Raw genomic sequence first — 57,671 nt, 5'->3', positions numbered from 1 at the left:
CAGTTCAAGGAGCTGGAAGAGCGCATGGGCATGCCGTTGTTCGTGCGCAAGACCAAACCGGTGCGCTTCACCAGTGCCGGCTTGCGCCTGCTGCAACTGGCCGACGCCACTCTGCCGTTGCTGCGCGGCGCCGAGCGTGACATTGCGCGGCTGGCGGGCGGCACGGCGGGGCGTTTGCACATGGCGATCGAGTGCCACAGCTGCTTTCAATGGCTGATGCCGACCATCGACCAATTCCGCGATGCCTGGCCGGAAGTCGAGCTGGACCTGGCCTCGGGGTTCTCCTTCGCCCCGCTGCCGGCGCTGGCCCGAGGCGATCTGGACCTGGTGGTAACCTCCGACCCGCTGGAACTGGTCGGGATCACTTACGTGCCGTTGTTCACCTACGAAGCCATGCTCGCGGTGGCTAACCAGCATCGCCTGGCGACCAAGCCGTACATCGTGCCCGAAGATTTGCTGACGGAAACCTTGATCACCTACCCGGTGGAGCGTGATCGGCTGGACATCTTTACCCGCTTCCTGGAGCCAGCCGACATCGAACCGGCCCAGGTCCGCACCTCGGAACTGACGGTGATGATGATGCAACTGGTGGCCAGCGGTCGCGGCGTCTGCGGCATGCCTCATTGGGCGCTGCATGAATACAGTTCACGGGGTTATGTGAAGGCCAAGCGACTGGGGGAGAAAGGCTTGTTTGCGACGTTGTATGCCGGGATTCGCGCCGACATGCTGGATGCACCCTACATGCGCGACTTTTTGCTGACGGCCAAGGACACGTCGTTTTCGACGCTGGATGGGGTTAGTGCAGTTCGCTGAAATGCTGTCGATTCTGATCAAAGTTGAAGGGTGATTGTTCAGGCCTCATCGCGGGCAAGCCCGCTCCCACAGATATCTGCTTTGATTAGAAGACTTGTGAACGACATCGAATACTGTGGGAGCGAGGCTTGCCCGCGAAAGCGGTGTGTCAGCCGACATCAATGTTCGATTTGAAACCGTCTTCGCGGGTAAGCCTCGCGCCTACAAGGGATCGGGGTGATTTCAGAGCTCTCGCCACATATGGATCTTGTCGAAGTAGTCCTCACCGACCCGCACGGCCAGCGGCTCAAGCCCGAACTGCACGAAGCCGCATCGCTGATACAGCTTGAAGGCGGCTTCGTTGCCGGCGGTAACGGTCAACTGGATCAGCTTCAGGCCCTGGTGAGCCTGGGCTTCAGCCAACGCAGCCTGAACCAGTTGATAACCGAGCCCGCGCTGCCGAACCGCCCCTGAAACGTACATGCCGAACAACGTCGCCTTGTGCCGGGCCTTCTCCCGCGGCTCGAAGGCCAGCCCGACGATGCCCGCCAGCTCACCCTTCTCGAACGCCCCGAACACTACGTCCAGCTTGCCGGTCAGGCGCGATTCCCACCAACTCAACGGCATTACCGCGCGCTCGCGCACGCTGGACGTGAACGCCTGGGGATGCAAGTCATAGGCCTCAAGCATCAACGCCCGGTAATCCAGGGCATGGCTGGCATCAAGCCGTTGAATCCACATTTCAGGCCACTCGCCGCTGCTCGAGCATCAAGCGCACCGCCAGCCCGGATAGCACGAAGCCCATGAAGTAACGCTGCATCGCCAGCCAGTTCGGGTTGTTGACGAACCAGGACGCGATGCCCGCGGCAAACAGCGCGATCAGCAGATTGACGCTGAAGCTCACGCTGATCTGGGTCAGGCCGAGGATGATGCTCTGGGTGAACACGGAACCGTGCTCAGGGGTAATGAACTGCGGAAACACCGACAGGTAAAACACCGCGATTTTCGGGTTCAGCGCGCTGGTGAGAAAGCCCATGGTAATCAGCTTGCGGGACGAGTCCGCCGGCAACTGCTGCGCCTCGAACGGCGAACGCGCACCGGGCTTGACCGCCTGCCAGGCCAGCCACAACAGGTACAACGCACCGGCCCACTTCAACACTTCATAGGCCATCGGCACTGCCACGAACACCGCGGTCAAACCCGCAGCGGCCGCGAACAGGTGCACTAAAAACCCCGCGACCACGCCGAGCAACGAAGTCACTCCGGCCTTGCGCCCCTGGCAGATTGAACGAGAGATCAGGTAGATCATGTTTGGCCCGGGCGTGAGTACCATCAGCAGCGCCGCGGCGGCGAAAATCAGCAAATCTTGAAGCGGGATCATGGGCATCCTCCGTCCTTGGACGATCAAGCGGTTTCGTTCAGTGAGGCTCGATAAAACGGCAATATCTGGTCCCGTGTCAATGGCGCCAGCATGACATCGCCATCGGTGGCAGGATCGATCCAGCGCACTTCTTCGATTTCCGCCGCTGGGGAGACGTGTGAGTCGATGATCAATTGAAAAAGTTCGGCTTGTACGACAAAACCCGGCTCATTGGCGGCCGGTGCCGAGAATTGCCCCAGGTAGGCGGCATGGGCCGGATCGATAACCAGCCCCAGTTCCTCTTCCAACTCCCGAGCGAGGGCATGGACCGGTTGCTCATGGGCCTCGATCTTGCCTCCCGGCTGCATGAACGCCTGGGTACCGCGCTTGCGCACCAGCAGGGTGCGACCGTCGGGGCTGATCAGCAGGGCTGCGGCGATGCGGATGAGGCGGGGCGAAGCGGCGGATGGAAGTGTCATGGATCAGGATTGGCCTTGGGTAAAGGGTGCAAGGATCACATGTGTACCGGTTCTTCGTCACGCCGAAAACTATCTGCCGAGCGTCAAATAATGTGGGAGCGGGCTTGCTCGCGAAAGCGGTGTATCAGCCAACATTAACGTTGAATATAAAACCGTCTTCGCGAGCAAGCCCGCTCCCACACTGGATCTGTGCAAAGGCCAGGAAGCTCAGCTCGTCTCGAGAAGCGCGCCCTCCACTTCCTCCGGCACTTTCACAAAAATGCTGTACCTGGCACCCTCCATCGCCTCGAAAGCGATCAACTTCTCCACCAGCGGCCCATTCAACACCTTGCCGGCATTGAGCAGCAGCATGCCGTTGTCGGCGTTGAGATTACGCGCCAGGATCATGCCCGCCGCCAGATCCCGGGTGGTCAGCACCTTCACCGTCGGATCGGCCAGTGTCACGTCGCTCAGATAAGTGGCGCAGACCTGAATGAAATCCTCCACCAGCTCCGGGTCGTAGAGGCGACCGGCGTACTGGCGGATATACACCAGGGCTTCATCGCTGTTCATCTGCCGTTCAAGAATCAGGCCGCGCTGCAACTCGATGAAATCCACTGCCAGTTTCAGCAACCGCGAACCGAACGGAATCGCTTCGCCCTTGAGCCGATCCGGAAAACCGCTGCCGTCCCAACGCTCCTGGTGATGCAGGATCAGCCGAGCGGCATCCTTCATTGGGTCGAGCGTCATCAGCAGCGACTCACTCTGCTTCGGATAACCCCGATAGCGCTCGCGGTCATTGTGATGCAGCAGGTCCGAGGGCGTGCTCATCATGCTGTCGGTCCAGCTCAACTTCCCGATGTTGTAAAGCGCCGCGGCCATGGTCAAGTCACGACTGCTGCCTTCGTCCAGGCCATGCAGTTTGCAGTACACCCGCACCAGTTCGATGATCTGCCGGTTGGTCTGTTTGGCGGGCGGCAGGCGCAGGTTGGCCAGCAACGAAAACACCTCGGTGCCCGTGACATAGCTGCGCTTGAGCTCTTCGTAGGCCAGGTCCAGCATGTCGGCGGTCTGCTGCAGCTCGCTGGTGCGGGCCGCGACGTGTTTTTCCAGGGTGGCGTTGAGCAGCTTCAGTTTCTCGTTCTGATCCCACGTCTCCTGCACCAGACGCAAGCGTTCACGCTCGGAATGCTGATAGGCAAGTGATTGTCGAAGGGTCAGCAGCATTTCCTCATCGTGCCAGGGTTTGCTGATGTAACGATGAATCTGCCCTTCATTGATGGCTTTGATAATGGCCGACGGATCGGCATAACCCGTCAGCATGATCCGGAGAGTATCGGGGTAACGCTGATGGACATGAGCCAGCAGCGTGGCGCCGTCCATATTGGGCATGCGCGCGTCACTCATCACCAGATCGATCGGCTGCTGCGCCATGATCTCCAGCGCCTGGGCACCGCTGGTGGCCAGCAGTACCTCGTAGGGCTGACTGCGTAGCAGACGGCGCAGACTATTGAGAATCGACTCCTCATCGTCGACCAGTAGTAATTTGGGTTTATCGGTCACTGTCGTGGGGAGTTGCTCTTCCATGGCATTACCTCAAGTGAAACGTGTGTCTTTATGTCGCGCGCGGGGCGAATGTCCTGGCGTTCCCGAGCCTGACCTACAGGCTAGATGATTTTCAGCCCGACTCCGGAAATGATTCGTCTCAGTCAACCGGGCGAATTTCTGGCCGGGCGACTATGCTCAGATCACTCGGATCCAAACGATACCCGCTTCATCCTGCGATCAGGGAAGGGATACCCTCTATGAACTCATTGCACCAACCTGCTGTCGGTACAGGCGCATGTCAGTGAACACGCTGCTTGCGCGCATTAATCGTCGGATTCTCATTGTCGATGACACCGCGTCGATCCATGAGGATTTTGCCAAGATTCTCAGCCCGCCATCGATCGAAGACGACAGCCTGATCAGCGCCGAAAACGCCCTGTTCGGTACCCCGGCGTCGGTATCGTTGCAAAGTTTCGTCATCGATTCCGCGTTTCAGGGCCGCGAAGCGCTGGACAAGGTCGAGAGCGCACTGGCGAATGACTCGCCCTACGCGATGGCCTTTATCGACATGCGCATGCCGCCGGGCTGGGACGGTCTGGAAACCATCGAACGCTTGTGGCAAGTCGATCCCAAGCTGCAGGTGGCGCTCTGCACCGCGTATTCCGACTATTCCTGGGAAGACATCGCCGAGCGTCTGGAACTGGGCGATCGCCTGCTTATCCTGAAAAAACCCTTCGATGCCATCGAGATCCGTCAGATGGCCAGCGCATTGACCGCCAAGTGGCAAATGACCGAAGACGCGGCGCTGAAGATGTCCTTGCTGGAGCACGCGGTCGAAGAGCGCACCCGGGAATTGTCCGACGCCAACATCATCGTGCAGAACAGCCCGACCATTCTGTATCGGCTGCGGGGCGAACCGTCGTTCCCGTTGATGTACATCTCCCACAACATCACCAAATACGGCCACATCGCGGCGGCCCTGGTGGCGTCGGCCAATTGGGCGCAGGAGCTGATCCATCCTGACGATCAGGCAAAAGTCGATACGGCGATGGCCAGGGTACTGGACCGCCATGCGTCAGGTGCTTCCATCGAGTTTCGGATGCGCACCGGTGACGGGGACTGGCGCTGGGTCGAAAACCGCTATATCCCGGTGCGCGATGATGAAGGCCGCTTGCTGGAAGTCGAAGGCATCATCATCGACGTCACCGAACGCAAACTGGCCGAGGAAAAAATCGCCCTGTTGGCCCGCACCGACGGGCTGACCGGGCTGGCCAACCGCGCGACGCTGATCGAACGGCTGCACCAGGCATTCGCCGCCGCCCGGCGCGGGGCCACACCGTTCGCCATGTTTTACCTGGACCTGGATCATTTCAAACGGATCAACGACACCCTCGGCCATCCGGTGGGCGACCTGCTGTTGCAAGAGGTCGCCGGGCGCATAAAAAACTGCGTGCGCGAAAACGATGTGGTCGCCCGACTGGGTGGCGACGAGTTCGCGATACTGCAACTGGACGTCGGCGATCCGACTCAATCAGCGGCCCTGGCCGCCAAGGTCCGCGATGCACTGGTGCTCCCCTACTCCCTGGCCGGCAATGATGTGCGGGTTTCGGTCAGCATCGGCATCAGCAGCTATGCGCCGATCAGCCTCAGTGCCGACAGCCTGTTGACCCAAGCCGACATGGCGCTGTATCGCTCCAAGGAAAAAGGCCGCAACCAGTACCACTTCCATTCCGAGGAGATCAATCAGGAAGTGGTCGAGCGCATGACCATCGCCAACGACTTGAAAACGGCCATCGAACACGACGAACTCGAACTGCGTTACTGGCCGGAAGTGGACCTGAGCAGTGGCAAGATCCTCGGCATGGAAGCACAAGTCAGCTGGAACCACCCTCAGCGCGGGTTGCTGGAAGCCCAGGCGTTTTTACCCGCGGCGGAAAAGACCGGCACCATCATTGCCCTCGGTCACTGGGTGCTGGAGCGCGCCTGTCGGCAAATGCGTCAGTGGCGTGACGAAGGCATGGCGCCACCGGTGGTGGCAATAAAACTGTCCCTGGCTCAGCTCAAGAGTGGTCCCGAGCTGATCTATGACGTATTACGCACCACCGCGCGTTGGGAACTGTGCCCGTGGGACCTGCGCTTCGACGTCACCGAGGCGACCCTGGCCCAGACCAAGTGGACGCATAACGATGTACTGCCGCGCCTGCGTGAGCTGGGGGTGAAAATCGCCATCGACGACTTCGGCACCGAATACTCCTCGTTCGATTACCTCAAGACTTATCAGGTCAATCACCTGAAGCTCGCCCAGACCTTCATCGACATGGCCGCACGCGACCCGGCCAGCGCGACGACGTTGCGGGCCATCATCAACTTCGCCCGCGATGTAGGGATCGGCATTATCGCCGAGGGCGTAGAAACCCAGGAGCAACGCAGTTCGCTGATGGCCACCGGCTCACCCATGAACGCCCAGGGTCAATACTTCAGCCAAGCGGTCAGCAGCCAACAGGCTGCCGAGTTGCTGAAGGCCGGGAGCATCCTGCGTGCCAACCACGCAACCGCAACGATGCTGGATGACCCGCCGCGTGCCACGGAGGACAAGGAATGAAAACTCCGTTCGTCCAGGCTAACCGGCGCATCCTGATCATCGACGACACACCTTCGATCCATCAGGACTTTCGCAAGATTCTCGGCCCCGGTACCGACGATGAACAAACGCTCGCCGGCGCTGAAGCCGCGCTTTTCGGCAGCCCGCAGGCGGCACGACTGGTATTTCAGCTCGACTCCGCCTACCAGGGCGAAGAAGCACTCGAACTGGTCAAGCGCGCCCAGGCACAAGGTCGCCCTTACGCAATGGCGTTCACCGACATGCGCATGCCCCCGGGCTGGGATGGCCTGGAAACCATCGAACGGCTCTGGAAGGCTGATCCTCACTTGCAAATCGCGCTGTGCACGGCCTTCTCCGATTACACCTGGGAAGCCATGGCCGAACGACTGGAGTTCGGCGATCAGTTGCTGGTGCTGAAAAAACCTTTCGACAGCCTGGAAATCCGCCAGATGGCCAGCGCCTTGACCTGGAAGTGGCAGATGGCGCAGGACGCGGCCATGAAAGTGCAAACACTGGAGCAAACCATCGAGGCCCGGGTCCATGAGCTGCTCAAGGTGTCGCACTTGTTGCAGTACGACGTATTGACCGAATTACCCAACAGCACCTTGCTGGGCGACCGGCTGAACCAGTCACTGGCCCTGTCGCGACGCCATGACAAACAACTGGCGGTGATGTTTCTGGGGCTCGATCGCTTCAAGCGCATCAACAATGCCTTGGGTCACCCGACCGGTGACGAGATGCTCAAACGTGTCGGGCACAATCTGGTGGCCTGCGTGCGCGCATCCGACTCGGTGTTTCGTTACGGCTCCGATGAGTTTGTGGTGATCCTGGCTGACATCCATCACCCCCAACAGACCAAGGGCATCGCCGAAAAGCTCTTGAACGCCATACGCGCGCCTCAACACATTGCCGGCCACGACCTGAGCGTGACGGCTAGCCTGGGCATCAGCATCTATCCCGAGGACGGTTTCGATGCCATCGCGCTGATCAAAAAAGCCGAAACCGCCATGCGCAACGTCAAGGAAAGCGGCCCGAACGATTTCAGCTTTTTCATCGATGAAATGAACCAGCGCGCCCGGGAACAGCAGAGCATCGAGTCGGGTATTCGCCTGGCGCTGGAACGCAACGAATTTGTCCTGCACTACCAGCCCAAACTTGACCTGGGCAGTGGCAAGGTGGTCGGCGCCGAGGCATTGATCCGCTGGCAAAAGCCGGGGCAAGGCTGGGTTTACCCGACAGATTTCATCGGTGTGGCCGAGGACAGCGGCTTGATCGTACCGTTGAGCAAATGGGTGCTCGCCCAGGCCTGTCAACAAGCCTGCGCCTGGCAGGCGAAAGGTCTGCCGAAACTCTGCATGTCGGTGAACGTATCGGCCATCGATTTCCGTCAGCGGGACTTTGTCAAAGGGATCGAACAGATACTCAAGCAAACCGGTATGGACCCCACCTTGCTGGAGCTGGAAATCACCGAAGGTGTATTGATGCAGAACGTCGATGCCACGATGGTAGCGTTGAATCGTCTCAAGGCATTGGGCGTACGGCTGGCTATCGATGACTTCGGCACCGGCTATTCGAGCCTGAGTTACCTGCAACGGTTTCCCATCGATGTATTGAAAATCGACCAGTCATTCATTCGCGGCCTGAACCGTGATAGCAACGATGCGGCCCTGGTCAGCGCCATCATCAGCCTGGGCAAGAGCCTCAAACTGGCCGTCATTGCCGAAGGGGTGGAAACCCTCGATCAATTGAATTTTCTCAAGGCGCACCATTGCGAGGAAGGCCAGGGTTATTACTTCAGCAAAGCCGTGGAGCCGGAGGCCTTCGTGCAATACCTGATGTCCATGCAGCCCGACTCCTTTGCAGCCAAATGATCGATGTGCAACGACACCCTTTGCCAAGGAATAACAAGATGTCGCGCTCCTACTACTACCTGCTTCTTGTGCCTCTACTCGGATGTTGTCTGATAGCCAACGGCGCACCGCTGGACGAACCGCTCAAACCCTTGCCCGCGGTGCCCCAGCAGAATCCCTTGCAAGTCGAACTCGGTCGCCGGTTGTTCAACGAGCCACGCCTGTCGGTCAATAACACCCTGTCCTGCGCCAGTTGCCATCGTCTGGAAAGCGGAGGCGCCGACGCCCAGGCGTTTTCCATAGGCTTCAACGGCGCCCCCTTGACGATCAACACCCCCAGCGTGTTCAACGCAAGTCTGAATTTCCGGCAGTTCTGGAACGGCCGCGCCGACACCCTGGAAACGCAAGCCCACGAAGTGGTGCAGAGCCCCAGTGAAATGGGCAGTCATTGGGAGCATGTCGTTCAGACACTGACCGCCGACCCGACTTACAAAAGCGCTTTCGCCAAGGCCTACCCGGACGGCGTGACCATGAACAATGTGCAAAATGCCTTGGCCACCTATGAGCGCACGCTGATCAGCGCCAACTCACGTTTCGATCAATACCTGCTGGGCAATACCGAGATTCTGACGATCGAGGAGAAATACGGTTACCAACGCTTCAAGGACTACGGCTGCATCGCCTGCCATCAGGGGGTCAATATCGGCGGCAACATGTTCCAGAAATTCGGGGTCATGGGCGATTACTTCCAGATTCGGGGCAACCCCACCGAAGCCGATCTGGGCCGCTATCTGGTCACCAAAGATGAAGAAGACCGCAACGTGTTCAAGGTTCCGAGCCTGCGCAACGTCGCCGTGACCGCGCCGTACTTTCACGACGGTTCGGCCAAGACCCTGGAAGACGCGGTAGACGTGATGTTCAGATTCCAGCTCGGTCGCGTGCCCTCTGACCAGGACAAGACCTTGATCATCAAATTCCTCAAGACCCTGACCGGTGAGTGGGGAGGCAAATCCTTATGAAAACGTACCACCGTCGCAACCTTTTATTGCTCAGTGGCGTGGCCGTGTTACTGGCCTCGACACTGCTGTTTCTGTACCTCAAATCAAGCTCCGACCAGACCTCGACGTACGCCGAGTCCCGGGACCTGATTGGCCGGATCAAACAGTTCAATGCGCAGTGGGAAACCGAGATTCTCAAGGCCAGGATTGCCATCAGCCACAACTACGACCCGCTGGTTGCACCGCTGACCGAGATGACGCTCCTGTGGCAGCGCTTCGAGACCATGGAATCCAGTCATGGTCGCAATGACTCGCCGACCTGGCGTGCCAGCCATGATGCTTACCTCGCCGCCATTCAGGAAAAAACCCGGCTGGTGGAGCAGTTCAAATCGCACAACGCGGTGCTGCGTAACTCACTGGCGTTTTTGCCCACCGCCGAAGACGACATTCAGGAACCGCTGACCCAACTGCTCGACGAAGACAAACTGCAACTGCAGAACATCGCCACCGACACCTACGACTTGCTGCTCAGCAGCCTGGAGTTCGCCCAGGTCACCTCCGACGACAAAGCGGCCGATATCCTGGTCGGGCTGAACACACTGCGGGTGAACAAGGAACGATTACCGGAGCAGTTTCATAGCCCGATCGATGTCTTGAGCAATCACATCGCGCTGATCCTGCGGGAACAACCCGTGGTCAATCGGCTGCTGGAAAATATCGAAGCCGTTCCCGTGGCCGCCCGACTGGACGACATGACCGCGCTGCTGAACAAGGATCAGCAACAAACCGATGCAGCCAACCGGCGCTACCACCTCTACATGCTGGTATTTTCGACGCTGCTGGTGATGGTGCTGGTGTACCTGGCCATTCGCTTGATGCGCAGCTTCGGGGAGATCCATCGGGTCAACAAGCAATTGCAAACTGCCAACGACGTCCTCGAACAACGGGTCGAGGAGCGCACCCGCGAACTCAAGGATACCCAGAGCGAACTGCTCGACACCGCTCGCCAGGCCGGCATGGCTGAAATCGCCACTAACGTGCTCCATAACGTCGGCAACGTACTCAACAGCGTGAACATCTCGGCCGACCTGGTCACCCGCAAGCTGCGTAACAGCAAGACTCAGGGACTGGGCAAGGCGATGCAGCTGATCAACGCTCATCAAGACGACCTGGGCGCCTTCCTGACCCAGGACGAAAAAGGAAAACTGCTGCCCGGTTACCTGAACCAACTGGTGGATGCCATTGCCCTTGAACAACAAGGCATGGCCGACGAACTCGGGCAACTGAGCAAAAGCGTCGATCACATCAAGGACATCGTCGCCACCCAGCAATCCTACGCGGGCGCCAACAGCCTGGTGGAGCCGTTGCACATCAACGAACTGCTGGAGGATGCCCTGCGGATGAACGCCGGCGCCCTGACCCGGCATCACGTCACGGTGGTCAAGGAGTACGGCGCCGTACCGCAAGTGATGGGCGACAAACACCGGTTGTTGCTGATCCTGATCAACCTGATCAGCAACGCCAAATACGCCATGACTGACCTCAGCAATCGCCCGCGGCAAATGACCCTTGGGGTGAAAGTCGTCGAGGACACGATCCTGCAAATCAGCGTCAAGGATGACGGCGAAGGCATCGCGCCGGAGAACATGACGCGGATCTTTGCCCATGGCTTTACCACCCGCAAGGAAGGTCACGGCTTCGGCCTGCACAGCTGTGCCCTGGCCGCCATCGAGATGAACGGCCATCTCACCGCCCACAGCGACGGACCGGGCAAAGGTGCACTGTTCACTTTGCAGATCCCGTTGAAACCCGTCATGGAGGAAGCATGAGCGATCTTTCAAACCGACGCATTCTGCTGATCGACGACACCCCGTCCATCCATGATGACTTTCGCAAGATCCTCACCCCGACATCAGTGCAGCATGCAGAGCTGGACGAAATGGAAGCCGCGCTGTTCGGCAACGAAGTGAAATCCACCAACCTGCTGTTCGAGTTGGATTCGGCCTATGGCGGTCAGGAGGGGCTGGGTAAACTCATCCAGGCATTACAGGAAAACCGCCCCTATGCGCTGGCCTTCGTCGACATGCGCATGCCCGAGGGTTGGGACGGCGCGCAGACCATCGAACACCTGTGGCAGAAAGATCCGTTGCTGCAAGTGGTGGTGTGTACTGCCTATTCCGACTATTCCTGGGATGAACTGCTGGAACGCTTGCACGCCCATGACCGCCTGCTGATTCTGAAAAAACCGTTCGACAACATTGAAGTCCAGCAGATGGCCAATACCCTGCTCACCAAATGGGAGATGACCGAGCGGGCGTCTATTCAAATGAGCCATCTGGAGCATCTGGTGGATCAACGCACGGGCCAGTTCAAGCAGGCCAGCGAGGCGTTGCAGCGGGAAATCGACGAGCGCAAACAGCTTGAATCCCAATTGGTGCAGTCGGAAAAACTCGCCTCGCTGGGGCAACTGGCGGCGGGCGTCGCCCATGAAATCAATAACCCCATCGGCTTCATTTCCTCCAACCTCGGCGCCCTCGATGGCTACTTCAAACAACTGCAGGACATGCTCGATGCCTATCGGGAGGCGGAAAACGCCATTGGCTCAAGCGAGGTCATCGAGCAACTCGGCAAGTTGCGTGAACGGGTGGAACTGGACTTTCTGCGCGAAGACATTCCGCTGCTGATCAAGGAGTCCAAGGAAGGCATTGGCCGCGTCGGGCAGATCGTCAAAGACCTGAAGGACTTCTCCCGCGTGGACTCCAATCAGGAGTGGCAGTGGGCCAATCTGCAACAAGGCATCGAGTCGACCTTGAACATCGTTGCCAATGAACTCAAGTACAAGGCCGATGTGGTGAAGGAGTTTCAACAGCTGCCCGATATCGAATGCCTGCCGTCGCAAATCAATCAGGTGATCATGAACCTGATCGTCAACGCGTCCCAGGCAATGGGACCGGAACGGGGCACCATCACGCTACGCACGGGCCTTGAAGGTGAAACGGTGTCGATCGAGGTCGCGGACACGGGCATAGGTATCGAGCCGGACAACCTGCAGAAAATATTCGACCCGTTCTACACCACCAAACCGGTGGGCCAGGGGACAGGACTCGGGTTGTCCCTGTCCTATGGCATCGTGAAAAAACACCAGGGCGATATTTCGGTTCGTAGCGAAGTCGGGGTGGGCAGCACCTTTCGGGTCGAGTTGCCGGTGCGGCAATCCTGGCCAGCATAAACACGTCGGCAGCTCCTACCTGGCTGTTCCAATACCCATGCACCAAGAAAGAACCCCATGCTGAAAGTAATCGCTCAAGATTTCATCAAACCCGAATACATTGAAACCGTTCGCCCGTGGTACGCCGAACTGGTCGAGAAGACTCGACTGGAACCTGATTGCATTGCTTACGATCTGTTCATCGATCAAAAAGACCCGGGGCACTTTATCTTCGTCGAACAATGGCCGAATAAGGCGGCGCTGGATGCTCATTGCCAGTCTGAGCATTTTCGGCGCCTGGTGCCGCAGATCAATGGTTACCAGGCGAAGGATTGTATTGTTGTGCTGATGGATGCGTTCTGACATCAACCTCAAGGGGGGTTGCCGCTTCCCCCCGGATAAACAAACGGGCTTCGCTGTCCCCTTCCTTTAGCACCTGCACTTGCTTCCAGTGCCTGGGAAACAAGGCGTCGTGTTCAGGACGAGCGTAGCCCGTTACCCACCAGATCCGCTTGGCAGTCAGTTTCAAGGTTGAAAAATCGTCGAAGAGAATCGAACGCAAATGACGGGGAATGAGTGCCCAACCACCGTATTCGGCGGTTCCCCACAAGCGGCCTGCCGGTGATTTGAAGACGTATAACTTCGGCTGAATACCTGTCGGGTTGTAGTACGTGAATGGCAAGTACCAATAGAGGTTATCCACAACGATCTCGTCCCCCGGACGTACTTCGCGGCCAAGCCCTGCGACCACGGCGTCCAGTCTTGCGTCTTTGCGAATGCTCGTCCCGTTCATCTCATCGGTTTGCGCATAGACCGCCGAAAGCCCGTGTACTTCTGCCAATAAAACCAACGCCATGGCGACAGCGGCGAGAACGGCATGGCGTTGGCTGAAGGCGTCCAGCGCGAGCGCAACGATCAGGGGCAACGCGGCAGCCGCGAACACCAGGTACCTGGCGTTGAAGACCGGAACGATCAGCGACACCAGAAAAACGGTCAGCACCGGCACAAAGAAATAGCCCACCAGCAAGACGCTGAAAGGTCGCTCATGGCGTGACTTGAGCAGCACCGCAGCGGCGCAAACAACGATCAACACCGTGGGCATCACACGCCATAGGGATGAATAACTGGCCGAATCCCCCATCATCACCAATTGCCAAACGAAGGTCAGCGCTGTTTGCCAAGTGAGTGGCGGTATCCACTCGAGCCCATCCATTCGCAGCAATTGATCGATGAAATGAGGAATCCACGGCAGGTACAACACAACGATTGCGCTGTTGGCCACGACCCACGCACGAATCGGTATTGCCCTGGGCCGACCGCCCTCCCGCGCTCGCCACCAACAAAGCCAATGCACCAGAACGCACAGTGCGGCGAAGTAGTGCGTATAGAAAGCAGCCGACATCAGCAGCACGTAAAAAAACGGATAACGCTTTTGATCCGGTGCCTTGATCCAGTACACCAGCGCCACGGTCGCGCCCATCAGCCAAAAGCCGAGCAAGGTGTACATTCGCACTTCCTGGCTATAACGCACCGACATCGGCAGCAACGCCAACAACACGGCGGCTATCCAGGTTGCCTTTCGCGTCGTCACCTGACTCATCAATTTAATGCACAGCAACAGCGTGCCGACATCCGCCAGCGCACTCAGGGATCGCGCAGCCAACACGTCATTGCCGAACAGCAACATCCACAAATGCAGCAAGACATAGTAAAGCGGCGGATGAACATCCCGTGCCGTCGTAGCCCAGATATACGCAGGCGAGCCTTCGGCCAGCAAGATGCTGTAGGCCTCGTCGTACCAGATGACCGGCACGGTGATGGAGTGAAACCTTGCGAACAACGCGAGGACGATCACCGCCACCAGACCTGCCCTGTCGGCCATCCGGGATGGAAAGCTTTCGGGAGGGATCGAAGAGGTAATCATCAGGCTCACCACTGCAGCGTGATGATCGGGGTCGGCTCTTTCATGACGATGAAACCGTAATCGCCCAGCAGATAGATGCGATAGAACTTGCTCTCCACCAGTGGTGGGTAACCCTGGTAACCGGCCAGGGTCGCGTTGCGCCGCTCCCTCTCCGCGACCACATTGGTGATGCCCGCCTTCGGCAGGTTTTCAGCCAGCATGAAGAAGTTGATGTTCAGCAGATAATGCAAGACCGGCATCTGCTTGAACGACCCCGCGGCCCCCACCAGCCAGTGATCGGAATAACTCACCGCCAGATAAAGACGCTTGGCCTCGTGCAATTGCCGATGGGCCGCGATGTCATGCCCCAAGGAAAACAACGCGCTGGACGCAAAAGTGTTCTGCACTGTCAGTACGCGGCCATAGGCGTAAGACAACGAAAGCATGGCCAACAGAGGCACCGCCAATAGCAGCGGCAGCCGCTCATGGATGGGCGCCAGCGCCAGATGGCTCAAATAGAACAACAGCACCAGCAACACCGCAAAGCCCATCAGGGTTCTGGCACCTTCATTGAAGTCGCGAAAAAACAGCGCAGCCCCCGACACCAGTAAAGTCACAACCGGCACCGTCAGCACGCACGCCAGGCCCATCACGATTTTTCTCAGCCCCGAGTCTTGGCGTTCCATCACGTTGCGGGCCAACCGTGCGCTGCCCACCAGGGCACACAACAGCAGCACGGCGAACACCCAGGTGAATCCACCGTGAAACAGCAGCGCGACTTTTTCCAGTACCCGGCCGATGTTGATTTCAACTTGCAGCAAAGGCTCTGCTGCCCAGTTCAGCAGCAAGGCGCGATTCTGGTTCATGTACGGATAAGCCGTGACGCTATAGATCAACCCGCCGAGCCCTGCCTGGGCGATTTTCCAGCCGATCAATTCGTACCACTGCCGCCAGGCCCACTTGTCATTCGCGCCCCTGAGCAGCTCCAGGCAACACAGGCCCAGAAACACATTCAGGCTCACCTGATAGAACCCCAGCGCCAGCGCAATCAGGAAGGCCGGCACCAGCCATTGCAGAATGCGCGAGGGATGACGAAAAGTGATCGCATAAATCACCGCCACCAGGCTCATGGTGATGGCGGGCCCGTCGTATTGATACGACAGGCTCTGCAAAAAAAACGGGTTGTACCAGAGCGGCAACAACACCAGGCAGCAGGAAAGTGTCGGCCGTGGGTAGTAATGGAATGTCAGGCTGGTCAACGCAAAAGCCATGGCCAGCGTGGCGATCAACAGCGGCAATGGAAAGATGTTCGGTGCGCCATCGCTGAACGTCAGCAGGTTGTAGAACAGCTCGGTGAACAATCGCCCCTGCCCCGCCCAGGCCGTACCGGCCGACAGCGAGCGCCAGTTGTCATCGATGTAGGGATAGTCCGCCAGGATCAGCGGAATGACATACACCAGCGTCGCGATCAAAAAAAACAGCCAGACCCGACGACGCCCGAGCTCTTTGCTGAAAAAGTCGCTCAGCCTGCCCATGCTAAAGCCCGGTCCGGTCTTTGCCGCCAATGACGTCTTTGACCACATAACGCGGCCGGTGCTTGGCTTCGATATAGATGCGGCCGACATACTCGCCGAGGATGCCGATACCGATCAATTGGACGCCGCCGAGAAACAGAATGGCCGTCATCAGCGAGGGGTAACCGGGGACATTGTTGCCGAAGAAAATCTTGTCCAGCACCATGTACACCGCGTACAGCACCGCGAAGATCGAAATGCCGCCACCGATGTAAGTCCACAATCGCAACGGCACCGTACTGAACGAGGTAATGCCTTCCAGCGCCAGGTTCCACAGTTTCCAGCCATTGAACTTGCTGCGTCCTGCCACTCGCCGGGCCCGCTCGTACTCCACCACCGCGGTGGTGAATCCGGCCCAGGACAGAACGCCCTTCATGAACAACTGATGCTCGGGAAGCGCGCGAATCACATTGACCACCTTGCGGTCCATGAGCCGGAAATCCCCGACGTTTTCTTCGATCCGGGTATAGGAAATCCTATTCAACAAATGATAGAAGAGCGATGCGCTGTGGCGTTTCAAATAACTGTCACTGTCACGATTGCGGCGTTTGGCGAGCACCACATCGGCCCCCTTCTGCCACTCGGTAATCAACTGCGGGATGACGCTGATCGGATCCTGCAGGTCCACGTCCATGGGGATCACTGCATCGCCGGTGGCGTATTCCAGACCGGCAAACAACGCCGGTTCCTTGCCGAAGTTGCGCGAGAAGTTGATCAGCAATACCTGTTCATCGACCTGTGCCAGCGCCTTGGCCTGCTCAGCCGTCCGGTCGGTACTGCCGTCGTTGATGAACACGATCTCGACCTCACACGGGTCAAGTTTCAATTCGCGACGCACCGCCTGATGGAACAGACTGATCGCCTGCTCTTCATTGAATACCGGAACAATCAGCGAAACTTTCACGTTTCACACTCCTGAAAATCGAAGTGTAGATGTTCGGCAGACCGCCATCAGGGGGCGTTCTGGTGCGCGAACTGCCCGGCAGACCGACGGACACGCCATCCCGATCGTTCGCTATAGCCCCCTGAGACATTCGGTAATATCCAGCCTTTTGCAATTGGCGGCGAATCACGCCACCCTGCGCGCCGCTCGCTCCTACTCAACCCGTTCAAGAGCCCGCCATCATGACGTTTGAACGCGATCACCGAATCGACTTTTTTCGCGGCCTGGCCTTGATCTTCATCTTCTGGGATCACGTGCCACAGAACCCGCTCGCGCAGTTCACGGTGCGTAATTTCGGGTTCAGCGATGCGGCAGAGATTTTCGTGTTCCTGGCCGGGTACGCGGCCGTGCTGGCCTACGGCAAAATCGCCCGGCGCGACGGTTTCATGGTCGCCACGGTAAAAATCCTGCGACGCGCCTGGGTGCTGTATGTGGTGCATATCTTTTTGCTGGCGCTGCTGATGGGTATCGTGTTTTTCGCCAACAGCCACGTGGAAACCCGTGACCTGGTGCAGGAGATGGGCTTGCAGTACTTCCTCAGCAATCCGCAGCAGGCGTTGATGGATGAGCTGTTGCTGCGCTTCAAGCCGAACCTGATGGACCCGCTGCCGCTGTATATTTTGTTGCTGCTCGGCCTGCCGTTGGTGCTGCCGATGCTGCTGCGCAAGCCTGAATACGTGGTGGGGTTGTCGGTGCTGGTGTATCTGCTGGCGCCATGGCTTCAATGGAACCTGGCGGGCACCGACGGTGGCGTGTGGTTTTTCAATCCGATGGCCTGGCAACTGTTGTTTATTCTCGGTGGCGCGACGGCGATTCACGGGCAAAGGCCTCGGGCGCCGCAACCTCGACCGCTGATTCGGCAGCCGGTTTTTATCGCAGCGCTGACCTATTTGCTGCTGACCGGGCTGATCGCGGTGTCGTGGAAGTGGCCGACCGTGCATGAGGTCTTCATGCCCCAGACACTCGGCGAATGGCTCTATCCGATCAGCAAGACCAACCTCTCGCCGGCACGCCTGCTGCATTTCCTCGCCCTCGCCTACGTCACCGCCAGGTTGTTGCCCGACAACGGCTGGACGCAACATTGGCTGGCGCAACAAAGCTGCCGCATGGGTCGTTATTCGTTGGAAGTGTTTTGTTTTGGCGTGTTGCTGGCGCCATTGGCGGACATGCTCAACGCCTTGGGCGCGAATGCACTGGCGATGCAGGTATTCAGCGCAATGTTGGGGGTCGGGCTGATGGTGCTGCTGGGGGCCTGGCTGGATTTCAACAAGCGGTTGAATCGGTCTATGGTGGTGTCGGTAGCTTAAGATCAAAAGCCCCGATCATTCAGACCGGGGCTTTTGCATTTCTGGCGTTACAACTTACGAAGCCGAACGCACCGCACCTTGCGACACATTGGTCGGTTGCAGCTTGAACACGTAGAACAACACCGTCAGCAGCACCAGGAAAGCAGGCCCGACATACAGCGCCACGCGAGTGTCCGGGAAGTACGCCATCAGGCCGACCACCAGCACCAGAAATGCCAGCGCCAGGTAAGAACTGACCGGGTACAGCCACATGCGGTATTTGAGGCCGGCACGTTCGCTGGCGCTCAGGCCTTGGCGGAACTTGAGCTGGGCCAGCAGGATCATCACCCAGGTCCAGATCGCACCGAATGTGGCAATCGCGGTGACCCAGACGAAGACTTTCTCTGGCACCAGATAGTTAAGCAACACGCCCAGCAGCAAGGCACCGATCGACAGCAGCAGCGCGCGACGCGGCACGCCGTTGTTCGAGGTCTTGGCGAAACCGGCCGGAGCCTGGCCGTTCTGCGCCAGGCTGTAGAGCATGCGCCCGGTGCTGAAGATGCCGCCGTTGCAGGACGACAGCGCCGCGGTGATCACCACGAAGTTGATGATGCCGGCGGCGGTCTTGATGCCCAGACGCTCGAAGGTCATCACAAACGGGCTGCCCTGGGTGCCGATTTCGTTCCACGGGTAGATCGACAGGATCACGAACAAGGCGCCGACGTAGAACAGCAGAATCCGCCAGAACACCGAGCCGATCGCATTGGGAATGGTCTTCTGCGGGTTCTTGGCTTCACCGGCGGTCAGGCCGATCATTTCGACGCCGAGGTAGGCGAACATCACCATTTGCAGGGACATCAACACGCCTTGCACGCCGTTGGGCATGAAGCCGCCGTGGGCCCAGAGATTGGAAATCCCTAGCGCCACACCGTCGTTGCCGAAACCGAATGCGATCACGCCGATGCCGCCGACCACCATCGCAATGATGGTGACGATCTTGATCAGGGCGAACCAGAACTCGAACTCACCGAAGGCTTTCACCGCGATCAGGTTGATCGAGCCCATGCTGATCAACGCCGCCAGTGCCCAGATCCAGCGCGGTACGTCGGGAAACCAGACGCCCATGTACACCGCGACCGCAGTGATTTCCGCGACGCAGGTTACCAGCCACAGGAACCAGTAGTTCCAGCCGGTCAGAAAACCTGCCAACGGGCCGAGATAGTCTTGAGCGTAACGGCTGAACGAGCCGGCGACCGGGTTGTGCACCGCCATCTCGCCGAGGGCACGCATGATGACCAGGATAGCCAGACCGCCGATGATGTAAGAGAGCATGATGGCCGGGCCGGCCATTTCGATGGCCTTGGCCGAACCCAGGAACAGGCCGACGCCGATACAGGCACCGAGCGCCATCAAGCGAATATGCCGTTCGCCGAGTTCGCGTTTAAGCGGGCCGCCCTGAGCGGTCTCGCCGTGAGGCAGGTGATTGCCGACTGGCATAGGTACAACCTCGTCTTGTTATTGGATGTGACCACCGAGTGTCGAAGCACCGACCGATAAACCAGTGCCTGTTGAAACCGGGCCTGCTTCATGGGCAGACACGTCTTGCAGGACCAAAACCTGCAAGATCAGCGGGCATGCAGTATAAAAAGCTTCCAGCAGGGTTTTTCACTCTATAAACCACAACATTCAGCCATAACTCTCGGCAAAAGCGCGGTTTTCGGAGGGGCATTACCTGCCTTATGCAGGATTATTCGCCACTGAAACGGCGCCGAGTATTGCACAGCAATGGTGCATCGTCATGCCCCTACTTCGGCAGCATTTACCGCTTTGATGCGTCTAGCGCAGCTATTTCAGACGACATCCATCCCCCTGTGGCGAGCCCCTCGCCACAGCAAGCCCCCTAACCATCACAAGCTCCCTTTCTAAAGCAAACTCCCTCGCCACAAGGAATAGCGGGAACTCGATATCTGGTTGTTCACAATTTCCTCACCAACGCCAACCACCGTCTAAGCTTCAAGCAAGTCCGATCAATCTGCGTGAATGGATCAGTCGACTATGGGCGCTTTGTGGCAAACCGATTCGAGTAAAACCGTGGTTCCGACTGAACGAGTGGATGAAGCGCCTTTACCTGAGAAACCCCGTCGCTCCCGGCACGGCTGGGGGGCTTTCTGGTTGCTGTTGCTGATTATCCTGATTGTCCTGGGCCTCGCCGCGGCCAAGGAAATGCGCACCTCCAAGTTTCAGGCCCGGGAAATCAGCAAATACGCAGCCTCGCTGAAGTACGAGCTGCAACCCGGACCCAGCGATGCGATTCGCTACCCTGGCGCAGGCCCGTTCGATCAGCGTTTGGGTTACAGCACCATGGATGAGTTTCTACCGCGATTGCTCAAACGCGATTACGTAATAGCGGCACAAACCCGCTTCTCCCCAGCACTGATGAATTACACCGACAAGGGTTTTTTTGTGCCCTATGCCGAAAAAATCCAGGCTGGGCTGTCGATCACCGATTGCCGCACGGCCCCGCTGTACCAGTTCAAGTACCCCCAGCAACTCTATTCAAGCTTTGCCGCGATCCCGCCGGTCGTGGTCAGCAGCTTGCTGTTTATTGAAAACCGTTTTTTGCTCGATCCCCGTCAGCCTCTGGCCAACCCCGCCGTGGACTGGCCGCGGTTCGGCAAGGCGGCGTGGTCCCAGGTAGCCAAGCTGTTGAGCCTGCCCGGTCAGTCGGCGGGCGGCAGTACGCTGGCCACGCAACTTGAGAAATATCGCCATTCGCCCGATGGCTTGACGGTGTCGGGCGCGGAAAAAATCCGCCAGATGATTTCCGCCAGCGTGCGCGCCTATCAGGCGGGGCCGGAAACCCTCCAGGCGCGACAAAACGTGATTCGCGACTACCTCAACAGTGTTCCGCTGTCGGCGGTACCGGGCCACGGTGAAGTGCATGGCATGGCCGAAGGCCTGCGCGTCTGGTACGGCGCCGACTTCAACAAGGCCAATGAACAGCTGGCCAGCACCGACACCGACCCGAAAAGTCTGTCGGAAAAAGGCCTGGCCCTGCGCGAAATGCTGTCACTGATGATTGCTCAGCGCCGCCCTTCCCATTACTTGACCAAGGGTCGTGATGAATTGGCCAGCCTCACCGACAGCCATATTCGCCTGCTGTCTCAAAACGGCGTGATCGATGCGCCACTCGCCACGGCGGCATTGGCCAGTAAAGTGACTTACCGCGACTGGGCCACCCAGCCCACCATTCAGCCCATCGAAACCAATAAAGGCATCAGTGTGGCGCGCAGCCGCCTGGCCGGTTTACTCAATCGTCCGCTGTATGATCTCGACCGCCTCGACCTGTCCGCCACCAGCACCTTGCAAGGCGAGCTGCAAACCCAGGCCACCGCCTACCTCAAGCATCTGGCCGATCCAACTTATGCAGCGGAAATCGGCCTGATCGGCGAACGCCTGCTCACCCCCACCAACACCGCGCAGGTGCGCTATAGCTTCACCCTGTTCGAATTGACCCCGGACGGTTCGCGCGTGCGGGTGCAAACCGACAGCACCGACCAGCCATTCGACATCAATGAAGGCAGCAAGCTGGAATTGGGCTCCACCGCAAAAATGCGTGTGCTCACCACCTACCTGCAGATCATGGCCGAACTGCACGATCGCTACGCCAGCATGAGCGTCGCCGAACTGAAGAAAACCGAAGTCGCCGACCCGGATCGCCTGACCCGCTGGGCCGTCGATTACATGATTCAGAACACCGACCGCAGCCTGCCGAAAATGCTCGGCGCCGCGCTGGATCGCAAATATTCCGCCAGCCCTGGCGAGGCCTTTTTCACCGGCGGCGGACTGCACACATTCGTCAACTTCCGCAAGGAAGACAACGGCCGCCTGCCGACCCTGCGCGATGCTCTGCGCGAATCGATCAACCTGCCGTTCATTCGGCTGATGCGTGACCTGGTGCGCTACAGCACTTACTCGGGGCCCAACAGCAGCGCAGAATTGCTCAAGGACGATCGCGACCCGCGGCGTCAGGAATACCTGGCCTCATTCGCCGACAGAGAAGGCACCTCATTCCTGCTGAAGTTCTGGAAGAAATACCGCAACAAGGACACCCAGGCGCGGCTCGAAACCTTTCTCGACGGCATGCGCCCAACGCCGATTCGCATGGCCGCCGTGCATCGTTATCTATTCCCCCAGGCTGATCAGGAAAGCTTCAACACCTTCGTACGCTCGCACCTCAAAGGCGCCAAGCTTCAAGAAAAACTGACCGATGAACGCCTCGAACGCCTCTACCTGAGTTACGGCCCTGGCAGCTACGACCTGCCGGATCAAGGCTTCATCGCCAAGGTCCACCCGCTGGATCTGTGGCTGATCGGCTACTTGCTGAATAACCCCGACGCCAAGTTCAGCCAGATCGTCAAAGCCAGTCAGTTCGAACGCCAGGAAGTCTACAGCTGGCTGTTCAAAAGCCGTCACAAGGGCGCCCGTGACAGCCGCATCCGCACCATGCTGGAGATCGAAGCGTTCCTCGACATTCACCAGCGCTGGCAGAAAGTCGGCTATCCGTTCGATCACCTGGTGCCATCGCTGGCCACCGCTATCGGCAGCTCGGGCGATCGCCCCGCTGCGTTGGCCGAGTTGATTGGCACCATTCTCAACGATGGTGTGCGGATGCCGACATTGCGGATCGACAGCCTGCACTTCGCGGCAGATACGCCCTATGAAACCCGCCTGGTCAACAATCCGGTGGTCGGCAAACGAGTGATGCCTTCGGAAGTGGCCGCCGCGATGCGCGAAGCCCTCTCACAAGTGGTGGACGCCGGCACCGCCAAACGCCTGGCCGGCAGCTTTAAACTGGCCGATGGCAGCCCGTTGGCCATGGGCGGCAAGACCGGTACCGGCGACAACCGCATTGAAGCCATCGGTTCCGGCGGGCGGATTCTCAGCTCCAAATCGATCAACCGCACGGCAACTTTCGTGTTCTTTATCGGCGACAAGCATTTCGGCACGCTCACCGCCTATGTTCCCGGTCGCACGGCGGAGAATTTCAAATTCACCTCGGCGTTGCCCGCTCAGGTGCTCAAGGGCATGGCGCCGATCCTGTCGCCTTATCTGCAACCGGGCACCCACACGTTGTGCTATGCCGGGACTGGATCGCCAGTCGTCACTCAAGCTACGGCCGCACTGGGCACATCCGCACATTAAAGGGTGGTATTCCTGTATTTTTCGCTCTTTGTTTATCGTTGGATTGAGGCGTCTTTCGGGGCAATCCAACCCTGTATTTGAGCTTTTTTCGACCGCAGCACCTGCCTAACCTGAAGAGCCTGATTACAGCTTTAGACGGTTAGCACATGACGAATTTATCAAGGATTGATCAAAGACGCCGCAACACCAAAAACCAGGACGGCATTAATGACACCTGGATCGCGCAGGCGCTGCCCGCCTGGATCACCGACATTTCCCCTGTCAACGCTCGCGCATTAAAGGCTGCCCAGCGCGACTTCGCGCCGTTCAAAACCCATGCCCGCTCAGCTCACCATCAGCTCAAAGAGGCGATATCCGAGCACTGGTCTACCCAGAACGCCGTGGACGCCCTGTTTGATAACCTGACCGATGTCTATGCGTTTGCCGAACCCCTGTTGAAAAATGCGCTCAGTGAGCACTACGGCGACATTGATGTCAGGAACACCTGCCTGCGGCTTTATGCCGCCGTCGGCCGCCCATGGTGGGTGCACGATTTCAAGGGTGGCACGAAAGTTCGGACGGTCTCGTTGCTGAACGCGGCCCTGCACAATTTCTCGGATGACGAAACATTTTCGGACTTTGCTTTTCTTGACGCGCCGGACCCGCGCGGACAGATGAAAACGCTGCACATCAACCACAGGATCACGGGAGCTCCGCTTACCGCCCAGGCGTTCAAGGCCATCTGCCGTGATCTGGACATCGGCGCCCGCTACCAGCAGGCACTGCGTCAGGCCCTCGGATTCGGCAGCCCCCGAGTCGCCAACAACGTACGCACGGCGGTCATTGCCAGCCAAAAAGCCGCGTTGAAAGCAGCGGCACATATGGCACTGCTGAACAAACATATTGATGCACACGCCCATCGACTCATCCTCGATCTGGTCCATGGCCAAAAGAATTTGAGGCTGGACGGCAAGCCCGTGAGCTACTACAACCTGGCCATGATGGAAACGGTGCTGGCGGGCATTCTGTTGATCACAACCGACCCGGGACCGGGTGGCTCTCCCGGTCGCCTGATCGCCTATGTGCCACACGACAACCAACACCCACTCAAGGAATACCCCTCGCCCGCCGAGTTCATGGCCGAACTGACTCGCCAGTTGCAGGAAGAAAAACCCGCCGATGGACAGTCATCGGGTGGGTTCGGTTATCAACAGTTCTTCAGCCAGTTCGTGCCCCATAAGGAGCGAGGGCATTTCTTCGCCAGTCTCAATCAACGCCTGAGCACGGTGAAATGGCATCAACGAGATCGGCAGTCCGGCGGCCCCGTCTGGAGGGATACGCCGGTGGACAATCCCAACCTGAGTTTCAGCGTCCAGGCGATCACCGATGACTATCAAAACCGCTCGCCCGACCCGGCCCACGACGACCTTTGGCAATACCTGTTCCGGATCAGGCTCAACAAGATCGTCAACGATGCCCGCGACCTCGCGATCTCCACCCAGGATGCCGACCGCATGGCGCGTTGGGCCTGGTGGGATAACCTGGAGAAGATGCTCTCGGACATTTTCAATGTGGCCCTGTTCGTGGTCACGCCGTTCGTGCCCGTGCTCGGCGAACTGATGCTGGCGTACACCGCTTACCAACTGACGGACGAGGTGTTCGAAGGCGTTGTGGACTGGGCTGAAGGACAGACCACCGAAGCAGCCGGGCATGTATTGGGCATTGTCGAAAACCTGGTTCAGTTCGGTATCTTCGCCGGCGCCGCCGAGCTGGGCAAATCCCTCTCCTCACCGTTCATCAACGCGATGAAACCGGTGCAATTGCCTGATGGCAGCCAACGCCTATGGCATCCCGATCTCACGCCCTATCAACAGCACGACCTGTCATTGCCCGCCGATTCGACGCCGGATGCCTGGGGGCTGCACCGGCATCAAGGCAAAGCCATTCTGCCCCACGAGGGCAAGGCCGCAGGTGACACACAATGGCCTGGGTGCCTTCGTACATGAAGGCGAACAGCCCAGAGCCTGGAGTGAACGCCAACTGATGCGCCGGCTCGGGCATTCGGTCGAGCGCTTTAGCGACGGCGAACTGGAGCAGATCCGCACCATCAGCGGCACCGACCACGATGCCTTGCGGCGGATGTACGTCGAATCTGAAGCGCCACCGCCGCTGCTGGCCGATGCGCTGAAACGCTTCGAGGCGTATGAAGATGTCGCCCGGCTGGAAGAACAGATTCGCAGTGGTCTGCCGCTGACGCCTGATCCGGCTTCGGCCTGGTTCGAGCAAACCGTGACTGAGCTGCCCGGCTGGCCTGAAGACAAGGCCCTGCGCGTGCTTCATCAAACCAGTGCTTCGGCGCAAGACCGCCTCTATGGCAATCCCGAGGCCTTGCCATCGGACATCCTCAGCATCAGCCTGGCGGACGTCATGGCCGGGCAGTTGCCCGAACGCGTGGTGGCGTTTCTGGAGGAGCCCGAACTTGCCGTCATGCTCGGCCCCGACGTGCCACCGGCGCATCGGGCACAAGCCTTGCGCAATCAACTGGCCGACTTTGTCGAAGGCGACATGAACAGGTTGGCCAAACGGACGTATCGCGCCCGGGAAAAAAACCGCGATCCGCAAGTGAGGCTGCTCAGAGATGCGTTCCCCGAGCTGCCCTCAAGCATCAGCGAAACGCTGCTGGCCAACGCCACGGGTGCGGAACGCCTCGCGATGCTCAGCGAAAAACGCCTTCCGTTGCGTATAAAAAATCAGGCCCGCGAACTGAATTTCGAAGTGCGCGCGGTCCGGGCAACCGAGAGCCTTTATGGGCATTCGGGATTAACAGCGGACACCGAGCGTCTGCTCCTGAATACGCTGAGACTGCACAGCGACGTATTCACCGACCTGCGTGTCGACATCCGCGACGGCTCCCCGCACGGTAGATTGCGCTGCAGCGTTGGCGCGCAATCTGCCACCCGGGTCAGGACGCTCGTCAGCAGCGGCGGACGCAACAAATACGAAGTGTTCGACGAGGACAATCGCCTTTACGGAGCCAGCAGCCTCTATGAGTCGTTGCTGCGTGCAATGCCGCAGGATCAGCGCAACGCCTTGGGTTTCCAGCTCGGCCAGGGCAAGGCGCTCAAACACTGGTTCAAGCAAATCCTCGTCTCCCCTGAAGTCCGCAGAACCGCGCTCGCCGAACTACCGATTCGCTCGCAGCGTGACCGGATCACCACCCTGCTGTTACAGGGAGGGGGCCTGAGCAAGGACGGTTCCGCCTCGCTGGACCGGCGGGTTCGCGACCTTTACCCGACCTTCAGCGCTGAGGAGGCCACGCGTTTTATCGAAGTCTTGACCGCGCAAGGTGACCCCCTGACCGCCCTTTCGGCGCTTGAGGATGAACTCGACGATTTGCGCGTCACCCTCAATCAGTGGCGCTATCAGCAATCCGACGTCTGGGGGCCTGACCCCCAGGGTTTTCGCGACGGCGGCGGGCGCCACATCACCGAACGGCTGATCGAGTGTTTCGAACGTCGAAGCCTGGTGTTCGATGAACGCAGCCTGCATCCCCACAGCGGTTATCGTCTCGATTTATCGGTGGAACTGAGCAGTGTCGATCTTGAGACCTGGTGGAAACACAAGCCCGATCTCAAGCGGTTTCTCGACAAGGTCTCGGTATTGAATCTGGACAACACGCGTTTCTCCAGCGAACCGGGCGGTCTGTTGAAGGATTTTGCGCACCTGGACGAATTAAGCGCCAGAGGCTGTCAACTGACTGAAATACCCCAGGGCATCACCGCGATGCACGTTTTGTCGACCCTGCGCCTGAACGGCAACCACATCCGCCTGACACCGCAAAGCGTCGAACAACTCAGCCGCCTGACCTACCTGAAAACCCTCAGGCTGGATCACAACCCCTTGGGCGCCCTCCCGGACATCGGACGCATGCCCGGCCTGATGATCGTCAGCCTGCGTGGCACCGGCATCGACACCTGGCCCCGAGGCACCTTCGCCAAACCCCGGCCTCACGGTTTTTTCCTCGACCTGCAAGACAACCCGCTGGCGCGTATTCCCGATGTGGTCCCGGGCTCGACCGATGCCTTTGTGGTCGCGCGCACCCGGCTCAACGCTCAAGCGCTCAGCGACGTGAACCGCTTGGCCTACGAAAACTTCAGGAGGTCCGTGGGGCTCAGCCCTCGACATACCTATCCACCTGCCACCGACAACGATCTGGCCTTCTGGCCTGTACCTGACGACAGCGAATGGTGGGCGCCCTCCCCCGGGCTTGGCCGATACCGCGGCGAGGCCTGGGGTGATCTGGCCGATGAACCGGACTCGGCGGGATTCTTCACGGTGATTCGCGGCCTTACCCTGTCTGCTGATTATCGAGCTGGAGGCGAGTTTCGAACCGATCTGGCCAAGCGTGTATGGCGGATGATCGATGCCGCCGACATGGATAGTGCGCTGCGCGAAAAACTCTTCACCATGGCCACTTCGCCAGACAATTGCGCCGACGCCGGGGCTCAAGTGTTTAACAACATGGGGCTGGAAGTCCTGGCCTCGGAGGCCAGGTCGTTCAGCACCTCGCCACAGATGCTCGAACGTGAACTGGTGACCCTGGCCAGGAGCGCAGCGCGCCTGGACTTCGTGAACAAGATTGCCGAGGCAGACATGACGGAACGGATGGGCAGAGGCCTCACGCCGGATGAAGTCGAGGTCTACCTTGCCTACCAGACCGATTTGGCCCGACGCCTGGACCTGCCCTGGCAATCGCGAAGCATGCTTCACCGGCCGGTTGCCGGCGTGAGTGAGAGCATGATCGATCAAGCCTACGACGCGGTGCTGTCACTGGAGTACGGTGACGGGCTGGTGAACCAGATGCTGGAGCAACCCTTCTGGATTGAATACCTGTGCGAGACGCACCCGCGAGCATTTGAGGAAAACACCGAGCTGTACACGGTGGTCAAGGCCGGGTTACTGGCGGATTTGCGGCAGACGCAAAACGAACGGGCTCATACCCGGCACCGCACGGATGAATACAAAAACCAGCTCGAGGAAAAACTCAAAGAACTGGCCCGGCAGCTTCCTGTCCCCGAATCGGTTGTGCTCACTGGCAAGGAAATGACCGATGAGGTGTACAACCGATTGATCAACGACCTTTTCGAAGACGAAAAGGAGCTGGCGCGACGCCTGACCCGAATGGCATTGAGAGAGGCGGGGCATTCATAACCCCAGACACGGCCATACGCTGCGCCTGAAGCCGGACAACCTGCTTCAAGGCGCAGCACGGCATTTAAACCGAAATGAGTTTATTCAAACTTCCGAATCCCAGATCACCGTAATCGTTCCGTAATACTCGGCGGCAACGCCGGGCTGCAGAATACGCACGGTTTCACTCCTCGGAATTTCGAAATGTAACGTTCCCGCCTGCCGGTCAATATAGTGCCCCGGCTGAAACGATACCGACCAATAACCATTCATCAATCGTTGTTTGTTGACTGGCCGCCCGGAGACCGTCAACCCATCGGGCAAGGTGACGCTCGTTGTAACATTGACCGGAACTCCGAAGTTGTTGCGCAGAAAACAGGAATCCGCACTGAGGCTGTCGCATTCCAACATCATCTTGAATCGCGACGAGGCTGAGATATGGAAAGTCTGATCGCGGAACAGACGCGCTGGTTTTCCTCCACTCTGCAGCCAGGTTTGCCAACCGCCTTCAGGCACCAGCTCAATCTTGTTGCCGCCCGGTGGAATATCGATCTTGAGCGTATGGTTAACATCCAGGGTGAAATTCAATGTCAGGGTGGAGTCGTCGGGGTACATGACATCGCCCATGTCAAAGTCCATTCCCGGACCGATGTTATAGGTCAAGTTACCGGTGTACTGCCCGGCGGACATTTGCAACGGATCGGGTGTACGCAGCTCATAACCGATCTGGACCCTGTCATAAAAGAGGCTGGGAATAGCGTAATTAGCCCTTGCTGCACACTCTCTTGAAGTGGTGGTCATCCAGAAAAAGTTTTTTTGATGCGGGTCGGTGTATATGCCGCTTGTGGCCTGGCAAGGCTTGGGCGGCCCCCAGTCCCAGTCTCCCCACAGGCGGGTATGCCAGCCTTGCACGTTGGTGGGGTCGCCTTCGCCAACCAGGTTTTCTGCAGTATCGGGAAGAATGTAGCGCCCGCCGATCGAGACAATGCGCACCTCGACTTGTGAAGTTTCGGCACTGTCGACCTTCCTGACAGTGAGTCGCCGCCAATCTCCGGGTACCCGAAACATCGCTCCTCTGCGGCTATTTGCATGCTCGGCTTCAATCGGAGCGACGGATCGGAATTCAATCGGGATCAGCAACGAGAACAAGTCTTTGTCCTTGCAGAATTCAGGCTGGCTTTGGCAATACCCGGACATCGGCGTGTCATTGGTGAACTTGTTTTCATGGGGGTTGGCCGGATCCGGCCTGAACGAAGCACTGATGTCCATGGTCGCGCCAATCGCCGATTCAACGGTTAATGCACACAACAACACCCACCCCGCGCTGCTCTGGAGCAGGGTTTTACAAACCTTCACTGATTTCATCTTCGCTCATGACTCCCTGTCATGGATGGAGGACGTTTTTTTAACGGGCTCAGGGCGCCACGGCACTGAACACCAACAGCACGTTGCCGTAGTAACTGCCCGGTTTATAACCTCCAGTGGGGATTGTCGGCTCGATGTCCAACCGCACCCGACTGCCCGCCATGGCCTCCTGTGCCGAGACCACTTGCCGGGGCTGAGCGTCGTGACTCAGCGCCTGACCGTTGAAGCTGACGCGCAGGTATACATTCTCGGCATCGTTGCCGTTGGATAGATAAGGTTCGCTCTCCAGCCGCGCTTCAATCGCGCTGGTGTCGTGCTTGACGTCGAAATACTTGCGCAAACCGCCCAAGGTTGAAGTATGAGGATTCCACGGCAATCTCTGCTCGCGATGAATCCAGTCCGTTTCCGCCGGTATCACGTAAAACGACAGGGTGGGGATGTTCACCGAAATTTCGAACTCATGTTCTTCCCGCGCCGCGAATACCTGGGAGCTCATCAGCGTCGCGGCACTCAACGATGCCGCGAAGGCCCATTGCTTGATCATGTCTGGTACCTGTTCATCAAAGAAAACCGCAGCAACACGGGTCGGTGCTACCGGCTGGCAATGCGCATGGTCTTTTTGGCCTGGCCTTCAATCAGCTGGAAACGATACTCACGACCGGTTTTTTTCTCGAACTGAAAGCTCTTCCCCGCGAGGATGTGGTGCTTGGTGGTCGGCTCGCATTCGGTCTCGACCTTCAGCGAGCAGTTCTTGAACTCATCGACCACCACAACGGTGTTGCCGTTGTTGCGAATGCTGTAAGTGCCCGGACCATCATCGATCACGCTGTCGTAACGGGTGTTTTTCGGCCGCACGAAGAACACCGTGCCAAAACCGGCCATCACGTTGACCCCCGCCGACAGGTTCTTTTTGTAGGTGTCGCGTTCTTCCTCGGAGACGGCGAATTCGTCTTCCTTTTCCGGCACCACGGGCACGAAGCGCACCCGGAAATAGCGTTCGGTGTCACGCTCGCCCATGTACAACAGACGCGAACCTTGCATGCCATTGGCCGGTACGATCAGTCGCGCGGGGCTGGCCATCAATCCGTCGCGGGCGCTGGCATCGGCCTGGTTCTTGACGGGCACTTCGCGGGGCGTGCCATCGGCGTCGTAGATGATTTCCAGAATGTTGACCTTGACGAAAGCCGTGCTGTCGCCGCCATTGAACACCCGTTTCAGGTAGGTACTTTTATCGCCATCCAGATAGTCGTAAACCGTCCCGACATTGATATTGGGCCCCGCCTGAATCGCCAGGGAAAACCCGCCCAGACTTACCAGTGCAAACAGACGCTTCATAACCTTGAACCTCATGACATTGAATACAACGCTGGCTCGATAACTCGATAAACAGCCCATCAGACTTCCGAATCCCAGATCACTGTGGCAGTCCCGACGTAGTCGCCGGCCTCGCCGGGGCGGACCATGAGCTCCACGTAAACGGGGTCAATTTCGAAGTGCAGAACGCCGGGGGCCCGGTCCACATAAAAAGCGGGTTGAAACTGAGGTGGGTTCACATTTCCCGGGGTTAATTGCAGTCGCTTGACCGGCTGCCCGGTAAGGTCCGTCAAGCCGTCAGGCAGGCTGACTCTGATATTCACATTCGCGTTATTCGCGTTGCGCCCCGAAAGGCGATTAATAATCTGGCAGCCCCGAAACCCGACAATGTTGCACTGCAGGATCATTTTGAACCGCGACGACGCCGAAATATTGAAGGTCTGATCCCGGAACAGCCGCACCGGTTTGCGCCCGTTTTGCAGCCAGTTTTGCCAGCCGCCTTCCGGCACCAGTTCGACCTTGTTGCCGCCGGGAGGAATGTCGACTTTGAGGGTGTGCTGTACGTCGAGGCTGAAGTTCAAGCCCAACGTCGAGCTACTCGGCACCATGACATGGCCCATGTCGATATCCGCATCAGGGCCGATGGTGTATTGAATGCTCCCGTTGTACCTGCCCGAAGCCATTTTCAGCGGGTCCGGGGTTCGTAACTGATAAGCGAAGTCAAGATATTCATAACGCAGCCAAGGCACGTTGTACCTCGCATATTTGCTGCAATACCCTCCAGTAGTCGTGGTTTTCCAGAAAAAGAGGTACGAATCCTGGGTGTACCCACTTAACCCGCTTCCCAGACACGGGGCCGGCGCGTAGAGCCAACCGGTTCCCCACAAAAGGTCGTGGGCCTGTGGAAGGGTGACATCCTGGTCGACCAGTTCGAGAACGTTGGGTGACCTGACTCTGGTACCGAACCCCGAAATCCGGACCTGCAGCGTTTGCGGCTCACCGGTTGTTTCGTGAAAAACAGTCAAGGTGCGCCAGGCCACAGGCATCAAAAATGTCGCCCCCTGACGCGGGTCGCTATAGCCGGGCGTAATCGCGCGGTTGGACTCGAATGTAAGCGGCACCCGCAGGCTGAACATTTGCTCATCCCTGCATCTGTCCGGATAAGTGGCGCAGTAACCACTGGGTGGGGTGGTGTTTTCAAACGTGTTTTGCTGCGGTTTCGAAGGGTCCGGTTTGAACATCGCCGTGATGAACACCTCCTCTGCTTCAGCCGAGTGTTGAAAACAGCCGATCAATAATCCGACGATCGAAAGCGCAAGAAACTTGCCGTACCGCCTTTTATGAGCCATGGGTTTATAGTCCGAAAGTTAATGTCTGTAAGCGGCATCAGCCCGCTGTTTCAGGCGCAAACGTTGCATCCGCCAAGGTGTCCGGGCTGCAGCGCAGGTCACCGATCATCAGCACGTCGTTTTCACTGCGGTACTTGCCGGTATCGAGTCGGAACTGGCACAGCAACTGATCGGCGTAACGCACTTGCAGGGTCGGCGAGCCGGCGTTCATTTCCATGGAGAAGAACCCGTCCACTTCACTCACCCCGCGGCTGGCGTGGTTGATCACGTGATGGCCCTTGAGGGGACGGCCTTGTGGGTCGAGCAAACGACCGAGCACGGTCAGGGTTTTCATCACGCGCACCTTGCGGTACTCCACCCCGCCCTTGTTCAGGTGATAACGGGTGCGCGCCGGCTCGATGGTCGCCGCCGGAACGTGATTGCCTTCGAAATCGAAGCTCACCGAACTGTTCTTGTAAGCGGTGATGGGGATGAAATTGCGCCCCGGTCGCAAGGCGGCGCTGCCGCCGCTGAGGTCGTCGGCGCGCAAAGCGATGCCGTCGATATCGGACTCGACATCGACGATCATTCCGGCGCCCCGCCCCTGAGGCTGGCTGGTCATCACCATCTGCTGGGCGCCGATGGCAACCGTGCTGTCCAGGTTCAGGCCACCGGTAAAGTTGCCGTTGTAGGACGAGCGCTGCACAAACCCGTCGCCCCGGATCATATCGGTACTGAAGTTCGCCAGGCTCGACACGCCGACGCCATAGGTGTCGGTGAGTGCCGTCACCGAAACGCTCTGCAATATGTGGTCCTGCAGGTCTTTGCGGTACCCCAGGGAGGCGTTGTTGTCACGGCTGCCGTCGCGCGCGGTGCGCGAACCGATGCTGCCGGATATTTGTTGCCCCGGTGCCCCCAGCGCGACGTTGACGCTCAGGTCGACGCCGCGATTACGATCATTGCCGCTGCTGTAGCTACCGGGACGATCGAACAGCGACAGGCGCCAACTGGCATCGCTGCCAAACAGCTCGCCGCGCTGCGTCCATCCCAGGTCCACGCCAACGCCTTCGACATTGCCTTCGCTGTGGGACACCCGCGCGTTGACCGAGCTTTTGCGACTGATGCGGTGGCTCAGCGCCAGGGATGAATTGCTGGTCTGGCCGGTGAATACATTTTGTTGGCGCACCCGGGTGCCGTCAGGCAGGGTGTCATAGGTGTAAGTGGTGTCGAGCCAGCTGCGGTTATGGCTGACCACCAGGCTGCCAGAGCCATAGTTGTACAAACCTTGCAGATCGACCCCGGTGCCGTGGTCTTCGGTCTGATACACGTTGGCGTAAACGCTGAGGCTGTTGGCCAGGGTCCAATCGATGGAGCTGCCGTATTGCAGTTTTTCGCGTACCTGACGCAACGACAGCCCGAGAATGGCCCTGGGGTGCAGCAGATAGTTGATCGAAGCGCCCGCCGTGGCATCACCACTGGTCTGTTGATCCCAGTTACTGAACAGTTTGCGTTCCTGCCCGGCAAACAGGTTGTAGCGCCAGCGCTCATCGAAGTTGCGCCAGTTGTTCGGCTTGTACACCAGCTCCTGGGTCGTCGAGGTGATTTGACCGTCTTCGATCAGGCGTACTTCCACTTCGTAAATGCCACCGGGCAACGGCCGGGTGTCGAGGGTTTGCAAGCCGGCCGGCACCGATTGGGTATTGATCAGCAAACCGTCGCGGAAAACTTCCACCGAGGCTTGCCGGTTGGCAGTGACGTAGATCGGATAGACGCTCGGTTTCGGGGTGTCGATCGCCAGGCTGTCGGAACTGCCGAACATCATGCCCATCGCAGTATCGGGGCTGGTGCCGAAAGTGCGCGGCTGGCGGGTCAGGCCTTCGGAATTGGGGGTAAAGAAGCCCAGGCGAAAAAAGCTGCCTTGCAATTCACGCTGGGTATGGAGTTCATGAATGGCGTGATAAAGCTTGTCATCGGGCCCACCGAGACGGGCCAGCTGCATGTTGAATGTCTGGCTCCAATTGCCCAGGCTGCCACTGGCTTCCAGGCCAAAACGGCCGCCCAGATCCTGTTCCTGCCCACCATTGAGGTTGAGCTGATTGCGTACGATCAAGCCACTGCTGCCGCCCTCGGGCTGGTCGTAGTAGCGCTTGGCTTCGGTGTCGCGTTCGGCGTTTTCAGTACCGATGGACACCAATGAATTTTGCAGGTTGTAGTGGATCGCCTGCAGTTGTTCCGGACACGTCCCCGTGCAAGCCCCAAGGCTCACACCGGATTTAAGATAAGTGGCCCAACTATCACGTTCAACGGCACTGATATTACTTTCACTGGTATCGGTGAATTCAAGTAGGGTAATACGGTCATCACGAGACAATATAATCATGGCCTCGCCAAGCGGCTGCTGATCAAGTTCCACCCTGACGGCCAGCGGAACATCAAAGAAGTGTTCTTCAAAGTCCGCCGGCAAACCTTTGGCCTGAGACAACAAACTTCTCGGCGTATTAGCAACAGTAGCAGGCGCTGCAAAGGCACTGCTACAAAGCAGCAACGCAAGCGCAGCCGCGATGGGCGTCATCGGGAACATGAACACGTACTCTGGTTACCAATAGATTAAAGCCCGGCCGACAAACAAGCGTGTTTGCCAACCGGTTACGTTACTTAAACAAGTAAGCGTTTACTGCCTTGTCGACACTCATGGAGTGATGGTAGGAGGAACGGCATCGTAAACGACGGCGACAGCGCCGGTGTAATCGCCCGCCGGGTGGTTGGAGCCCACCGCGCTGATGCGGATCGGTGCGCGATAGTTAACATCCGACTCCTGTTCACCGACAACCATTTGCGGCGTATTGGTGAGGGCAATGCCGTTGAACGCTACGACCAGATCAATCGTGTTGGCCCCACCGTAGAGACGTGGTGTCCCTTCTACACTGGCGTGAACCGAACCGTTGTTGTTGCGCACATCGAAAAAGCCGGTAATTGGCGTCAGAGTGGTACCGCCTACGCCTGGGCTCATGTCCTGATCCTTATTGACCAGGTCTGGATCGACAGGAACCACGTAGAAACCGTTTTCCGGAACGGTGGCGATCAGACTGATGGAATGCCGTGCTTCCCCTGCTGCAAAAACCACAGAAGAACTGAGTGCCAGAATGGCCAATGGAGCAGTCATCGCAATTTTTTTGAACATCATCTAATACCTGTCTTTTTATCTAAGGATTGGCTCATTGAAGTCCGAAAGCCTGTGATAGGCCATATAACCGTCAGAGGTTTTGTTGAACTTTCAATGCCGGAAGATCATCAAGCAATCTCTCTTGAAAGTAAGCAGGCAACTTCTGATGAGCGTGTAGCCTAATAGACATGGCAGCAGCGTGAAAAAACCCGATATATTGAAATAATCAAACAGTGACTGTAAGAGACGGACTACAAATCATGCAAAACACGACCCGCCTTACTTGTGCAATACCGTGCAACTTCCGTAAGACAAATACCACACTCCCTGAAATTAAAGGTCAATGTCCATGTATTAGAGAGTTAACACTAATTCTCTGTGATTAACAGGTGCATGAATGTGAATTCCTTTGTGTTTTTTCCTCGTCGGATTGTTTTTTCGACCCGGCACAGAGGCGCCGTTGGTCTGAAGCGCTTGCTCCGGTCTTAAGATATATCTTACGTTGTATCTAAACATGACGAGAGAACGCAAAAATGAGAGACCATCATTCCCCCCACCGTGAACACGGCGACGGCCGCGACGGCTTCGAGAAACGCCCCGGCCCTGGCCGCGAACGTGGTGGGCGCGGCCCACGGGTATTCGCCCCCGGCGACCTGAAATTGCTGCTGCTGGCACTGATCGCCGAGCAGCCGTGCCATGGCTATGACCTTATCCGCCAGATCGAAAGCATGTTCGACGGCGCCTACAGCCCCAGCCCCGGTGTGATCTACCCAACCCTGACCTTCCTTGAAGAAAGCGAAATGATCCTGGGCGATGCCGAAGGCGGAAAAAAACGCTACAGCATCACCGACGCCGGACGTCTGTCTTTAAGTGAACAAGCGATTGCCCTGGACGGCGTGCGCATGCGCATCGAAGTCAGCAAGCGCTCATTGCGCGGCCATGACCGCCCCGCCGAAATTCACGAAGCGGTGCACAACCTGCGCCATGCCTTGCAAATGCACCATGGTCGCTGGAGCCCGGAAGAAATCCTGCGAGTGCGCGACCTGCTCAACAACACCGCCAAGGCCATCGTCGATGGCCCCGCTGTTCAACCTGTTCAGGAGAAAGCCGAATGACTGACGTGATCCTGCAATCCCCATCCCAATCCATTCACCGCGTCATGCATGAGATCAAACGCCGTCGCCTGGAAGTGCTGCGGGTGGTCGACCTGACGCCACGTATGCGCAGGATTACGCTGGGTGGCCCTGAGCTGGCAGGCTTCGTCAGCCTCGGAACGGACGACCATGTAAAACTGCTGTTCCCACAAAATGCCGAGCAAGAGGCAGCGCTGGAAAACCTGGTGCTGGGCGCCGGCAAAGACAACGGCCCGTTGCCCGAAATGCGCGACTACACCCCGCGCCGCTACGACCTCGACACTCTGGAACTGGACATCGATTTCGTGCTGCACGGCGATGGCCCTGCCTCGACGTGGGCCGAGCAGGCCAAAACGGGCCAGTTCCTGCACATCGGGGGGCCACGGGGTTCAATGATCGTGCCGGACATCTTCGACAGCTACCTGCTGATCGGCGACGAAACCGCCCTGCCCGCCATCGCCCGCCGCCTTGAAGGCCTGGCTGCCAATCGGCATGCGCTGGTGATCGTGGAAGTGGAAAACGGCGCCGAACAACAACGCCTGGAAAGCGCCGCCCAGGTCGATGTGATCTGGGTGCTGCGTGAGGGAGGCAAAAACAACCTGCTGACCACCGTGCAACAGATCAAGGTGCCCGATGGCAATCTGTATGCGTGGGTGGCGACTGAGTCCAAAGTGTCGCGGCAGATCCGTCGGGTATTGCTCGATGAGCATGGGCTGGATGAGCAATTCGTCAAAGCGGTCGGCTACTGGCGGCTGGATGACAGTGACGAGGAATAACAGCAATTCATATTGTGGCGAGGAGCTCAGTCATCCCGCGATCCGTAGCAGCTGGCGCAGCCTGCGTTCGGCTGCGAAGCAGTCGTAGAACCTGAGCACTCGATTTACCTGATGCTATACGTTGTCTGACTTTACGACTGCTGCGCAGCCGAACGCAGGCTGCGCCAGCTGCTACAAAGTGCGTGTCGTGTCTCGCCACCGATCCAGCCCGACCACCAACAACGCAATCAGCACAAACCCCGCCAACAATCCCCCTGCATTCACAAACACCTGTGGATAACCCAGCTTGTCCACATCAATGAACGGATAGGGATAAACCGCCAGCAGATGCCCGCGCCATAACGCATAGCCGAAGTACACCAGCGGATAGATCATCCACACCGCAATGTGCCGCAGGCGCAACGTACCTTTGGGCACACAGAACCACCAATAAACCAGAAACAGCAGCGGCATGACGTCATGCATCAGCTCGTCGGCCAGCCATTGCCAGCCTTCGGGATGCCATAAATGACGCAGTAACAGGCTGTACGCCAAACCGACCACGGCGATGCTCACCGCAATTGCACTGCTAACCCACGGCTGTAAAAACCAGCGGCGCGCAGCGGATTCGCGGGACGTCAGTTCACAGGTCAGCACCACCGCCACCAGCGTATTGGTCAGCACAGTGAAAAAGCTGAAAAAACTCACCAGCCCACCCAGCAGACTGGCCGCGATACTCCAGCGGGCATAGAGAATCAGGTACATCTGAATGCTCAAGCCCGCCCAGCCCAGAATTGCCGCCACGGCAACACAACGACGCCTCGCGGTCGAGGGTATGACCATGCTCAGACCGGTCGCTTGGTGCGCATCAGCTTCACGTACAGGCGTTCGACCTTCTCCCGCGCCCATGGGGTTTTGCGCAGGAATGTAAGGCTCGACTTGATGCTCGGGTCACTCTTGAAGCAGCGGATATCGATACGCTCGGCCAGCCCCGACCATTCGTAGTGCTCAACCAGGGCGTTGAGGATTTGCTCCAGCGTCACGCCGTGCAGGGGGTTGGTGTTCTGTTCGGTCATGCCGGGCCTTCGAGCGATGAAAGGATGGGAAGCCGCGCACCTTAGCGGAGGCTTTCGCCCGGTGGAAGGGCTCCGGACAGAGGCTTTCGTCAGATGCTGAATTAACTGTAGGCGAGTTGGCCATCATCTGAGGGGCAAACGTCAGGAGATACTGCCAGGACTCAGTAATAACGACGCGGGTCCGAATCGATCAGACTGGCCAGCTTGGTCAGGGCAAACCTCAATTCGTCCTGGCTGGTGGGCGACATCAACACCAATCGCACGCAGCGGGTAATGCCGCTACGTTCGGCCTGGAACTGGGTGCCACTGAGGACCAGCACACCGTTGGCACGGGCCAGCATGGTGAATTCGTCACTGGTCCAGGGTTCGGGCAACGTCAACCAGACGTGGTAGGAATACGGCTGGGTCTTGAGCTCGAAATTGGCGAAGATTTCCTGAGCAATCGCCTGCCGCCCGGCGGCTTCGTTGCGCTGAATACGGATCAGCTTTTTATCCAACCCCTGCGTGATCACATTACTGGCCAACTGAGCGGTCAATGGCGACGGCATCCAGACGCTGCTGCGTACCATGGAGGTCAGGCGTGACAGCAGTTTCGGCGGGCTATAGAGATAGCCAATCCGCAAGGCCGGCATGACCGACTTCGACAGACTGGTCAGGTACACCGAACGATCCGGGGCAAACGCCGACAGCGGTTTGATCGACGGGTCTGTGGCCAGAAAACCGTAGATGTCATCGTCCAGAATGATGAAGTCGAACTCCTCGGCCAATGCCGCGATCTGCGCCCGACGTTTTTGCGACATGATGGCGGCCGTCGGGTTCTGACAGGTCGCCACGCAGACCAGCATCGCCGGTTTCTCACGCTGGCACAGTTCGCGTAACGCTTCGGGAATGATCCCTTCATCGTCCATTGGCACGCCACGCAGACGTCGTTCCAGCCCATGGGCAAGGGAAATGATGCCGGGATAGCACAGCGCCTCGCAGAGCACCAGATCACCGGCGTTGGTCAGCGCACTCATCGCGACCATCAAACCATGCTGTGCGCCGGCGGTGATCACCACTTGCTGCCATTGCGCATCGGGCAACGAGTGGCGCAGCCATTGCGCGCCCGCCTCGCGATGAGCCGGATGACCGCCATCGGGTGCGTAATCGAGGGCATGGGCAAAATCCGTGCTTTTGGCCATGTCCACCAATGCTCCGCGCAACCAGTATTCCAGGGTTTCGCTGTAAGGCTTGATGATCGAAAGATCCAGTAATTCAGACTGCCCAAGATTCAGCGAGACGGCACTGTTGCTGGCCGGCAATTCCAACTGCTTCTGGTTGAGTACATAAGTGCCACGCCCCACTTCCCCCTGCACCAGACGCCGCCGATGGGCTTCGCTATAGGCACGGCTGATGGTACCGGGCGTGACATTCAGCGTGGTGGCCAGCTCCCGCAGAGTCGGCAGACGATCACCTTCGTTCAGCACGCCGTTGCTGATATCGCGCGCCAACGCGTCGGCAATCGACAAATACATCGGCTGGCTGAACTCGCTTAGCTGAGGAACCCACATGAATGATCACTACCATCGTAGAAATGATGAATATCCGAGCATATCACATGGTGGTTAGGCAACTAATAAATGGACTCAATCAATAAATTGAGTCGATTGATTCGGCGATTTAATCGAAAATCATCTTTCATGAAAAATATTTTTCAACAACAATATTTATTTATAAATCAAATACTTATTTGGAAAAAATCTGAAAAATACCCTTTGATAGCAAAAAAACATCTCGTAACAACCTTCTCGCCTATTGAACCAACTCAATTCATTCAAATACACTCATCTCGAATCGAAGCAATCGACTCAATTTCAATTCTGAATCACCGCGTGCCCGCCACGCCAAGTCGAGACATCATGGACACACTCAGAAAGGATCTATCCCTGTCAGCGGTCATTGCAGGCTTCATCGCCGTGATCATTTCCTATGCCGGCCCGCTGATCATCGTGTTTCAGGCGGCCCGGGAGGCACACCTGCCCAATGATCAAGTGTCGTCCTGGATCTGGGCGATTTCCATCGGCAGCGGCATTACCGGTCTGTTATTGAGCTGGCGTTTGCGGGTTCCGGTGATTACGGCTTGGTCGACACCAGGCGCGGCGTTGCTGGTGTCGATGCTGCCCACGGTCTCCCTGCCCGAGGCCATCGGCGCCTATGTGGTGGCTTCGGTGATTATCGCGGTGGTCGGCCTGTCCGGTGCGTTCGACAAACTGATGAGTCGCCTGCCAAAAGCCATCGCCGCCGCCATGCTCGCCGGCATCCTGTTTCGTTTCGGCGCCGAACTCTTCACCTCGATCAAGCTGCAGCCGAGCCTGGTGCTGTCAATGATCGCGGCGTACCTGATCTTCAAACGCTTTTCACCGCGCTACGCCATCCTGTCGGTATTGATTGTCGGCTGCGCCGTGGCCGCCTCGTTCGGTGAACTCAACACAGGTTCGATCACCATCGATGTCGCCCACCCGATCTTTATCGCCCCGCAGTGGAGCTGGCACGCGATCATCAATATCGGCCTGCCGCTGGCCCTCGTCACCCTGACCGGGCAGTACGTGCCGGGCATGGCGGTGTTGCGCACCTCGGGCTACAACACCCCCGCGCGCTCGATCATTTCGGTCACGGCCATCGGTTCAGTTTTGATGGCGCCCTTCGGCTCCCATGGCTTTAACCTTGCGGCCATCACCGCCGCTATCTGCACCGGCCGCGAAGCCCATGAAGATCGCGACAAACGTTACATCGCCGGGATCGCCTGCGGGGTGTTCTACATTCTGATGGGCACCTTCGGCGCGACTCTGGCTTCGGTGTTTTCTGCCTTGCCCAAAGAGCTGATCGCCTCGCTCGCCGGCCTGGCCCTGTTCGGGGCGATCAGCGCCGGGCTGACCGGCGCCATGGCTGACGAGAAACAACGTGAAGCGGCGCTGATCACCTTCCTGGTCACCGCCTCGGGCATGAGTTTCCTGGGGCTGGCCGCTGCATTCTGGGGGCTGATCTTCGGGCTCGTGGCACATTTCGTACTGACCTACACCCGAGAAAGCAAGGCCAGCACCGTGGCCGAGGGCAGCCGACCATGACCGCTCGTTACGACTTCATCGAGGTCGGCGGCGCAATAGTCTCAAGGGCATGCGCGCGGTAACGGCCAGCGAGGGCTGTTGCCGTATCACGCACCAGCCCCCTTGGCCGAAGCACTTATTGAAAGGAAGACTCCATGAGCCTGAAGAATTTAGACCCAACCCTCGCTCGCCTGATCGGCCGCGAACGCAACCGCCAGGAAACCCATCTGGAACTGATCGCCTCGGAAAACTACGTCAGCGAAGAAGTGCTGGAAGCCCAAGGTTCGGTGCTGACCAATAAGTACGCCGAAGGCTACCCGGGCAAGCGCTATTACGGCGGCTGCAAGGTGGTCGACGAGATCGAAAGCCTCGCCATCGAACGTGCCTGCAAACTGTTTGGCAGCGAATATGCCAACGTCCAGCCGCACTCCGGTTCCCAGGCCAATCAGGCCGTGTTCCTCGCCGTGCTCAACCTTGGCGACACGATTCTGGGAATGTCCCTGGCCGATGGCGGCCACTTGACCCATGGCGCCTCGGTAAACTTCTCCGGCAAGTTCTACAACGCGTACTCTTACGGCCTGGAAAAACACAGCGAAACCCTCGACTACGCCGAGATGGAAGCCCTGGCCCGGGAACACCGGCCGAAAATGATCATTGCCGGTGCCTCGGCGTATTCCAGAACCATCGACTTCCAGCGTTTTCGCAAAATATGCGATGAAATCGGGGCATACCTGATGGTCGACATGGCGCACTACGCCGGACTCATCGCAGCCGGCCTGTACCCCTCGCCGGTCGGCATTGCCGACTTCGTCACCTCGACCACTCATAAAACGCTGCGCGGCCCACGGGGCGGTCTGATTCTGGCTAAACGCGAACATGCGGCGTTGCTCGACAAGACGATATTCCCGGTCTATCAGGGTGGACCTCTGATGCACGTCATCGCCGCCAAGGCCGTAGCGTTCAACGAAGCCCACGGTAATGAGTTCAAGCACTATCAGCAACGCGTCATCGACAACGCCAGGACCATGGCGAACATCCTTACTCGACGGGGCGTGCGGGTGGTGTCAGGTGGCACCGATTGCCACATGTTCCTGCTCGATCTGCGCACGAAGAACATCACCGGAAAAGATGCCGAGGCGTTGCTCGAGAGCGCCCACATCACCTTGAACAAGAACGCGATCCCCGACGATCCGCAAAAACCTGCGATCACCAGCGGCATTCGCATTGGCACACCCGCCCTGACCACGCGGGGCTTTGGCGAAGCCGAGTGTGCCGAAGTGGCCAACCTGATTGCCGACCTGCTTGAGCAACCGACCAATGCGGCGCTGCTGGACAATGTCCGTCGACGGGTGATGCATTTGTGTGAGTGTTTCCCGGTCTATCTGATGAATTAACGGCACTGAAACATAAGGGGGCGGACGCTTGAGTCCGCCTTTTTTTTGGCACCACCTGGCACTGCGGCGACCGGTCGCAACCGACTGTTACGAAATCCGAAAGGATCCATGTCAGTAAAAGCCCTTTCTCTATGTGTAACAGAACATTATCCTTACGCCCGTCCAGCTGAAACGCTTCTCCCCTGCTTCATTCCTGCTGCGTTCAGTTCACCCCCTTTAGAAAAAGACCAAGAATTTCTTCTCTATGCCTGATTTTCATACTCCGCGAGACAGCGCTGTCTTATCCCCTGTGGCCAATCGAAAAGCCCTCATCCTGATTGGCGGATTCACCGCGTTGGGTCTCGCCACCTGCATCCAGGCTGCGCCGGCCTTCGATAGCGATTCACCGTGGATGCTCGGTGACTGGAACGGCACGCGCACCGAACTTTCGGAAAAGGGCTACGACTTCAAGGTCGATTACACCGGTGAAATGGGCAGCAACCTGCACGGCGGCTATGACCATGACCGCACCGCTCGCTACAGCGACCAGTTCGGCTTTGGCACTCATCTGGACTTGCAGAAAATTCTCGGCTGGGACGACGCCGAATTTCAGCTGACCATCACCGAGCGCAACGGCAACAACATCAGCAACGACCGGATCAACGATCCGCGGGTCGGCGGTTTCACCTCGGCTCAGGAAGTCTGGGGCCGCGGCCAGACCTGGCGCCTGACGCAGATGTGGTATCAGCAGAAATTCTTCGATCAGAAGCTCGACATCAAGGTTGGTCGCTTCGGCGAGGGCGAAGACTTCAACAGCTTCCCCTGCGACTTCCAGAACCTGGCGTTCTGCGGTTCCCAGGTCGGCAACTGGGTGGGCGACATCTGGTACAACTGGCCGGTCAGCCAGTGGGCGATGCGCGTCAAATATCACCTGACGCCGCAGTTGTACGCGCAGGTCGGGGCTTACGAGCAAAACCCGTCCAACCTTGATCGCGATAATGGTTTCAAGCTCAGCGGCAGCGGCACACAGGGCGCGATCCTGCCGGTGGAGCTGGTCTGGACTCCGAAATTCAATGGCCTGCCGGGTGAATACCGTGCCGGTTACTACTACAGCAACGCCACGGCCACCGACGTCTACAAGGACAGCAACGGCCAGCCAGCAGCCCTGACTGGCGAGGCTTATCGCAGCGCATCGAGCAAGCACGGCGTATGGCTCGGTATTCAGCAGCAGCTGACCAGCCGCGCCAGTGACCACTCTCGGGGCCTGAGCGTGTTCGCCAATGGCACGATGCACGACAAGAAAACCAACGCCATCGATAACTACGTCCAGGCCGGCGTCGTCTACAAAGGCTTGTTCGATGCCCGCGCCAGGGACGACATCGGTTTTGCCCTGGCCCGTGTCCACGTCAACCCGGCCTTTCGCAAGAACGCCGAGGCTACCAATCAGGCCCGCGCCGTCTTCGACTACGACGACCCATCGTTCCTGCCACCGCAAGACACCGAATACAGCAGCGAGCTCTATTACGGCGTGCACGTCACGAACTGGCTGACCGTGCGCCCGAACCTGCAATACATCCGCCACCCCGGTGGCGTGGACAAGGTCGATGACGCGCTGATTGGCGGGATCAAGATCCAGTCGTCGTTCTAACTAACGGCACAAAACCTGTGGGAGCGGGCTTGCTCGCGAAAGCGGTCTATCAGGCAACCAGGATGTTGAATGTGATGGCCTCTTCGCGAGCAAGCCCGCTCCCACAAGGACCGCATCAACCGAACACTTTGTTTCTATGAACCCTGCCCGCGCCAGATCGTCATCTACAGTGAACTTGCGCGGGCTTACTTAAAACGTCACGGAGAACCACACTATGAGCGCTGATGGTGCTTTCAGTCGAAGCCGTCTGCTGCCGAGCCTGCTCGGTATCGTGCTTCTACTAATGGGCCTGGCCTTGCTGGCCGGGGGGATCAAGCTGAGCATGCTCGGCGGCTCGCTGTATTACCTGCTGGCCGGTATCGGCCTGATGCTGACCGGTGGGCTGCTGCTTGCCGATCGTTATGCAGCGCTGAGCCTGTACGCGGTGGTGCTGTTCGCCAGTACGGTCTGGGCACTGTGGGAAGTCGGCCTGGACTGGTGGCAACTGGTGCCACGTCTGGCGCTGCTCTTTGCCCTCGGTATCGTCATGCTGCTGCCATGGTTCCGTCGCCCATTGCGTACCGGCGAGTTCAACCCGGTCGGCACCGGCGTGCTGAGCGCTGCCGTGGTCATCGCCGGTATCGCCGCGCTGGCCAGCCTGTTCACCAACCCCGGTGAAATCAAAGGCGAACTGGATCGTGACGCCGTGCCTGGCATGAGCAACACCGCCCCGGCCATGCCCGATGGCGACTGGAACTCTTACGGCCGCAGCGCCCATGGCGATCGCTACTCGCCTCTGGCGCAGATCACGCCGCAGAACGTCAACAAACTGGTGCCCGCCTGGACCTACCGCACCGGCGACCTGCCTGGCCCGAACGACCCGGGCGAAACCACCGCCGAAAACACCCCGCTCAAAGCCAACGGCATGCTCTATGTCTGCACGCCGCACAGCCAGGTGATCGCGCTGGACCCGGACACCGGCAAGGAACTCTGGCGTTTCGATCCGAAGCTCTCCACGCAGAACGCGGCGAACTTCAAGGGTTGGGCGCACATGACCTGCCGTGGCGTGACCTATCACGATGACGCCGCCTATGCTTCCGAGCAGAGCCCGACCGGCACTGCCAACGCGCCAGTGGCCAGCGTCTGCCCGCGCCGGATCTTCCTGCCGACCGCCGACACCCGCCTGATCGCCCTGAACGCCGACACCGGCAAAATGTGCGAAGACTTCGGCAACGGTGGCCAGGTTGACCTGACGACCAACATCGGTGAATTCACCGCCGGCGGTTATTACTCCACCTCTCCACCGGCGGTCACCAAAGACCTGGTGGTGATTGGCGGCCACGTGACCGACAACGTTTCCATCGACGAACCAAGCGGCGTGATCCGCGCATTCGACGTGCACACCGGCAAACTGGTGTGGAACTGGGACAGCGGCAACCCGGACGACACCACGCCGATTGCCGAAGGCAAGGTCTACACCCGCAACTCGCCGAACATGTGGTCCATCTTCAGCGTCGACGAAAAACTCGGCATGATCTACCTGCCGATGGGCAACCAGACCCCGGATCAGTTCGGTGGCGCACGCACCCCTGAATCGGAACTGCACGCCGCCGGCCTGACCGCGCTGGACATCGCCACCGGCAAGGTGCGCTGGCACTTCCAGTTCACCCACCATGACCTGTGGGACATGGACGTCGGCGGCCAGCCAACCCTGATGGACCTGAAAACCGCAGACGGTGTGAAACCAGCGGTGCTCGCGTCCACCAAGCAAGGCAGCATCTACGTGCTGGACCGCAGCAATGGTCAGCCGATCGTGCCGATCAAGGAAATTCCGGTGCCGCAAGGCGCAGTGGAAGGCGACCACACTTCGCCGACTCAACCGATGTCCGACCTGAACTTCGTGCCGCCGACTCTCAAGGAACGCGACATGTGGGGCGTGACCCCGTTCGATCAGATGCTGTGCCGGATCGACTTCAAATCCCTGCGCTACGACGGCATGTTCACTCCGCCATCGCTGCAAGGCTCGATCGTTTATCCCGGTAACTTCGGCGTGTTCGATTGGGGCGGCATCTCGGTTGACCCGGTGCGTCAGATTGCTTTCGTGAACCCCAGCTACATGGCGTTCAAATCGAAACTGATCCCGGCCGCCGAAATCGCCAAACAAGGCCCTCGCGTCAGCGAAACCGAAGGCGTGCAGCCCAACAAAGGCGCGCCATACGGGGTGATCCTCGAAGCCCTGCTGTCGCCAATGGGCCTGCCGTGCCAGGCACCGGCATGGGGTTACGTGGCGGCGGTCGACTTGACCACCAACAAAACCATCTGGATGCACAAGAACGGCACCGTGCGCGACAGCTCGCCGGTTCCAATTCCTCTGAGCATGGGCGTACCGAGCCTGGGCGGGACCTTCACCACCGCTGGTGGCGTAGCCTTCCTGAGCGGCACCCTCGACCAGTACCTGCGCGCCTACGACGTGAAAAACGGCAAGCAACTGTGGGAAGGCCGCCTGCCAGCAGGCGCGCAAACCACACCGATGACCTACACCGGCAAAGACGGCAAGCAATACGTGCTCGTTGTTGCGGGCGGTCACGGATCGCTGGGCACCAAACAGGGTGACTATGTGATTGCGTACAAACTGTCGGAATAAGCGGTAGCGGCAGTAAAGCAAAGGCGACTCCTGAGAGGGGGTCGCCTTTTTTGTGCTCGATTGTTTCAGGTCACCCATCCCCCTGTAGGAGCTGCCGAAGGTTGCGATCTTTTGATCTTGATTTTCAGCAGTCTGGAAAGACGCGCCTGTGGGCGCTGTCAAAACCCTGAACACACACGCTGAAATATCCAGGCCCATTGAAACCACCCCCCACCTGCCCCATCTAAGACCCATACCCCATTGCGCAGGTGCCCCATGACCGACCAGCAAGAATTCCCCGAAGACACGAGCGAATACGCCGAAACAGACAACGTCGAACACCACTCCACCGGCAAAGGCCTCGCCCTGCCTGGCCAGAACCTGCCGGACAAGGTCTACATCATCCCGATCCACAACCGGCCTTTCTTCCCGGCGCAAGTATTGCCGGTGATCGTCAACGAAGAACCGTGGGCCGAAACCCTCGAACTGGTCAGCCAATCCGATCACCACTCCCTGGCCCTGTTCTTCATGGACACTCCCCAGGAAGACCCGCGCCACTTCGACACCAAAGCCCTGCCGGAATACGGCACCCTGGTCAAAGTCCACCACGCCAGTCGCGAAAACGGCAAACTGCAATTCGTCGCCCAAGGTCTGAGCCGGGTGCGCATCAAAGCTTGGCTCAAACACCATCGCCCACCGTACCTGGTGGAAGTCGAATACCCGCACCAGCCCACTGAGCCGACTGATGAGGTCAAGGCCTACGGCATGGCGCTGATCAACGCGATCAAGGAACTGCTGCCGCTCAACCCGCTGTACAGCGAAGAGCTGAAAAACTACCTCAACCGCTTCAGCCCCAACGACCCGTCACCGTTGACCGACTTCGCCGCCGCCCTGACCTCGGCCACTGGCAGCGAGCTGCAAGAAGTGCTCGACTGCGTGCCGATGCTCAAGCGCATGGAAAAAGTCCTGCCGATGCTGCGCAAGGAAGTCGAAGTCGCGCGCCTGCAGAAAGAAATCTCTGCCGAAGTGAACCGCAAGATCGGCGAGCATCAGCGCGAGTTCTTCCTCAAGGAACAACTCAAGGTCATCCAGCAAGAGCTGGGCCTGACCAAGGATGATCGCAGCGCCGACATCGAGCAGTTCGAGCAACGTCTGACGGGCAAGGTGTTGCCACCTCAGGCGCAGAAACGCATCGAGGAGGAAATGAACAAGCTGTCGGTCCTCGAGACCGGTTCACCGGAATACGCGGTGACCCGTAACTACCTCGACTGGGCGACCTCAGTGCCATGGGGCGTGTACGGCGAGGACAAACTCGACCTCAAACACGCGCGCAAGGTGCTGGACAAACACCACGCCGGCCTTGATGACATCAAGGACCGCATCCTCGAATTTCTCGCGGTCGGCGCCTATAAAGGCGAGATCAGCGGCTCCATCGTGTTGCTGGTGGGCCCGCCGGGCGTGGGCAAGACCAGCGTCGGCAAGTCCATCGCCGAAACCCTGGGCCGGCCGTTCTATCGCTTCAGCGTCGGCGGCATGCGCGACGAAGCCGAGATCAAGGGCCACCGTCGCACTTACATCGGTGCGCAACCGGGCAAACTGGTCCACGCGTTGAAAGACGTCGAAGTGATGAACCCGGTGATCATGCTCGACGAGATCGACAAAATGGGCCAGAGCTACCAGGGCGACCCCGCCTCGGCGCTGCTGGAAACCCTCGATCCGGAACAGAACGTCGAATTCCTCGACCACTACCTGGATTTGCGCCTGGACCTGTCGAAAGTGCTGTTCGTCTGCACCGCCAACACCCTGGATTCGATTCCCGGCCCGTTGCTGGACCGGATGGAAGTGATTCGCCTGTCGGGTTACATCACCGAAGAAAAAGTCGCGATCGCCAAACGTCACCTGTGGCCGAAACAGCTTGAGAAAGCGGGCGTGTCCAAGGGTAGCCTGAGCATCAGCGACAACGCATTGAAAGCCTTGATCGACGGCTACGCCCGTGAAGCCGGGGTGCGCCAGCTGGAAAAAAACCTCGGCAAACTGGTGCGCAAAGCCGTGATGAAGCTGATCGACGAACCGAAAGCGGTGATCAAGCTCGGGCCGAAAGACCTGGAAGCCTCACTCGGCCGACCGGTGTTCCGCAACGAACAAGTGCTGTCCGGCATCGGCGTGATCACCGGGCTGGCCTGGACCAGCATGGGCGGCGCGACCCTGCCGATCGAAGCCACGCGCATTCACACCCTCAACCGTGGCTTCAAACTCACCGGGCAACTGGGGGAAGTGATGAAAGAGTCGGCAGAAATTGCATACAGCTACGTCAGCTCCCATCTGAAGCAATTTGGCGGTGATCCGACGTTCTTCGACGAAGCCTTCGTTCACCTCCACGTACCGGAAGGCGCCACGCCGAAAGACGGCCCGAGCGCCGGCGTGACCATGGCCAGCGCCCTGCTGTCCCTGGCCCGCAACCAGCCACCGAAAAAAGGCGTGGCCATGACCGGCGAACTGACCCTGACCGGGCATGTGCTGCCGATTGGCGGGGTGCGCGAGAAGGTGATTGCAGCGCGGCGGCAGAAGATTTTCGAGTTGATCCTGCCCGAGCCTAATCGTGGAAGCTTTGAAGAACTGCCGGACTATCTGAAGGAAGGGATTACCGTGCATTTTGCCAAGCGCTTTGCGGATGTGGCGAAGATTCTGTTCTAACCCCCGTAACTGATCGTTCCCACGCTCTGCGTGGGAATGCCGCCCGGGACGCTCCGCGTCCCTTCACCAGCGTGACGCAGAGCGTCACAGGATGCATTCCCACGCAGAGCGTGGGAACGATCATCTCCCGCAACGCCGTCACACTTTGTCTCATCTTCAGTTATGCTCGCCGTTCGTCGTGAATGCCGGAGCCGCTGACTAATGTCCCCCACCCGCCTGTTTATCCCCCTCGCCCTCGCCCTGCTGAGCGCTTGCGCCACGCAACCGAAACACAACGTGACCGTGGAAAAACAAAGCGAATGCCCGGTGCAACTGAACAACGGGCAAAACCTGATCCTGACCCTGCCCAGCAACCCGACCACGGGTTATCGCTGGACGATCCAGGATTCGGCCGGTGGCGTGTTGCGCGCGCTCAGCCCCGAGGTCTATAGCAACCCGGAAGACGCCGGGATTGTCGGCAGCGCCGGCCTCTCTACCTGGCGCTTCCAGGCCTTTGCCACCGGCACTGGTCGGTTGCGGCTGACGTATTCACAGCCGTGGGCACCCGAAGTACCGGCGGTGAAAACCTTCGACTGCGCCATCGCGGTTAACTGATCGTGGGCTGGCTGATTCTGGCGTTGATGGGCGCGGTGACCTTTCTGTATGGCCTCAGCGTGCATGCCGCGTTGCTGTGCCTGCTGGTCAAACCGTTGCCGGTGCTGGCCCTGCTCGGCTGGTTGCACGACGCGCCACCCAGCGACTATCGGCGCTGGATCAGCCTGGGTTTGATTTTCTCCCTGATCGGCGACGTGTTGCTGGCATGGCCGGGGGATTTGTTCGTGTTTGGCCTCGGGGCGTTTTTGGTCGCGCATCTGGCGTATCTGAAGGCTTATTTGAGCGATTGCCGGCGTCTGGCGCTGTTGCCGTTGATCCTCGCGTTGAGCGTCGGCGCGGTACTGCTGGGGATTCTGATTTCCAATGGCTTGGGTCCGTTACTGGTCCCGGTAATCGTTTATGGCCTGGCCATCAGCGCCATGCTCTGGCGCGCCCTGGCCCGATTCGGCACCGACGTGCCCAAACGCTCGGCGCTGCTGGCGGCGGCGGGCGCGCTGGCGTTTGTGTTTTCTGACAGCGTGATTGGCATTAACCGGTTTGTATCACCGTTCAACGCCGCGCCTTATGTGATCATCCTCAGCTACTGGCTGGGGCAATGGGGAATTACAGCTTCGGCGTTCGATCAGAAACCGCGCTGAATCCATCGCGAGCAGGCTCGCTCCCACAAGTACAGTGCAATCCTTGTGGGAGCGAGCCTGCTCGCGATAGCAATATCACTGACGGTGAAGACTCCGGAGCCGGCGCTTTATCAGACAACCCGCGCATCCCCCCATCAATTTGGCTAAAATGCCAGCCTTTTCCACCTACGCCGCTGGAACCGCCGTGAGCAAAGAATCCGATCGCCTTTTCGCCCAGCCTTTGGCCCAGGTGCCTGACTTCGCCTTTAACGAGGACGTGGTGCGGGTGTTCCCGGACATGATCAAGCGCTCGGTGCCGGGTTATCCGACCATCGTGGAAAACCTCGGCGTGCTCGCCGCGCAGTTTGCCCAACCCAACAGCGTGCTCTACGACCTGGGCTCGTCCCTCGGCGCGGTGACTCAGGCCCTGCGCCGTCACGTGCGCACCGACGGCTGCCGCGTCATCGCTGTGGATAACTCCGCAGCCATGGTCGAGCGTTGCCGTGAGTACCTCAACGGCCAGGACTCGATGTTCCAGGAGTTGCTGCCGGTGGAAGTGATCGAGGGCGATATCCTTGCCCTGGAATTCCAGCCAGCCTCGGTGGTGGCGCTGAACTTTACCCTGCAATTCATTGCCCCGGACCAGCGCACCGCGTTGCTCGCGCGCATCCGCCAGTCGTTGCTGCCCGGTGGCGCGCTGATTCTCTCGGAGAAGCTTCGCTTCAACGACCCCGAAGAACACGCGCTGCTCACCGACCTGCACGTGGCCTTCAAACGCGCCAACGGCTACAGCGAACTGGAAATTGCCCAGAAGCGCAGCGCCATCGAAAATGTCATGAAGCCCGACAGCCTCGAAGAACACCGCGAACGCCTGCTGGCCGCCGGGTTCTCGAAAGTCGTGCCATGGTTCCAGTGTCTTAACTTTGCCTCGTTGATTGCCTTGCCATGATTGATCTGTCCCCCCTAGCCCGCCGCCTGGCCGGTACTCCGCTGGCCGAATGGGCCAACACCCTGCAAGCGCAACTCGACAAAAAAATGGAAAAAGGTCACGGCGACCTGGAACGCTGGCAGAGCGCGCTGGACGCGTTGCCGAAGATTCAGCCTAGCGAAGTCGATTTGTTGAACGGCCTGAAACTGGACACCGATTGCGACGTTGAGACCCGCGCACAAATGCGCACCGCACTGATGGGTTTATCGCCCTGGCGCAAAGGCCCGTTCGACCTGTTCGGCGTGCATGTCGACACCGAATGGCGCTCGGACTGGAAATGGTCGCGAGTCGCGCCACATCTGGATTTGAAAGGCAAACGCATCCTCGATGTCGGCTGTGGCAACGGCTACTACATGTGGCGCATGCTCGGCGCCGGGGCCGACAGTGTGATTGGTGTTGACCCGAACTGGCTGTTCTTCTGCCAGTTCCAGGCCGTGCAGCGTTACCTGTCCGAGCCCAATGCCTGGCACTTGCCGTTTCCCTTTGAGGATCTCCCTCCCAACCTGGAAGGCTTCGACACCGTGTTTTCCATGGGCGTGTTCTACCACCGCCGCTCGCCGATCGAGCATTTGCTGGCGCTGAAGGATTGCCTGGTCAAGGGCGGTGAACTGGTGCTGGAAACGCTGGTGATCGAAGGCGATCAGCAGCAGGTGTTGGTGCCGGAAGACCGTTACGCGCAGATGCGTAACGTATGGTTCCTGCCATCGGTGCCGGCACTGGAACTGTGGCTGCGCCGCGCCGGCTTCAGCGATGTGCGTTGCGTGGATGTGAGCGTGACCACGGTCGAGGAACAACGCGGGACGGAGTGGATGAAGTATCAGTCGTTGAGCGATTTCCTTGATCCGCAGGATCACAGCAAAACGATCGAAGGGCTACCGGCGCCGATGCGCGCCGTCATCGTCGCCCGCAAATAAAACCCCGATCTCCCTACCAATGGAGATCAAAATGTGGGAGCGGGCTTGCTCGCGAATACGGACTAACATTCAACACAGATGTTGACTGACCCACCGCATTCGCGAGCAAGCCCGCTCCCACACTGGATTGGTGTTTTAGTCTGCTGGCTTGGCTCTTCTGGCCTTGAAAAAATCGCTCAACACCGCGCCACACTCCTCCGCCAACACCCCGCCCTCATACAACACCCGGTGATTCAAAAAGCCCTGGGTAAAGAACTGCCCCTGGCTCTGCACAATCCCGGCCTTGGGTTCCAGCGCGCCATACACCACCCGCGCAATCCGCGAATGCACGATCAGCCCGGCGCACATGCTGCACGGCTCCAGGGTCACGTAGAGCGTGCTGCCCGGCAGGCGATAGTTGCTGGCGGCTTGGGCCGCGGCGCGAATCGCGACCATCTCGGCGTGGGCGCTGGGATCGTTGCCGCTGATCGGGCAATTGAAACCCCGCCCGATGATTTCACCGTCCTGCACCAGCACCGCGCCCACCGGCACTTCACCCAGCGCCGCGCCTTGAGCGGCCAGGGCCAGGGCTTCGCGCATGAAGTCGCGATCACGGCTGCGGTCGATAATCGCTGCGGGGCGAATCTGACGCATCACGCCACCTCGATGGCGGCCATCAGGCCGGTTTCCATGTGGTCGACCACATGGCAATGGAACATCCAGACCCCAGGGTTATCCGCCACCAGCGCCACTTGCGCACGCTCGTTCTTGCCCAACAGGTAAGTGTCGGTGAAGTACGGGATGATCTTGTGCCGGTTCGAGGCGATGACTTTAAAGCTCATGCCGTGCAGGTGGATCGGGTGCTGATACTGAGTCATGTTCTTCAATTCGAAAATATAGCTTTTGCCCTTTTCGAGCTTGGCAATCGGTCGATCGGCGCAGGTCTTGTCGGTGATGTCCCAGGCCTTGCCGTTGATCTGCCACAGGCTTGGCGGCTTGCCGTTTTCGACATTGACCGACACCGAGCCTACCCATTCAAAATTGAAGTTGAGTTTCTCGGCATTGGCCAGGTCCGGCTCGGCCACCGGGTTGGCGGGCAGCGCCGGCGGCCACGCGGTCGGCGCGTCGGTATTGGCCACTGAGCGAAAGGTGCCCAGGCGTACCGGGCCGTTGCGCAGGGACAATTCTTCACCGGCCGGCGGTGCCTTGATCGCCAGGCAAATGCGCATGCCAGGCCCCAGCCAGTATTCCTTGCCCAATGGGCGCGGTTCAATCGGATTGCCATCCAGCGCATAGATCTGCGCTTCGACACCGGGGATGTTGAGGCGGTACGTCAGCGTGTTATCGAGGTTGAGCAGGCGTACACGAGTGATCTGCCCGGCAGGCAAGTCGATCACCGCTTGCGAGACGCCGTTGATGGTCGACAAGCCCCCCGCCGTGCCGCCACGGGCCGCTTCACGAGGAATGCTGAACGCTACGAAAGCGCCCTCTTCATCGACGTGCCAGCTCTTGAGGCTCAAGGTTTTTTCGTACTTGAAACCAGTGGGCTCACGCTCTTCGATAATCAGCGGGCCGACCAATCCGCGACCGAGCTCTTCGCTGCTGTTCACGTGCGGGTGATACCAGTAGCTGCCGGCGTCGGGCACGCGGAATTTATAGTCGAAGTACTCGCCCGGCAGCACCGGTAACTGCGAGACATACGGCACGCCGTCCATTTCCAGCGGCAGGCGGATGCCGTGCCAGTGAATAGTGGTCGCCACCGGCAAGTGGTTGATGAAACGCACCCGCAACCATTCGCCCTGACGCACGCGCAACTCGGTGCCCGGCGCCGACGGGCCAAACGCCCAGGCCGGGGTCTTGTGCCCGGCCACCAGTTCAACGTCCAGTGGTGCAGCGATCAGCTCATAGTCGTGGCCGGCGTCTGCATCGGCCATCTTGCCCAGCCAATAACGCGACGCGCCACCAGCCCCCACGCCAACCACCACAAGACCGGCCAGGCCACCGAGTATTTGTCGACGGGTAAAGGACATGAACTCAACTACCTCACATATCAGCCACAGGCACGGGGCCTGCAAAAGGCGAATACGATACACCTGCGGTTGAGAAACAGTAAGGGCAGCGCGGCGGATGGTCACAGCCGGTGGTGAACCCTTTAAAAGATCGCAGCCTTCGGCAGCTCCTACATTTGATCGGCGTACACCCTGTAGGAGCTGCCGAAGGCTGCGATCTTTTGGGGCTCGCGCGATATGTCTGATGCAATGCGACTACAGAATTTAGGGCCGCTTCGCTGAACATGACTTAGTCGCCGCCAATCAGCGAATCGCCCTACATCCATTTCAACCTTTCCCGACTTCTTTCCTGATCCATCCCCCGCAAAGTCCCCGCGCCCGATTTTCTGCCTACAGGATCTTCCCATATTTAGCGGTCTGCCTCGATTCCATAGGAGCGAGGCCCGCGAAGGCGGTCTTACAGTCGGCGAAATTTCTGGGCAAGGTCATCGGAAGTTTCCTTCAAGTCGTAGCGGATTCCATGAACTGGTGTGAAATGCGTTCCATCGATAGTCTTTGGCTGTCACTGCGAATGCAGTGGCAGGGTGTAGGAGCCCTCTCTCATGGTGCAACAGCTTTGTCGTTTGATTGCGGCGCTTAATTCGTGTCCGTAAGATCGTTCGCGGCGGCTATGCGCGGGACACGCTTCGGCGTGGCCGAGGTTCATGAGTGCTCGGTACTCCTACTCCTGCGCATGGCTGCCACCCAAACCTGTAGGAGGGTGCGTTGGCAGCTCATATGCATACTCATGGAAATTACAAATGACGACGCTAACGCCAGACCCACCCGACGAAAAACCAATGCCCCACCCCAAAAGCCGCTTCATGGCGCTCACCAGCAACTGCACCGACATGCCGACCCTGTTCGTCGATACCCACGCGCCGCTCGATGTTTTGTATGACGCTGCCAACTATCGAATTCGCGCGGTGACGCAGGTGCTTGAGAACATGTCGATGCGCGGTTCGGTCGAGTGCGAATCCTTCATTTTCAGTGACTTTGCCTTGCTCTGCGCCATTCCGTTGCGCGATGGGTGTGATGTGCTGGATGTGATTGGGCGGCGTTTGCGGGCTCGGCCTTCGGACTAACGTTGCTGAATGATCGTTCCCACGCTCTGCGTGGGAATGCAGCCCGTGACGCTCTGCGTCACATCGGTGTCTGGCTCGACAGTGGCGGTGTGGCTGGAACGCGGAGCGTCCCTTGAGGCATTCCTACGCGGAGCGTGGGAACGAGCACCGTGCAGAGTTTGACCGCTCAGCAGCCCAACGGGAGCAAGCTCCCTCGCCACAGGCAGTCCCTCGCCACGGTCGGTTACGCTTGGAGACCAGTGATCAGATGAACAACCCCATCCTCCAGCATCATCACCCCTGGCACCCCCGCCGCCGCCAAAGCCTGCCGATCCATCCGCGCCACATCCCGCAATTCCACCCGCACCCGGGTCAGCGCCACCGGCTGTTGCGACTTGAGGTTATCCATTCCGCCAAGCCCGGCGACGATATTTGCGGCCAAACCGCCAACCGGCTGAGCCTCCTCTTTCGGCTCATCCACCACCAGGTCCGGGGTCAACGCTTTCCAGAACGCCCGCTGCATTTTCTCGAACATGCTCAGTTCTCCAGAACCAGTGAAGTATCGACCGTTGCCTCGTGGTGCAGCCGCAATGCCTCGCGCACTTGCTCGGCACTTTCCAGCCCCAGCACTTGCTGGGCGATGGCTTGGCAGTCCAGCAAATCCACTTCGCGAACCGCCGCTTTGATCGCCGGAATCAACGGCACGCTCACCGACAACTCATCCACCCCAAGCCCCAGCAACAACGGCACCGCCAGTTTTTCCGAAGCCAGTGCGCCGCATACTCCGACCCATTTGCCATGGGCATGGGCGGCTTTCACGGTGGTAACGATCAAGCGCAATACCGAGGGATGAAAACTGTCAGCCTGACTGGCCAGCCGTGGGTGATCACGGTCCATGGCCAGGGTGTACTGGGTCAGGTCGTTGGTGCCGATGGAGAAGAAATCCACTTCGGACGCAAACAGGTCAGCCATCAGCGCCGCAGCGGGTACTTCGATCATGATCCCCAGTTTCGGCAGTTCAGTCAGGCCCAATGCCA

The 57,671-nt window shown here is 58.8% G+C and carries 44 protein-coding genes (2 of these 44 running past the window's edge); 23 read left to right on the top strand and 21 right to left on the bottom strand.

The window, feature by feature from the left end; genetic code table 11:
- On the top strand, nt 1-813 hold the 3' portion of the coding sequence (gene metR, locus IB250_RS22170) for a transcriptional regulator MetR (protein WP_192345589.1). 105 nt of this gene lie to the left of the window's left edge; 813 of the gene's 918 nt are visible here — the last part of the coding sequence; the start codon falls outside the window, past its left edge; it ends in the stop codon at nt 811-813.
- Between the two features lie 222 nt (nt 814-1,035).
- Here metR and IB250_RS22165 read toward each other — a convergent pair whose 3' ends face one another.
- The 4 genes from IB250_RS22165 to IB250_RS22150 all read right to left on the bottom strand — a co-directional run bounded on the left by IB250_RS22165 (nt 1,036) and on the right by IB250_RS22150 (nt 4,197).
- Nucleotides 1,036-1,533, bottom strand: coding sequence for a GNAT family N-acetyltransferase (locus IB250_RS22165; RefSeq protein ID WP_192345588.1), 498 nt, complete (start codon nt 1,531-1,533; stop codon nt 1,036-1,038).
- A 1-nt stretch (nt 1,534) separates the two neighbouring features.
- A complete protein-coding gene (locus IB250_RS22160) occupies nt 1,535-2,173 on the bottom strand; it encodes a LysE family translocator (protein WP_008072313.1) in 639 nt (212 codons plus the stop codon).
- Between the two features lie 23 nt (nt 2,174-2,196).
- On the bottom strand, nt 2,197-2,631 hold the full coding sequence (locus IB250_RS22155) for an NUDIX hydrolase (RefSeq protein WP_192345587.1): 435 nt from the start codon (nt 2,629-2,631) through the stop codon (nt 2,197-2,199).
- Nucleotides 2,632-2,838: 207 nt separating this feature from the next.
- Complete coding sequence (locus tag IB250_RS22150) at nt 2,839-4,197, bottom strand: HD domain-containing phosphohydrolase (RefSeq protein WP_192345586.1); 1,359 nt, start codon at nt 4,195-4,197, stop codon at nt 2,839-2,841.
- Nucleotides 4,198-4,453: 256 nt separating this feature from the next.
- On the opposite strand from IB250_RS22150, the gene IB250_RS22145 reads away from it, so the two are divergent.
- Genes IB250_RS22145 through IB250_RS22120 form a run of 6 tightly spaced genes read left to right on the top strand, consistent with a single transcriptional unit; the run spans nt 4,454 to nt 13,179 of the window.
- On the top strand, nt 4,454-6,760 hold the full coding sequence (locus IB250_RS22145) for an EAL domain-containing protein (protein ID WP_192345585.1): 2,307 nt from the start codon (nt 4,454-4,456) through the stop codon (nt 6,758-6,760).
- Nucleotides 6,757-8,631 carry a putative bifunctional diguanylate cyclase/phosphodiesterase gene (locus IB250_RS22140; protein ID WP_192345584.1) on the top strand — a complete coding sequence of 625 codons (1,875 nt, stop codon included), beginning with the start codon at nt 6,757-6,759 and terminating at the stop codon, nt 8,629-8,631. Before IB250_RS22145 ends, IB250_RS22140 begins: the two co-directional genes overlap by 4 nt.
- Before the next feature lie 38 nt (nt 8,632-8,669).
- Nucleotides 8,670-9,629 (top strand): cytochrome-c peroxidase, encoded by a 960-nt coding sequence (locus tag IB250_RS22135; RefSeq protein ID WP_192345583.1) that lies wholly within the window; start codon nt 8,670-8,672, stop codon nt 9,627-9,629.
- Nucleotides 9,626-11,437, top strand: coding sequence for a DAHL domain-containing protein (locus IB250_RS22130; RefSeq protein WP_192345582.1), 1,812 nt, complete (start codon nt 9,626-9,628; stop codon nt 11,435-11,437). Before IB250_RS22135 ends, IB250_RS22130 begins: the two co-directional genes overlap by 4 nt.
- Nucleotides 11,434-12,837 carry an ATP-binding protein gene (locus IB250_RS22125; protein ID WP_192345581.1) on the top strand — a complete coding sequence of 468 codons (1,404 nt, stop codon included), beginning with the start codon at nt 11,434-11,436 and terminating at the stop codon, nt 12,835-12,837. Before IB250_RS22130 ends, IB250_RS22125 begins: the two co-directional genes overlap by 4 nt.
- Nucleotides 12,838-12,894: 57 nt before the next feature.
- A complete protein-coding gene (locus tag IB250_RS22120) occupies nt 12,895-13,179 on the top strand; it encodes a putative quinol monooxygenase (RefSeq protein ID WP_007905780.1) in 285 nt (94 codons plus the stop codon).
- Here the strand turns inward: IB250_RS22120 and IB250_RS22115 are convergent.
- From IB250_RS22115 to IB250_RS22105, 3 genes are read right to left on the bottom strand one after another with little or no spacing between them, the layout of a single operon-like run.
- On the bottom strand, nt 13,127-14,740 hold the full coding sequence (locus tag IB250_RS22115; RefSeq protein WP_412548350.1) for a glycosyltransferase family 39 protein: 1,614 nt from the start codon (nt 14,738-14,740) through the stop codon (nt 13,127-13,129). The genes IB250_RS22120 and IB250_RS22115 overlap by 53 nt on opposite strands.
- A gap of 5 nt (nt 14,741-14,745) precedes the next feature.
- Nucleotides 14,746-16,254, bottom strand: coding sequence for a glucosyltransferase domain-containing protein (locus tag IB250_RS22110; protein ID WP_192345580.1), 1,509 nt, complete (start codon nt 16,252-16,254; stop codon nt 14,746-14,748).
- 1 nt (nt 16,255) lies between these two features.
- Entirely contained in the window at nt 16,256-17,197 is a 942-nt protein-coding gene (locus tag IB250_RS22105) for a glycosyltransferase family 2 protein (RefSeq protein ID WP_008072303.1), read from the bottom strand.
- A 221-nt stretch (nt 17,198-17,418) separates the two neighbouring features.
- Between IB250_RS22105 and IB250_RS22100 the strand changes: the two genes are divergently transcribed.
- Entirely contained in the window at nt 17,419-18,543 is a 1,125-nt protein-coding gene (locus IB250_RS22100) for an OpgC family protein (RefSeq protein WP_192345579.1), read from the top strand.
- A gap of 54 nt (nt 18,544-18,597) precedes the next feature.
- Here IB250_RS22100 and IB250_RS22095 read toward each other — a convergent pair whose 3' ends face one another.
- Entirely contained in the window at nt 18,598-20,019 is a 1,422-nt protein-coding gene (locus tag IB250_RS22095) for an amino acid permease (RefSeq protein ID WP_008072301.1), read from the bottom strand.
- A gap of 558 nt (nt 20,020-20,577) precedes the next feature.
- Between IB250_RS22095 and IB250_RS22090 the strand changes: the two genes are divergently transcribed.
- From IB250_RS22090 to IB250_RS28945, 3 genes are all read left to right on the top strand, one after another.
- Nucleotides 20,578-23,727, top strand: a complete 3,150-nt coding sequence (locus IB250_RS22090; RefSeq protein WP_192345578.1) for a transglycosylase domain-containing protein — start codon at nt 20,578-20,580, stop codon at nt 23,725-23,727.
- A 146-nt stretch (nt 23,728-23,873) separates the two neighbouring features.
- Nucleotides 23,874-25,712, top strand: coding sequence for a dermonecrotic toxin domain-containing protein (locus IB250_RS28745; RefSeq protein ID WP_225603697.1), 1,839 nt, complete (start codon nt 23,874-23,876; stop codon nt 25,710-25,712).
- A complete protein-coding gene (locus IB250_RS28945; RefSeq protein ID WP_412548349.1) occupies nt 25,678-28,917 on the top strand; it encodes an NEL-type E3 ubiquitin ligase domain-containing protein in 3,240 nt (1,079 codons plus the stop codon). Before IB250_RS28745 ends, IB250_RS28945 begins: the two co-directional genes overlap by 35 nt.
- A gap of 84 nt (nt 28,918-29,001) precedes the next feature.
- On the opposite strand, the gene IB250_RS22080 is transcribed toward IB250_RS28945, so the two are convergent.
- The 6 genes from IB250_RS22080 to IB250_RS22055 form a co-directional block, all read right to left on the bottom strand.
- Nucleotides 29,002-30,261 carry a hypothetical protein gene (locus IB250_RS22080; protein WP_192345577.1) on the bottom strand — a complete coding sequence of 420 codons (1,260 nt, stop codon included), beginning with the start codon at nt 30,259-30,261 and terminating at the stop codon, nt 29,002-29,004.
- 49 nt (nt 30,262-30,310) lie between these two features.
- The gene (locus IB250_RS22075) at nt 30,311-30,805 is read right to left on the bottom strand and encodes a CS1 type fimbrial major subunit (protein ID WP_192345576.1); all 495 of its coding nucleotides are present in this window, start codon (nt 30,803-30,805) and stop codon (nt 30,311-30,313) included.
- Nucleotides 30,806-30,852: 47 nt separating this feature from the next.
- Nucleotides 30,853-31,596 carry a molecular chaperone gene (locus IB250_RS22070; RefSeq protein ID WP_192345575.1) on the bottom strand — a complete coding sequence of 248 codons (744 nt, stop codon included), beginning with the start codon at nt 31,594-31,596 and terminating at the stop codon, nt 30,853-30,855.
- A 59-nt stretch (nt 31,597-31,655) separates the two neighbouring features.
- Nucleotides 31,656-32,924: a hypothetical protein gene (locus tag IB250_RS22065; protein WP_192345574.1), complete on the bottom strand. Its 1,269-nt coding sequence runs from the start codon at nt 32,922-32,924 to the stop codon at nt 31,656-31,658.
- A 37-nt stretch (nt 32,925-32,961) separates the two neighbouring features.
- Entirely contained in the window at nt 32,962-35,484 is a 2,523-nt protein-coding gene (locus tag IB250_RS22060; protein ID WP_192345573.1) for a CS1-pili formation C-terminal domain-containing protein, read from the bottom strand.
- Between the two features lie 108 nt (nt 35,485-35,592).
- Nucleotides 35,593-36,087 (bottom strand): fimbrial assembly protein, encoded by a 495-nt coding sequence (locus IB250_RS22055; RefSeq protein ID WP_192345572.1) that lies wholly within the window; start codon nt 36,085-36,087, stop codon nt 35,593-35,595.
- Nucleotides 36,088-36,599: 512 nt separating this feature from the next.
- On the opposite strand from IB250_RS22055, the gene IB250_RS22050 reads away from it, so the two are divergent.
- Together IB250_RS22050 and IB250_RS22045 are read left to right on the top strand one after the other, a co-directional pair.
- A complete protein-coding gene (locus IB250_RS22050) occupies nt 36,600-37,181 on the top strand; it encodes a PadR family transcriptional regulator (RefSeq protein WP_008010671.1) in 582 nt (193 codons plus the stop codon).
- The gene (locus IB250_RS22045; RefSeq protein WP_192345571.1) at nt 37,178-37,975 is read left to right on the top strand and encodes a siderophore-interacting protein; all 798 of its coding nucleotides are present in this window, start codon (nt 37,178-37,180) and stop codon (nt 37,973-37,975) included. The genes IB250_RS22050 and IB250_RS22045 overlap by 4 nt, the downstream gene beginning before the upstream one ends.
- A 171-nt stretch (nt 37,976-38,146) precedes the next feature.
- On the opposite strand, the gene IB250_RS22040 is transcribed toward IB250_RS22045, so the two are convergent.
- The 3 genes from IB250_RS22040 to IB250_RS22030 form a co-directional block, all read right to left on the bottom strand.
- Nucleotides 38,147-38,797 (bottom strand): Pr6Pr family membrane protein, encoded by a 651-nt coding sequence (locus IB250_RS22040; RefSeq protein WP_192345570.1) that lies wholly within the window; start codon nt 38,795-38,797, stop codon nt 38,147-38,149.
- Nucleotides 38,798-38,799: 2 nt separating this feature from the next.
- Complete coding sequence (locus tag IB250_RS22035; RefSeq protein WP_007941719.1) at nt 38,800-39,030, bottom strand: VF530 family DNA-binding protein; 231 nt, start codon at nt 39,028-39,030, stop codon at nt 38,800-38,802.
- Between the two features lie 161 nt (nt 39,031-39,191).
- Nucleotides 39,192-40,580 (bottom strand): PLP-dependent aminotransferase family protein, encoded by a 1,389-nt coding sequence (locus IB250_RS22030; RefSeq protein WP_063341427.1) that lies wholly within the window; start codon nt 40,578-40,580, stop codon nt 39,192-39,194.
- A gap of 348 nt (nt 40,581-40,928) precedes the next feature.
- Between IB250_RS22030 and IB250_RS22025 the strand changes: the two genes are divergently transcribed.
- The 9 genes from IB250_RS22025 (at nt 40,929) to cmoB (ending at nt 53,543) form a co-directional block, all read left to right on the top strand.
- Nucleotides 40,929-42,134, top strand: a complete 1,206-nt coding sequence (locus IB250_RS22025; protein WP_123500600.1) for a benzoate/H(+) symporter BenE family transporter — start codon at nt 40,929-40,931, stop codon at nt 42,132-42,134.
- A gap of 134 nt (nt 42,135-42,268) precedes the next feature.
- Nucleotides 42,269-43,507, top strand: coding sequence for a serine hydroxymethyltransferase (glyA, locus tag IB250_RS22020; protein WP_192345569.1), 1,239 nt, complete (start codon nt 42,269-42,271; stop codon nt 43,505-43,507).
- A 244-nt stretch (nt 43,508-43,751) separates the two neighbouring features.
- Nucleotides 43,752-45,134, top strand: coding sequence for a carbohydrate porin (locus IB250_RS22015; RefSeq protein WP_192345568.1), 1,383 nt, complete (start codon nt 43,752-43,754; stop codon nt 45,132-45,134).
- A gap of 214 nt (nt 45,135-45,348) precedes the next feature.
- Nucleotides 45,349-47,757 (top strand): glucose/quinate/shikimate family membrane-bound PQQ-dependent dehydrogenase, encoded by a 2,409-nt coding sequence (locus tag IB250_RS22010; RefSeq protein WP_192345567.1) that lies wholly within the window; start codon nt 45,349-45,351, stop codon nt 47,755-47,757.
- Nucleotides 47,758-48,012: 255 nt separating this feature from the next.
- On the top strand, nt 48,013-50,430 hold the full coding sequence (lon, locus tag IB250_RS22005; protein WP_192345566.1) for an endopeptidase La: 2,418 nt from the start codon (nt 48,013-48,015) through the stop codon (nt 50,428-50,430).
- Nucleotides 50,431-50,631: 201 nt separating this feature from the next.
- Nucleotides 50,632-51,024, top strand: a complete 393-nt coding sequence (locus tag IB250_RS22000) for a protease inhibitor I42 family protein (protein WP_192345565.1) — start codon at nt 50,632-50,634, stop codon at nt 51,022-51,024.
- Between the two features lie 2 nt (nt 51,025-51,026).
- On the top strand, nt 51,027-51,662 hold the full coding sequence (locus tag IB250_RS21995; protein ID WP_192345564.1) for a lysoplasmalogenase: 636 nt from the start codon (nt 51,027-51,029) through the stop codon (nt 51,660-51,662).
- Between the two features lie 148 nt (nt 51,663-51,810).
- Nucleotides 51,811-52,590, top strand: a complete 780-nt coding sequence (gene cmoA / locus IB250_RS21990; RefSeq protein WP_019647788.1) for a carboxy-S-adenosyl-L-methionine synthase CmoA — start codon at nt 51,811-51,813, stop codon at nt 52,588-52,590.
- Nucleotides 52,587-53,543: a tRNA 5-methoxyuridine(34)/uridine 5-oxyacetic acid(34) synthase CmoB gene (gene cmoB / locus IB250_RS21985; RefSeq protein ID WP_123500586.1), complete on the top strand. Its 957-nt coding sequence runs from the start codon at nt 52,587-52,589 to the stop codon at nt 53,541-53,543. Before cmoA ends, cmoB begins: the two co-directional genes overlap by 4 nt.
- Nucleotides 53,544-53,678: 135 nt before the next feature.
- Here cmoB and tadA read toward each other — a convergent pair whose 3' ends face one another.
- Both tadA and IB250_RS21975 read right to left on the bottom strand, forming a co-directional pair.
- Nucleotides 53,679-54,176, bottom strand: coding sequence for a tRNA adenosine(34) deaminase TadA (gene tadA, locus IB250_RS21980; RefSeq protein WP_192345563.1), 498 nt, complete (start codon nt 54,174-54,176; stop codon nt 53,679-53,681).
- The gene (locus tag IB250_RS21975) at nt 54,176-55,552 is read right to left on the bottom strand and encodes a multicopper oxidase family protein (protein WP_192345562.1); all 1,377 of its coding nucleotides are present in this window, start codon (nt 55,550-55,552) and stop codon (nt 54,176-54,178) included. Before IB250_RS21975 ends, tadA begins: the two co-directional genes overlap by 1 nt.
- Nucleotides 55,553-56,331: 779 nt before the next feature.
- On the opposite strand from IB250_RS21975, the gene IB250_RS21970 reads away from it, so the two are divergent.
- The gene (locus IB250_RS21970) at nt 56,332-56,655 is read left to right on the top strand and encodes a hypothetical protein (protein WP_192345561.1); all 324 of its coding nucleotides are present in this window, start codon (nt 56,332-56,334) and stop codon (nt 56,653-56,655) included.
- A 223-nt stretch (nt 56,656-56,878) separates the two neighbouring features.
- Here IB250_RS21970 and IB250_RS21965 read toward each other — a convergent pair whose 3' ends face one another.
- Together IB250_RS21965 and ptsP are read right to left on the bottom strand one after the other, a co-directional pair.
- Nucleotides 56,879-57,169 (bottom strand): PTS transporter subunit EIIB, encoded by a 291-nt coding sequence (locus IB250_RS21965; protein ID WP_192345560.1) that lies wholly within the window; start codon nt 57,167-57,169, stop codon nt 56,879-56,881.
- 2 nt (nt 57,170-57,171) lie between these two features.
- Nucleotides 57,172-57,671 carry the final stretch of a phosphoenolpyruvate--protein phosphotransferase gene (gene ptsP, locus IB250_RS21960; RefSeq protein ID WP_192345559.1) on the bottom strand. Its footprint extends 2,035 nt past the window's final position, so the window shows 500 of its 2,535 coding nt (coding positions 2,036-2,535); its start codon lies off the right edge, out of view; it ends in the stop codon at nt 57,172-57,174.

It is taken from the genome of Pseudomonas sp. PDM09 (assembly GCF_014852305.1).
GTDB lineage: Bacteria > Pseudomonadota > Gammaproteobacteria > Pseudomonadales > Pseudomonadaceae > Aquipseudomonas.
This window is presented reverse-complemented; position numbering and strand designations above follow the sequence as displayed.

What these genes read in the sequence shown, in the direction of transcription:
- IB250_RS28745 (WP_225603697.1), top strand. Translation starts at nt 23,874, where the DNA reads ATGACGAATTTATCAAGGATTGATCAAAGACGCCGCAACACCAAAAAC.
- IB250_RS22135 (WP_192345583.1), top strand. Translation starts at nt 8,670, where the DNA reads ATGTCGCGCTCCTACTACTACCTGCTTCTTGTGCCTCTACTCGGATGT.
- IB250_RS22015 (WP_192345568.1), top strand. Translation starts at nt 43,752, where the DNA reads ATGCCTGATTTTCATACTCCGCGAGACAGCGCTGTCTTATCCCCTGTG.
- IB250_RS22125 (WP_192345581.1), top strand. Translation starts at nt 11,434, where the DNA reads ATGAGCGATCTTTCAAACCGACGCATTCTGCTGATCGACGACACCCCG.
- IB250_RS22150 (WP_192345586.1), bottom strand. Translation starts at nt 4,197, where the DNA reads ATGGAAGAGCAACTCCCCACGACAGTGACCGATAAACCCAAATTACTA.
- IB250_RS22090 (WP_192345578.1), top strand. Translation starts at nt 20,578, where the DNA reads ATGGGCGCTTTGTGGCAAACCGATTCGAGTAAAACCGTGGTTCCGACT.
- IB250_RS22130 (WP_192345582.1), top strand. Translation starts at nt 9,626, where the DNA reads ATGAAAACGTACCACCGTCGCAACCTTTTATTGCTCAGTGGCGTGGCC.
- IB250_RS22095 (WP_008072301.1), bottom strand. Translation starts at nt 20,019, where the DNA reads ATGCCAGTCGGCAATCACCTGCCTCACGGCGAGACCGCTCAGGGCGGC.
- IB250_RS22115 (WP_412548350.1), bottom strand. Translation starts at nt 14,740, where the DNA reads ATGATTACCTCTTCGATCCCTCCCGAAAGCTTTCCATCCCGGATGGCC.
- IB250_RS22065 (WP_192345574.1), bottom strand. Translation starts at nt 32,924, where the DNA reads ATGGCTCATAAAAGGCGGTACGGCAAGTTTCTTGCGCTTTCGATCGTC.
- cmoB (WP_123500586.1), top strand. Translation starts at nt 52,587, where the DNA reads ATGATTGATCTGTCCCCCCTAGCCCGCCGCCTGGCCGGTACTCCGCTG.
- IB250_RS21975 (WP_192345562.1), bottom strand. Translation starts at nt 55,552, where the DNA reads ATGTCCTTTACCCGTCGACAAATACTCGGTGGCCTGGCCGGTCTTGTG.
- IB250_RS22010 (WP_192345567.1), top strand. Translation starts at nt 45,349, where the DNA reads ATGAGCGCTGATGGTGCTTTCAGTCGAAGCCGTCTGCTGCCGAGCCTG.
- IB250_RS22110 (WP_192345580.1), bottom strand. Translation starts at nt 16,254, where the DNA reads ATGGGCAGGCTGAGCGACTTTTTCAGCAAAGAGCTCGGGCGTCGTCGG.
- IB250_RS22050 (WP_008010671.1), top strand. Translation starts at nt 36,600, where the DNA reads ATGAGAGACCATCATTCCCCCCACCGTGAACACGGCGACGGCCGCGAC.
- IB250_RS22035 (WP_007941719.1), bottom strand. Translation starts at nt 39,030, where the DNA reads ATGACCGAACAGAACACCAACCCCCTGCACGGCGTGACGCTGGAGCAA.
- IB250_RS22160 (WP_008072313.1), bottom strand. Translation starts at nt 2,173, where the DNA reads ATGATCCCGCTTCAAGATTTGCTGATTTTCGCCGCCGCGGCGCTGCTG.
- IB250_RS22165 (WP_192345588.1), bottom strand. Translation starts at nt 1,533, where the DNA reads ATGTGGATTCAACGGCTTGATGCCAGCCATGCCCTGGATTACCGGGCG.
- IB250_RS22055 (WP_192345572.1), bottom strand. Translation starts at nt 36,087, where the DNA reads ATGATGTTCAAAAAAATTGCGATGACTGCTCCATTGGCCATTCTGGCA.
- IB250_RS21965 (WP_192345560.1), bottom strand. Translation starts at nt 57,169, where the DNA reads ATGTTCGAGAAAATGCAGCGGGCGTTCTGGAAAGCGTTGACCCCGGAC.
- glyA (WP_192345569.1), top strand. Translation starts at nt 42,269, where the DNA reads ATGAGCCTGAAGAATTTAGACCCAACCCTCGCTCGCCTGATCGGCCGC.
- IB250_RS22145 (WP_192345585.1), top strand. Translation starts at nt 4,454, where the DNA reads ATGTCAGTGAACACGCTGCTTGCGCGCATTAATCGTCGGATTCTCATT.
- IB250_RS22030 (WP_063341427.1), bottom strand. Translation starts at nt 40,580, where the DNA reads ATGTGGGTTCCTCAGCTAAGCGAGTTCAGCCAGCCGATGTATTTGTCG.
- lon (WP_192345566.1), top strand. Translation starts at nt 48,013, where the DNA reads ATGACCGACCAGCAAGAATTCCCCGAAGACACGAGCGAATACGCCGAA.
- IB250_RS22155 (WP_192345587.1), bottom strand. Translation starts at nt 2,631, where the DNA reads ATGACACTTCCATCCGCCGCTTCGCCCCGCCTCATCCGCATCGCCGCA.
- IB250_RS22060 (WP_192345573.1), bottom strand. Translation starts at nt 35,484, where the DNA reads ATGTTCCCGATGACGCCCATCGCGGCTGCGCTTGCGTTGCTGCTTTGT.
- tadA (WP_192345563.1), bottom strand. Translation starts at nt 54,176, where the DNA reads ATGCGTCAGATTCGCCCCGCAGCGATTATCGACCGCAGCCGTGATCGC.
- IB250_RS22070 (WP_192345575.1), bottom strand. Translation starts at nt 31,596, where the DNA reads ATGAAGCGTCTGTTTGCACTGGTAAGTCTGGGCGGGTTTTCCCTGGCG.
- IB250_RS22075 (WP_192345576.1), bottom strand. Translation starts at nt 30,805, where the DNA reads ATGATCAAGCAATGGGCCTTCGCGGCATCGTTGAGTGCCGCGACGCTG.
- IB250_RS22120 (WP_007905780.1), top strand. Translation starts at nt 12,895, where the DNA reads ATGCTGAAAGTAATCGCTCAAGATTTCATCAAACCCGAATACATTGAA.
- IB250_RS22040 (WP_192345570.1), bottom strand. Translation starts at nt 38,797, where the DNA reads ATGGTCATACCCTCGACCGCGAGGCGTCGTTGTGTTGCCGTGGCGGCA.
- cmoA (WP_019647788.1), top strand. Translation starts at nt 51,811, where the DNA reads ATGCCAGCCTTTTCCACCTACGCCGCTGGAACCGCCGTGAGCAAAGAA.
- IB250_RS22025 (WP_123500600.1), top strand. Translation starts at nt 40,929, where the DNA reads ATGGACACACTCAGAAAGGATCTATCCCTGTCAGCGGTCATTGCAGGC.
- IB250_RS22140 (WP_192345584.1), top strand. Translation starts at nt 6,757, where the DNA reads ATGAAAACTCCGTTCGTCCAGGCTAACCGGCGCATCCTGATCATCGAC.
- IB250_RS21970 (WP_192345561.1), top strand. Translation starts at nt 56,332, where the DNA reads ATGACGACGCTAACGCCAGACCCACCCGACGAAAAACCAATGCCCCAC.
- IB250_RS22100 (WP_192345579.1), top strand. Translation starts at nt 17,419, where the DNA reads ATGACGTTTGAACGCGATCACCGAATCGACTTTTTTCGCGGCCTGGCC.
- IB250_RS22080 (WP_192345577.1), bottom strand. Translation starts at nt 30,261, where the DNA reads ATGAAATCAGTGAAGGTTTGTAAAACCCTGCTCCAGAGCAGCGCGGGG.
- IB250_RS22000 (WP_192345565.1), top strand. Translation starts at nt 50,632, where the DNA reads ATGTCCCCCACCCGCCTGTTTATCCCCCTCGCCCTCGCCCTGCTGAGC.
- IB250_RS22045 (WP_192345571.1), top strand. Translation starts at nt 37,178, where the DNA reads ATGACTGACGTGATCCTGCAATCCCCATCCCAATCCATTCACCGCGTC.